This is a genomic window from Aeromonas sp. Y293-4 (genome assembly GCF_027705905.1).
GTDB lineage: Bacteria > Pseudomonadota > Gammaproteobacteria > Enterobacterales > Aeromonadaceae > Aeromonas > Aeromonas veronii.
In genome coordinates this window covers 1-45,021 of record NZ_JAPDCI010000024.1, presented here as the reverse complement: position 1 = coordinate 45,021, position 45,021 = coordinate 1, and the positions used below count along the sequence as shown (strand labels likewise).

Below are 45,021 nucleotides of genomic sequence, written 5' to 3'. Positions count from 1 at the left end.
TTGATCAGATCGCACAAACGACGCCGAGTTCCCTTCTTCCCCGGACAAATGATCTACATTTCGGAACGGTTATTTAGGGTCGTGAGGGTGGCGGGACCTGCCGATTGGTGTTGGCCACCGGTTACCTGGTACTGGAGCAGCCGGTCGGCTTGTGGGTGTCGCCGTGAGACATTGGCCGGATGTCGGTACCGGGGTGCGCCTGACCACCGGGTTACCGGGATGAGCCGCCGGGCGGGTGCCGGGGCTGTGCCGGGCGGGATGCGACATCAAGGCCTGCCGGTTCCGGTGATCACCTGGGGCAGGTGCCGCCAGGGAGTGCCCTGCCGATTGGTGTTGGCCACCGGTTCCCTGGTACTGGAGTCTGCCGGTCAGGCGGGTGGTTGTCGCGGTGGGACACTTGCCTGATGTCGGTACCGGGATGGCCTGGCTGTCGTGCCGGGGCTGGCCACCGGACCTATCCTCATGAGCTGATGAATGGTGAACGCCTCTGCGGGTCAGGATTGGGTATCAAGGAGTGCCTGGGGGACCAAGAGGTTTACGATGACAGAAGAAGGGTTCGAGAGAGAAATTGCTATTAGATCATTAAGATCTTTTCTTTGATCTTTAGATCCTTTGATCTTTAGATCCGGTTTAGATCAAAGATAAAGATCTAAAGATAAAAGATCAAAGATAGGCCCCCTAACGTGCTGATATTAATGTGAAAATCTTTGTATTTGGTATTCATACTTTGAATTATAGTATTCATAGGTTGGATTATGGTACTCATAAGCTGCATTATGGTTCTCATAATCTGGATTTTGATATTCATAACTCGAACATTGGTATCCATAACATTGGATTATCGTGTTCAAATGTTGGATTATGGTACCCATAACTTGTATTATCGTACCCATAAAAGGCTCCTAGTGAGGCCTCATATGTGGTTTTGAACACGTTATACAGAAATATCAACAGCTTAATAACAGCATGTTAAGGGGTGGTGGTGGACGCGAAAGAATCCATTGAACTGATAGTTCAGGCAATTGCGAGGCTTGAAGTCCAGAAAATGGGGCTCCCATTGGACGATGAGAACATCCATTACATCAGTAGTCTCGTGGATCGCAGTGTGATTCAGCCGCTCGTGAACTATCACTGTGAAGTGTCATGTAGCCCCGATGATGTGGTTAGCCGATTTGCTGGATTATTACGGGGTCGCTGGTTAGGTACAGGTGGGGTATTTCAGCCCGCTAAATCAGCTGAATCATCAAACGCTCCTGTGTATTCCCCTCCGGTGGCGCGTGTCCTGCCGGTTGACCAACAAATCATACCCTCAGCAACAGAGAGTGCGCCGGTTGCCAACACTGTGTCCGTGTTGGACATTGAAAAATCGCCAGAACCATTAGCCCTATCTGGTGGGCAAGCCAAGCGGCTCCCGGTTGGCCTGGACAACCATAGCCAAATCATCCTCGGATCTGGTTTGTTTCGAGCCATGAATCGTAGAACATCGAATCATTACAAACCGACCTATCCGCGCTACGAAATGTCAGAAACCATTCACCATCTTCAACCTGGTGCGATGGTGGTGAGGCGTCACGATGGATCATCGACTGATTACCGATACATGCGACTCAGCGGCCCAATGCTTAACGCCGACATAGACTGCAAAACCTACCTCTGCCTCATAGGTGTTCTGGCTCAATTGACGGAATCTGCGTATGAGGACGCGGCAAACAAGTCCATGACATTGACTGGATCAGAGTTCTACCGCCCCCTGAAAGATGTGCTGTCTCCAGATGAATACGACAACTACATCTTCGCCTACAAAAAGACCAGTCGAGTAGCTGGGGCGTTGGATCGTCTCAATAAGTTTCAAATGACCTTCTTTGAAAACGGCGAAGATGCCGCGTTTGACAACCAAAACAGAGCCCATAAAGGCTCTCAATTGTCGGTCGGATTGGTGTCAATGATTGAGCTGGTGCCATCGAAAGACCCAAATAAAGAGGGGATCGTCAGGATCAGGCCAAACAGAGAACTTCGAGAAATGTACCTGGCAGTGAACAAGCTAATTGCTGTTAATCGGGCTTCACTCTTGAGTCTTGATTATCAACTCGCATCCCCTATGGCGTTGTGGCTAACCTCACTGGGTAAGCAGTACAAGGGGGCGTGGGTTATGGTCAATCAGGATTTCTCCGTCGAGGAGATTCTGAAACACATTCACCCGATCAGCCAAAAACACTACCACGGGAGCTATATCAGCAGAGTTGAAAAAGTCCTTCGCGAGTTGGTCGACCGGGGACTACTCCGATGCGCCATCAAAACAAAGCTGAGTTCACGGTTTGAGGTTATCCCTGTTGGCAGAGGGGCCACTGTCAACCTGAATAGCATCAATGATGTCATTCGCATCATCGGGCACCAGCTATCCAACAAGAACACTCCCACAATGTCGGCGTCGGACTTCGAGGACGAGTCATTGGATGATGAGTTTGCCCTTATGGCCGAATCAAAACGTCCAAAGTTAGATACGCCAAAGGAAATGCATTTGCAGATAGTGGACATGCTGCAAAGGATAAACTTTAGGACCCTGAAAACGTTAGGTATAGAAGCGTTGGCGGGAATATACCGGGACACGCTAGAGCAGATTATCGACCTGCTAAGAGCTCTTGAGGTGTGCGACCGTTCGCTGTTGCGGCGCTGCTTTACCTCTGTCATCACAACGCGGCGAGGCCGAATCCTGTCGCTATTTGAGGCGGGGTTGGATGATGGAAAATGGCGGTATTTTAAAGATCACTGTGATGATTTCTGGGGGTCTCTGGTTGTGGAGAATGCCAAGGAACATGACGACCCCATTAAATCGCTCGTAGCCGTTCTTCCAAAAGCCTCGGAGATTACAGACTACAAAGAATGGCAAAGGGAGTATCAGGAGCAACTGGGAGCTATTCTAGGCATCATAAAGTCCTGCAAGGGGCCTGTTGTCAGTGGTGTTTATGCCAGGACGCTAAAGGCTAGGTTGGTGGAGCCGCTGGAAAATGCTGGGATGCAGCGTGAAGCTGAATTAGTTAAACGCGCCAATTTTGTTAAAAGATAGAGAGGGGGTTACTGCAAGGCTTGGATTAGGCCTGGCCGTGGAAGTTGCGACAACGGAGCCTTAGTCTTGTGATGGATGTTGACCAAGAGCACATTATTCTAAACCTGATTCCTTTGAGTACAATAATTTGTCAATGTGTGTCGCACTGAGTGCAAGCTGAAATCTTTAGACAGTTACACCACTTAATGGGTGATTGTTGGTTGTGGATTCATAAAATTGTCGTTTTTTTAATATAAATCACCAATGTTGAGTCTTTAGATACTAAAAATTTTATGTTTTTAAAACAAAAATAACACTGTCTTTACGGATTTTTTGTACCCATATACGATAAAAACGACTTATAATGTCTTAGTCGGACATTCAGGGTCATTTACCAATATCTGTTTCTTGATAGCGGTTTGTAAAATGACTTTTGAACCATTGTTGTGATGGAGTGTTCGGCGGATAGGCGGCAGTAAGTCGAGAGTGTCAAATGGGGGGGTACCCACTCTACGCATCTCGCAACTTCTAGGCCGCACCTGGGGATAAAAACCCAGAACGACACAGAAAGGGGTTTTACGCGATGAGTAATATGCAAGCGGCAGTGCATTACCTGGAGGCACCAATCGAGCGAGGAGAAGATCTGAGCCGTCTGCGCAAGATGCTGGGAATGAACCAAAGCACTTTTGCCCTGACCATCGGACGCTCTGTAGGCGCCATCAGTAAAGCCGAGAAAAGCTCTAGTCTTCCGAAAGACATTAAGATGCTGGCTCAAACTGTTTTGGATGAGCATAAGAAGAAGGTTGCAGTAAGAGTCAGTTTGGTTAAACCGCAGAAGGGCAGCACGAGTGGTATGAGTGCGGTAGCTCAACAACGGTTGATTCAGGAAATCGAGGGGTTAGGCGCAAGCCAAGAACTCATGGAGCGTTTGGCTCTAGTGATGGGCACCCAGTCAAATGAAACCGAGATTGTCCCAGAGGATGAGCTTGGCGTTGCTGGTAAGGCGTAAGCGTCACACCAATAAAGGTTGAGGCGGGTCGTTTACCTCAAGATTCTAACCACTGATTAAAGCGTGTATTCAGCACATAGAGAACCACCTGATGGATGTGATCTTTATGTGAAAGGAGAGCTGGTGCTTATGGCACCGGCTTTTTTATTGCCTTTTTTTGCCTCAAGCGTCGAAAAATGTTGTTGTTTATCCCGAAGGGATATACTATGTATTTATCAGATGTGAGGGATTCGATATGGCAGACAAGTCGCTGACTGAGCTTCTTCGTGAGCTCAAGGGCTCAATGGTGACGAACGCGGTAGACGAGGAACGCTATAAGCGTGAGGCGAACCACTACTTTCACCAAGTAGTTCATCACCCAGCTTATCAAAACACCCCCCTTAACGAATGTATCGGCATTTTTCGAGCTCTCTATGAGGCCGGGCTGTCTTGGGCGCCACACGCAAAGCATGTGAGCTTGATGACGAATGAAGAAGGCAGGCTTACTCCCTATGTCCATTACAAGGGACAGATCCGGCTGGCCGGAGCTAAAGGTGTTATCGAGCGCGTCACTGCCGACCTACTTTACGGCACAGACGATTTCGAGTTCCTGGGCGCCCACGAGATGCCAAAGATTCGTCGCAAGCTAACTCGGAGTGGGTTAGGCGAAGCCATTGGCGGTTACACCGTGTCGCATCTGCAAAACGGGCAAATTCATGTTGAGGTTTTTGATGTCGAGGCCCTGAATAAAGCCGAAGAAGCGGGTGTGAGTAACGGGAACGGAGAGTTCTGGAATGGCCCGCACCGCCGGGAAATGCAAAGAAAATCACTCATCAATGCCACGGCAAGCCGCTGGCTTGAGCTGAGTTACACACTGAAAACAGCTAATCAATAAATAACAAATAGATAGAGGTGGGTTATGGCTACTAAAGGCGTCAATAAAGTAATTTTGATCGGCAACCTGGGGAAAGACCCGGAGGTGCGGTATCTCCCTAGTGGAGCCGCGGTGTGCAGCATTACCATTGCCACCTCTGAGCAATGGCGCGACAAACAGACCGGCGAGCAAAAGGAACGCACTGAATGGCACAACGTCGTTCTGCAAGGGAAAATTGCAGAGGTGGGGGGCGAGTATCTGAAAAAGGGCTCCCAAGTCTATGTAGAAGGAAAGCTGCAAACCCGTAAGTGGCAAGACCAGAGTGGTCAAGATCGCTACTCGACCGAAGTTATCGTAGATGGTTTCACTGGGTCCATGCAGATGTTGGGAGCTCGGGCTCAAGGTAGTGGTGCTCAAAGCAACATGCAGCAAGCTCAGGGTCAGCAGCGACCACAGGGGCAGGGTCAGCCAGTTCAGGGTCAGCAGCGACCACAGGGGCAGGGTCAGGCAGTTCAGGGTCAGCAGCGACCGCAGGGGCATGGTCAGGCAGTTCAGGGTCAGCAGCGACCGCAGGGGCATGGCCAGCAAGGGCAACAGCAAGGTGGATACCCCCAGCAGCCGGTGTATGACGCCGCGCCAGGGTGGGATGATGATATACCGTTCCGGGTTCAAACGGACATGACACCTGAGCTGTTGTATGCGATGTAATTTCCGACCGGAGTGAAAGTCTAACAACGACAACAGACGAGCTTTCACGCGAACACTCGGTTAAAGAGTCAAGTAGAGCCACCTCTTGCCCGCTCCCAGCGGGCTTTTTTGTATCTAGGGATCTCCAACAAGAAAATCTTCGTAAAATGCTGCATAATATTCCAATGGGATAAGCTGATACCTTTGTTGTTTATATGCCGTATAGAGGGTGCCTCATGCACGAACACTATTCCGTCTGCCCAACCTGGGATTCCGACAGGGCGATATGTCAATGTGATAAACGCTCATTGGCAACGCTCATCTGTTCGTCGGTCTACGACATCAAGGAAGCAGCAAGGGGCAAAATGCCGACTCAAGAGAGGCTTGCACGGCGGCGACTGGTCTTTGCGATCCAAGTGTTTGAGAGCATTCACCAGATGAGATTTTCCCATTACCGACGCGCTCATAAGAACGAGTGGCGATTGATCAATGGCCAAGTGCACCGTGGCAAGCAAACAGATGGAGGCGGAACAAGGTAAGCCTTGCTCCCGGTAGCCAAGCTACCAACCCTGGTGAGCGATCTGTACGGGTGCGGTATACACCTGGGGCCGGTGCCGCCGGGGATGGCCCTGCCGATTGGGATTGGCCACTGGGCTACCGGGATGAGCCGCCGGGCGGGTGCCGGGGCTGTGCCAGTCGTGGTGTGACATCGAGGCCTGCGGGTACCGGCGATCACCTGGGGCCGGGGCCGCCGGGGTGGGCCCTGCCGATTGGGATTGGCCACTGGGCTACCGGGATCAGCCGCCGGGCGAGTGCCGGGGCTGTGCCAGTCGTGGTGTGACATCGAGGCCTGCGGGTACCGGCGATCACCTGGTACCGGTGCCGGTGTTTTCCTGGCCACCGGGTTACCGGGATGAGCAGCCGGGCGGGAGCCGGTCGGGGGGCGACATCAAGGCCTGTGGGTACCAGTGATCATTTGGTAGCTGTACGGACTACAAAGTAGATACGATCGACCGTCCGAAATGGAAAAGCCCTGCAATGCAGGGCTTTTCTTTTGGGGCATGGCTAGTGGGTTCACCAGTCGAGAACCATGGTGGTTTGGCTCGGGTTGTAGCCATACCAAAAATCACGCGCAATGCAGGACTGGAGCTCTTGCATCAGGCCCCGGCGGCGCTGTTCTGCGCGAGAGCGAACCCGCTCTGAGAGCTCATAGACCTCGCAGTTGTCCATGTCTGCAAACTCAACACAGACAAAGCAGAATGCCCGAATGTTGATACCAAGCAGACTGGCCACATGACAGTAGAAGGCGTCTTGCAGGTCATAACCGAGATCTCGGAACTGATATGAAGTGCGGTCGGGATCAGTATCACGGGAGGTCTTGAGGTCGACGGAGATCAAGTCGTACCGCAGCCAGTCAAATTTGGCTTTTACCCAGAGGCCCGTTTCGGGATCCTGGGCAATCATTGTCAGCTCGGCTACCCCGTTTTGCAGCAAGGAATTAGCTCGGACATGTTTGCGAACCGTCTGGCGGGCGCGGTGGCCATCCTGATACGTGATGGGGTCAAGCACGAACTCATCAAGCAGCGCCTGGCACTGAGGCAACGCAAACACACCCAGCTCCCAATCAGCGATAGCCTTGGCCACGGTAAGGGTCTCGGGGTCAGCATCCACCAGCTGTTCCACTAGATCATCAAACTGATCGCTTACCGGGGTGATGCCCTTGGCGGCGCATAGTTCATAGGCCTGCTCGATTGTCTGAATCACATCAGGCATCTTTGCGAGATCCGGTTTCATCCACGGCAAGTTACGGGAACGCAGCCATGTCATCAGATGGCGGTTCGCCAACTCATCAAAGACGGTATCAGCCACCTCAGGCGCCACAGCTCGCAATTGCTCGATGAAGTCACTCTTTCGGGTGCCCTTGGGTTTGTGCCCGGCGGCGGTAATCGCAGCCTTAATATCATCGACGGTGTGCAGCGCAGTTGGATGATCAGCCGGGTTGAGGTGGTACCAGTACAGGTCATTGCAACGTTCTGGCTCCAGCACAAGGCCGTGGGTCAACGTGCCTGCTGCAAAGGCCTTTACGGTCGATGCGATCTTGTTGCGGTTCAGCGGCGCGACATACTCCCGATAATAGAGAGCCGGGGAGCTGGAGAACTTTTTCAGCTTTGAGGATGAAAGGGCTGGAATGGCGTGATAGTCGTCGTTTTCAACGTCTGCGTAGATCCCGGCCACTGGCTGCCCCTCGGAGTCGAGGAATCGTGGATTGCCCCATTCAGGGTCATATCCGGGTTGGATGAGATCTTTCAAATTGGTGATGGCGACAGTCATAGAACCCCCTCATTTAGATATGATCTGATTATACGCTATCCCTCTGGGATAGCAATAAATCACACTCCGAATTCATTAAAATCTACCTCGGGGATTACAGGCTTCATCGGGTTGAAGGTTTTCAGGATGGTATCGGAAGCAGCTTCGGGGCTGGCCAATTCACCCATGAGGGCTTCAACGGACGATGGGTGATTTTTAACGGACCGGTACTGACGGGTGCTATATGCCGGGCCGGTAGAGCGTGGCTGGCGCTCTTTTTGACACTTGGCCACCAGATCTTGATGCAGCTCCACCAGCGCGTTGTAGTGGCTGAAATCAACAGGGAACGGGAACTGTGAGTCCATCTGCCATTTCATCATGAAACGAATGGCGACGTTGAGCATCAGCCCTTTGATAGTGCGCTCGGATTGGACAACCCCGCCAAAGACTTCGGCGATCTGATAGTTGATGGCGGCATCGAGTTGCTGCCGGTCAACAAACACCCATGTGTAGGGTGTGCTTTCGTTATTACGGATCAAACCTACGACCACGCCAGCGACGTTTTCGAGTGACCGATCTGTGTCGATCATATGTGTGAGTTCATACCCGCAATCATTTCCCAGGTAAGTGAAATCATCACCGTAATAGATCAAGGCCCCTTGAGCGGATAGGCCAGTTTTGTTGAGGGCTTTGATGTAAGCGTTGGGGGAGGGGTCAACCTCTACAGTCAGGGCGTTTTCCACATTGCGGCGCAGCAAGACCAGGCATTGGCCATTAGTGAACTGGTGATCGAGTGTCAGCTTTTGCGCTGAGACGATTGACTCATGAGAGGCCTGGTCGGCGGTAAAGCCTTTTCCCTGGAATGTCACATCGACAGTGTTGAGTTCAATTCCTGCAATCATCTCGATACCCCTTGCACAATTCAGAAAATGACTGTTAATATCCTTACAGGATAACCGAAAGCATTTATAAAGTCAATCAAGATGAATGCCTGAATGAAGGAAATAGGCTGGATTGATGCTCGTGGATGTCTGACAAGGACATCGAAGGCGGCAGCGTAGATCCGGGTTTCATGAGTCGCGCAAGGCATCCCCCCCGGTAAGCAAAAGGGTTGGGATGAGTGATAGATAAAAGGGGTATAGATATGGATTTGTTAACTGTCTTTTTGTACGGGTCTTCGGTGCTGATGATGGTCTGGGTCTTGATCCAATCGAAGGGGCAGGGTGTCGTATCCTCGTCGCCGCGCTGGAAAATCGTGAGCAATAGCCCATCTGCCATGGTTGCCTGGATTGCATTTGTGATGGCGGTTGAAGCGGTAAAGCAGTTCTACGTTTTAGGTGTGACGAATGCCAACCTGCTTTACGCTGGCTGTGCGTCGGTGATAGCAGCTTCGATGTACTCCGTCCTGCATGCTGGGGCAAAGTTGAATCTGGATGCAATCAAGCAAAAGTGTTGTCTCGACTGGTGGATAGACAGCCGCAAACACTTGCATCCTCACTTGGATAACGCCGCTAATCTGTCATCCCTGTCGCTGATAAAAGCCTATGAGCGTGAAGCGGTTGCCGAGGTCTTGATGATGGGAGAAATCGGTCTACCCGTGGCTATCAACACACCATTCTCAACTCGTTATCTGATCAACAAGGTACTGGCACAGGGTTGGTCTGTAGAGACAAAAGAGCCCAGCCTGACACCGCCCCTTAAACGTTTCGTCATTGCCCTCCGACGTTGCAAGGCTGGCGCCGGGTTCTGTGATAGCTGGAGGCATCTCAAATACACCAACCACGCGCTGCTTTACCCGAAGGCGATTCAGCTTGCGCCTGCGTCGGATTGTGGCTGCATTGTTCCTGCTAAAGCTGCGTGAGGTGAACATGAACTGGAAGCCATTTATGTGGGATGAAAATAAAGTGTCATCCCCGAAAATAGAGTTTCATCCTTGAAAATAAAGTCTCACCCTAATTTTCATCCAACAGCTGGCGTTTGAGGTGGCGCGGTAATGGCGAAGTGTGAAGATGGGCTATGCATTCCCTTTTTGGGAAAATGTGCTTGCCACAAATTGGCCAATCTCCCATAATGGGAACTCAAGGAGGTGATATGCGCGTCATAGCAAAATCGCCACTGGTCGAGTTTTGGGGAGAGCATTCGCAGGCAGAGCAACCTTTGTTGATGTGGTACAGGGATGCGAAAAAGGCGAAATGGGCATCACCGCAAGACATAAAGAACACTTACCCATCGGCAAGTTTCATCGGCAATAACCGGGTCGTGTTCAACATCAGCGGTAACAAATATCGGCTAGTGGTTCAAATAAAGTACGAGCTTTCTATCTGTTTTATCCGGTTCATCGGCACCCATGCCGAGTATGATCGAATAGATGTAGCAACGATTTGACGAGAGGTGAAGGGTCGCCAGATCGCGGCCCAAGCCTGAATTGAAGGAGCTGAACAATGAACATCATCCCTGTCCGAGACGCCGCGAGCCATGCTGCCGCCATTGCCCGCATTGAGGCCATTTTTGATGCGGCCCCTGGCACCCCTGAGTTCGACGAGCTGGATGTGCTGGCGACGCTGGTTGAATCCTATGAGGATAAAGCATTCCCCATGCCCGATCCTGACCCCATCGAGGCGATAAACTTCCGGCTGGAGCAGATGGGGCTGGAGCAAAAGGATTTGGTCACTTATCTCGGACAAAGTAGCCGAGTAACCGAGGTGTTGAAACGTCAACGGGGCTTGTCATTGAACATGATCCGTCGCCTCACTGCTGGGCTCGGAATCCCTGCCGAGATCCTGATCCGACCATATCCACTCAAGTAAGAGGAAAAACATGATACCTGCTCTTTGGAATGAGGGACTGCCTGAGCTGCTTGACAAACATTTGCGAACAAACATGAAACTGGAACCGAAGTCACCGCTATCGTGTCTGATGGCTGCTAGTGGCAAATTCTCAAGGGTTTGGGATAAAGTTGACATTTTACGTGGCAATAATGGCAAGACTTGTCCGGCGTGGCCGGACTGGTGTTTTATTCCATTTTCAGCTTGGGCCACACTGACGTACCAGCTGCGTGTTGGAGCAAACAAAACATGGCATGAGGCTAAATCCCTTGCCATCGAATGCGGTGTACTAGGTACGTGGCGTTATAGCCAAGGTATTTACAGGTTTGATGACACGGTATATCAGAGTCTTATCAGCGATTCTCAGTTCACAGAATTTCCATGTGAGATATTGCAGCGTTTACCTGAGTGGGCGGTGTATGTAGAAACACCCAACCTTCATCAAGGTCGATGTGATGGCTTCTGGGCGGTACTGGACCATTGTGAGCAAGAGGGTTATCGTTTAATTTTACAATTAAATACGAGAGGTAATATTACCCCCATGATACTTACTCTTGGGGAATGGTCAATCGAAGAGGCGATGCGCCGGACGTTTAACACACACCGAGCCCTTGGATTTTCTGAAGCAGAAATATCATTCCATTCCCAGTTCGGTCAAATGTTAGCTTCACCTTGCATCTCCCTATTGCTGTATCTGTGCCAAGATGAGCCCGACATTGATGATCGGCGTCTTCCTGGCAGCTTCCCTTCCCGCCCTCAACCTCGGAAGGTAAAGGGTGGGCTACGTCTGTTTCCTGCTAACAGGGTTCGTAACTGGGATGTTGGAATGGAAACCGGGGAACGGATCCGGCTTGCATGGCAAGGGGGGGTCAATGGCAAGATCACCCCTCATCTACGGCGAGCCCACTGGCACGGCTACTGGAACGGGCCGAGGGATGGCGAAAGGATATTCAGCTACAAGTGGTTGCCTCCGATCCCAGTTGGTAGTTAAGTCCGCCGCATCCGTTTGATCTCTTCGGTCGCATGAATCACCGCGTAGCGCAGCGACATCCCCTGATCGGTGTACTTGGCGGTTGGCCCACCAGCTGCTGACCGGCTCGGTGCCATGGGTGGCCACTGTCGGTGATCCGGTTCGCGGTGCTCCGGCGGGGGCCGGTGCCTGCGGCTGGCGCCCGGGCTGCTGATGAGCTCGGCGCCCAGGGTGGCCACTGCCGGTGATCCAGCTCGCGCCGCTCCGGCGGGGACCGGTGCCTGCGGTTGGCGCCCGGGCTGCTGATGAGCTCGGCGCCCAGGGTAGCCACTGTCGGTGATCCGGTTCGCGCCGCTCCGGCGAGGCCGGTGTTTGCTGCTGGCCCACCAGCTGCCGATCGGCTCGGTGCCATGGGTGGCCACTGCCGGTGATCCGGTTCGCGGCGCTCCGGCGGGGCCGGTGCCTGCGGCTGGCGCCCGGGCTGCTGATGAGCTCGGCGCCCAGGGTGGCCACTGCCGGGGCTGGTGATCCAGCTCGCGGTGCTCCGGCGGGGCCGGTGCCTGCGGCTGGCGCCCGGGCTGCTGATGAACTCGGCGCCCAGGGTGGCCACTGCTGGAGCAGGTGATCCGGTTCGCGGCATTCCGGCGGGGCCAGCGGCTCTCGCCCGGGCTGCCGTTCTGCTCGATGTCCGAGGGGGACACTGCCGGTGCGGGTGATCCGGCTCACGGTACTCCGGCGGGGCGGGAGCCTGCGGTTGGCGCTATGCTACGTCTGGGGGATTAGGCATCGAGACGCCGGGTGAGCCATCCCCCGCCGACCGCCTTGTTCAGGGACTGCTTGAGGCTAGAGCGAACATCAAGTTGGAGGGCTACGGGCGGCGCGGCGACAACGACTATGCAGACGGCTACCTCGCTGGTCGCTTTCATGGCATCGAACAGGCTCTCCGGCAGGCGATCAGGTACTTGGATGTGTCGCCCCGCAAACGCTACATCGTCGAGCATGTGCTTGGCCAAACAGCCACACAATAAGTCAGATGGGAAACGGCATGAATATTACGGATTGCGTCAGTGAGCGCCTGCACGGCGCTTCACAGGAAGAGCTAGAGGCTATCGTGGCGAGTGACATGCCTCATGTTGGCGATGACCCTATGGTTGAGGCTATTGCCGCTGCGCTGGTAGAGCTGGCAAAAGAAAGGTTGTCGGCCCTTCGGTTAAACTGTTAGAGGAAAAAGGGGACGTAGCCAGTAGGATGATACTGTCTTAATTCATCCCACACCAGATACGACAAAGCGACCCTTGAGGTCGCTTTGTCGTTGTTGGACATTGCCGAGTGCTAAGAACCCCGGATGCGGGGAAAGGGTGACTCAGGGTGGCGCCCTACCACTTTATCGACGATAACCCCCAGTGGGGGAGAGCAAGACGAACACGGCTGCTACTCATACCGATAACCCCACGCGGGGGAATATCCATCGTTTCACGATCATCCCACGCCTGCAAGGGCATGGGCTCACGATAACCCTCAATCCGGGGGCACTGAATTGCACAAAAACAAAGCGACCCGCAGGCCGCTGTTGTCGTCGCCAGACATTGACCGCGGTGGTTATCCATTCACACCCAGGAGCTTGATAATATCAGTAACAGAGCGATAGCCGGTAAAGACCTGGCCGCCGGGGATCATCAGTGTAGGAGTGCCCTGTACGCCAACTTGTTGACCGAGAGACCAACCCGCGTTAACACCCTCTGCCTTCGCACAGGATGCACCAGGTACCTGCGCCCCTATGAAGAGGGCACTAAGAGATTCCTGTGGGTTCTGGGCGCACCATGCCGCCCGCATGTTGTTGAAGCTGGGGGTGTCTGGCCCGGAACGTGGGTAGGCAACATAAATGACCGTCACACCATTGGCATTGAGCTCGGGGATCTGGGAGTGGAGCTTCTGGCAGTAGCCGCATGTGACATCAGTAAAGACCGATAGCTTGGCCTTCTCCTTGGGTGCCTTGTAGACGATGGCTCGGCCATCATCAGCCATTTCGGCCACGCGATCCCAGTAGGCCGCTGTAGTCAGGTTGGTTGGCCGCTGGTCCTTGTCAAACTGGATTGCCTGACCGAACAGCATAATGTCGCCGTCAGACGTTGTGTAGACGCGCTCACCCTTGATCGAAAGCTCCACAAGATGAGGACTGAGCCGTTGGATTTTGTCGATCTCAATGTGGCGCAGCTTCATCTTGGCGGCAATCGCGTTGAGTTCTGCATCAGGTTTGGTGGTTTGTGCATGTACCAACCCGGAGAGCAAAGCCAGAGAAATAATTGAGAGTTTTTTCAGCATGAGATCACCTCATGGGTCGATTGCTCTGCGTTTTCCAGCAGGACAACCAAATCCATGGTCAGAGTGGAGTCGATACGTGAGTGAGTGATTAGCGTCGGTGGAGTTGAGCCGGTGGCATCAATGATGTTGAAGGCATACCAGCTTTGTCCGAACAGGGTGACGGCCACTGAGTCCAGTGGATTCATTGCACACTCACGGCGGTGAACGAGATAGCCTAGCAATCTGTCTTCAACGATCACGGTACGTTGCTCGCTGACATAGACACGGCGATTGAGAAGGAGGGTCAACGTCACTGCGATGGTGATAACGGTGATGAATGACCGGATAGCTTCGCTCGGCAGTGCGAGAGTGGTCACGAGATCGTGAAGTAGTGCCCAGGCGAAAAGCAACCACGCTGCAATCCCAGTAATTACCGTCGCAAACAAAACGGGGGAGGCCGTAACAGTCCTCCCCTCAGCAATATTAACGTTGAGCACGGCATCAACCCTTCAAGGCGATGATGGCAGCATTCCAAGCTGTCAGGACGCGCTGTTTGCGATAGAGCAGGGTAAAGGCTGCAAAAAGGCAGAGTGCGAATGGGAAAGGCGTTGCGATATACGCACTGCCAAACAGGGTCATCACCACCCCTGCGGTGAGGAGAACCAGCAGGGCGATGATAAAGAGCAATTCAGAAACAGCCTTACGAGCGTCAGCGTCAATTTCAGTAGTCACGGGTGATTCCTCTTGGTTTTGAAAATGGATAAGGCTATCCTTAAAGGATAACTAATGGCGATTATAAGCGTCTTTTTGTGGGCAAGCCAGCGTACAAATTGGATCACCACAATACGCGGGAATGAAATGAGATGATGGCAGCACTGAGAGTCCTATTGCTTTCAGCTCCGCTGGTTGCAGCGGGGAGCGGAGGGCCGGTCGAGGGCATGAAAGCCTGTGCCCCACTCACCACGGCTGAGAGCATGGAAGATATACAGGAGCGCCTGGGGCTTGAGTTGATGTCTCAGGGCGACACGTTAACAGGACACACCGCGATCTCAGACGCAGCAAGCGGCAGAGAAGCAGATATTGAGTCCATTACGGAAACTGCGGTTAGCCAATACCAGCCCGGCCAGAGGCCGAAGTTTAAACAAGTTGAGATGCAGGGGGAGAAGTGGTTATGCGCCTATTGATGATGGCACTGGCGTTCGGTTCGATGTGCTTTGGAAGTGTAAGGGCTGAGGCAAGTTCTGATGTGTGGGAGAAGTACGCGCCGCTGATGGTGACTGAGATTTACGCTATGTCGTCTCCCAGTGATGAGACCGTTGCGGAGCTTGAGGCCCGTGGGAAATTCCTGGTCGAGCGTCTTGGGGTTAACCATAACTCCCGGCTTCTTTACATGACAAAGGCCATTGACGGCATGGTTGAAGAAGGCCTGATGCAGGGTACCCTTGGGCAACTTCGTTCTGCATTGAATCTAGCGGAGCTTTTGCCGTCACTTCCACAAGACACGCCGATCCCCGAGGTGTTCAGGCTGACCTCTAGCTTCAACTCTCTTCATGAATGCTTGAGAGACGCAGAATTTGTTCAACAGGCGGTATGCCAGGCAATCACCATTTTCACGGTATCTCAGGCAGCCAAGCCTAGCAGCAAGGCAATTGATTCACTGAAAGGAGAGTTCCTGAACCCGACAGGGGTCTACAGCACAATCATGGAGCTGGCGCAGCATCTTGTTGAGGTCCAATCCACAGATGCGAAACCGGAAGATGATGAGACAAATTTAAGTCAGTATCAGACAACGGCAAGCGATGTGACGCTCAACGTCATGCAGGCCAAACGGCAGTTGATAAATGCTGTGCTTGAGGTCAGGAAGATCTCAAGCATCTAAAAACGGGGCCCAGTAGGGCCCCTTTTCATTTCCGCATATCGCAAGGTGTAACACCATCAATTTCAGTGAATGTCGTGGTGGGACAACGACCTTTAAAGTCGCTCACCGCTTGGGATGCTTCGCTATCCACACCCGCACGCGGCAATAGTTTTCCGTATCGGAAAGGCCTGCGTGTACCGGCGATCACCAGGGTGGAGATAGGACCTGCTGACCAGGACGGGTATTCGTTGCGGGCGTGAAAAAGCCGCTCGGGGAGCGGCTTGTGTGTTGCGATTATCGGCGTAGTCGCTTGATGTCTTCCGTGGCGTAAACCACAGCTTCTCGGAGACTCATGCCTTGGCTGGTGTATTTGGCAATGATCTTCTTCTCTTCCGGATCGGTCGTGTGGATGACCATGGACCGGTCATCTACATATAGGCGCATGACTTGGAAAACACCGTCAAATTGAACCAGGACCTCGGAGAACATCCCTTTGTCAGTACGAACACTCTCCATGAGATCGAACACGAATTGAGGGGCATCAACCAGCTTGTCAGACTTCAATCGACTGATCACCGTGCTCTCCTGTGCGAGCGTCAGCACCCACGGGGAGTTAGCGAATATGGCCTTGCCAGTCCTGCTTGAGTAGTAATCAGAAACTTGCTGTGTGATGCAGACTCCCATCGCCTGAGTCTTACGGAATCGACGCCAGCCCGCTTCAATGAACTCCGCAAAGAAGCTGTTGTTAGAGGAAGCTGAATCTTCACCGATATACTCCCAGGCTTCGTCCAAAATGAATGCTCGGCGGCGGCCATCGTCCCGCTGGAACATTGCATCCTGAGCCTGCTGGATAACGCTCATGAGCACCACAGTCTGTAAATGCGGCTGGGCTTTGAGTGCCCCAAGGTCACAAACGATCATGCGGCTGTTGAACCGGATGACATTCGGGTTTAGGCGGCGGTCGAAAAACTTACCGTATTTGCCATGGATGGTGAAGTCATGAAGTTGTGCCGCGATGTCACGAATCCGCTGGTCTTCATGTTCTTGGCACAGTGAGGCCAACAGAGTCACACTGGCATCGTCCGGTGTATTTACGCACATCTCTTGCAGTAGGCGAGACATTACGGAGGACTGATAGTTGTCGATCTGACCATCAGGTGCGGCCATCAGTTTGACCATATTGGTGATCATGGTCAGCTTGAGTGAGCCCCCCAACGAAACTGTCGGTTGACCATCTTCGTTCAACTCATCATCTTCCTGATCGAGCAAACCCGATAAATCAGAGAACGGGTCAATGGAGAACACATCGGTGTCCTTGAACTCGATGTACTGCGATGAGCTGAACTGGCTGGCGAGAGCCTGATAGGAGTTACCAGAGTCGATGATAAAGACCTGGCCGCCATCTTGGCTCCCTGCTTTCCCCGGAGCGCCGGTCGTTAATATCTGCTTAACGAGGTTTCCGCCCCAGACCGACTTCCCAGCCCCGGAACGTGCAGCGATGGCGATATTGAAACTCGCGTTGGTCTTGTAAGGGTCGATAGAGATGAATTGCCCTTCTCGGGAGAACCCCACAATCACCGGATTTGCACTATTACCCTTCCAAGGGCCAAAGATAGGGGCCACGCACTCAAGGTACTTTGTCGTGAAGATCTCTTGGCGCTGCAACATGGATCGGATTTGGGGATCATACCCATGGCATAGGGGCAGTGTTTCGAGTAGCAGTGGCAAGGCTATGTCCTTATCTAAGGCATAACCAAATCCACGGCTTTCCAGATGAGACTGGGCCGCTTTGACTGCTGAATCCTGCGTGCCGTCGTTGTCTAGGAACAGGTTTACCTGAACCCAACTGTTGACGATGGCGTGGTTTTCTTGCTCAAGCTCATTTTCGATTGCCTTGAGATCGTCAAACTGAAAGCGCAAGCGGTTGGAGTATTTCATCACCCCGGCGCTCTCTTGGTTGGACACCACAATTTTCTTTGCATCGAAGGCGGATTTTGCCTTTTTCCGGTTAGGGAAGTGGACATTCAGAGAAATCATGAAGTCACTGTTGATGCCGCCAAAACCGGTATTCCAGTCCGAGAAGAAGCCGTACATGTTGCCTATGCTGGCGTAGTCAGGGCGGCGGTAGCAGTTAAGCACACGGACGACTCGTTCCTCGTCACAGTAGCCATTACCGTCTTTGATGTCGGAGCCGGACAACGTGACCCCTTTATCGTCAATGGAGATGCTACGACCAGGTTGAATAACTTGGTGTCTAAGCGGGACACTTGGCTTGAAGAGAGTCTTGCCTTTGGCCCAAGCGGTATTCTTGCCAGGGTTGAGCATGACTTGCATGCGGCGCAGCCAAGTTTCATGGTCAGCCACATAGGGAGCGCAACCGATACTCTTGAGCTTTTGAAGCACGGTATCCTTGATCTCTATCGCTTCCTTCACCTCTTTGTCGGTGGGAATCTGTCCTGCAATTGGCATAGTAACCGAATACCACACCTCAAAATCGCGGGCGTGCAGATCAGATTTACCAGGGCGCAGGCCATCAGATGATGCGGTTTGCAGGTAATCAAAGGCTAGGTCATCAAGGACACCTTCAAACTCCTGATCAGCGGGCTCCATTCTCCCTCTACGGAGAGCTTCCCAGGCTTTGTGCTGGTACACCATGTCGCGGTTCGCCACGAGGCTAATCACCATCGTGGTATCTTCTGGATATTGATAGGTGAACAATGAGCGAAGCTGGTTACGCATATCGGCGTTAGTGCCATTAAGCGGCTGTGCAACGATCATGAAACCGAGCGAGGATGGATCGAGAAGAAATAACCCATCATCGGGATAATGCGCAAGAACCGGGATCAGCTCGCCGAACTTGCGATGTTTAGCCGCCTCCTGGCGGCGTGACATCAAGTTTGAAAACATTGCAAACATGGAAGGTCTCCCAAAGAGGGGGGATTATTTTCTCAGCAATTCAGGCGGGATACCGACTTGGCCGGGGGTGTTAACGACTTTGCGAACACCGAGCGGGTCAACGGTAGAGCTGACCTGCTGCTTATGCGCAAGATTACCATCAGCATCTTGGCGAACTTGCAGAGGGATGATTTTCGCAGGTTGCTTGTTCGCAGCAGCGCCTACCAGCCAGCGTTTTGGTTCCACTTCCACATAGGCATAGCCGGGCATGTTCAAGCTGCCTGCATCGTCCTCGTAGGCCGCAAACTGAACGCGCAGAATGCGTGCATCGGCGCGAACAGCCATGGGTTCTGGTGCTGACATGTCATCACGGTAGAGGGACTGAGAATTTGACGGGATAACCCCAACAGCCGGAATGTCCACGACAGCGCCACTGGCATCGGCGTTTTTACCAGTGGCAGAGCCTTTTTTTGCGTCATCGTCATCGTCAAGACCGTCCTGGGTACCGTCAAAAAGGGATGTCTTGGAGGTGGTGAGCTCATAGACCTCACGCGGCCCTTTACACACGTAGCCGCCCGGCTTTCCGGGGCAGCTTGAATCGGATTGACCGATCAAGGAGCAGCCGGCCAGCGGCAGCATGAGGGTCAATAGCAGTGTCTTAGAGAAGTTTTTCATTCGAGGTTACCTTAGCTCTTTTCATCGGTTTTACGACGCTCGTTCAAGAACGCCTTCAAGTCTTTCGGGATCCCGAGTTCGGAATAACCGTCGGCACGCCAAATCGCAGGCAAGCCTTCGAGGTTGAAGGTTCTGACCAACATTGTGTTGACCAGTACCCGTTGTCCTTTGCACTGCTTCTGTTCTGGTTCAACAGGGTAGGGGGCACCTTTAATCAAGAGGTCAACAATATGGCGACCCTTGTTGTAGTCGAGCTCATAGGTGCACCACAGGTTAAGCGCGGTTTGGATGGCTTGGTTGCCGCTTATCGGGGTGATCATGATCTCTACGTGAATGTCATCGCGCATCGTGGAAAGCTGTTGCAAGAGCTCCGTGCACTGCTTGCAGTAGGGGTCAACCATGATCCGCCCCTGCAAAGGCAGGTTTGGGTTTCCATAGGGGATAGTCGCAATATCCACTAGGTTGAGGCCCATGTTGCTCAAAGTGAGATAGCGGGCATCAACAGCGTCCTTTACGTTCTTGATCGTCTTGTTGGTGTAGATGTCGAGCAGGTAACCCTTGAGCACATAACGGCCATTCGTGCTCACAATGACATCATCGCCATTTTTGTCCTTCGCTGCGACCAGCCCATCCAGCGGGATAGGAGCTGATTTAACGATGTTCTTCTGAACTGCCTTCTCAGTGTCCTCCTGAGACATTTTCGGCTCTTGGGCATGAGCTAGGGCGCTCACCAGGAGGGAAATTGCCAGTAGGGCCGGTCGCTTTTTCATATCATCCTCTCTTCCAGTTATTCTGAGTCGTCTTCATCGTCATCATCGGATGATTGCTGAATGGGTTGTGTGTCGTTTGCCAAAGCGTTGTTGATTGCGTCGATGTAGGACTGACGTTTGAAGATCAAGACGCCGGTACTACCTTCAAGTCGGAACACGAAGAACTTGCACACGGCGGTGAGGACATTGTTCATGTCAGCATCCAGGCCGAGGCGGTTACGCAATTGGCTCAACAGGTTTGCAAGCTGATCCTTTTTCCAGCGTCGGGCGCGAGCGCGAGACTTCAACAGCTCTGCCCGCTTCACGTAAGCGGCCACACGGTAGGTGTGCGAAGACACGATTTCGCTGGTGAGCCGTTTGATAATCGGCCCGCAACCGCTCGTGTGGGTCAGGTAGTTGATGTCGACACCTTTATCGTCCAGTCCGAGAAGCAAGCGTTCTATGGCGTTAATGAGGTGTGACCGCACAGTGTTTCGCTTGGAGAGGATGTCGACTATCTCGATGGTCTTACTCTCTGCTGGTGCGTCATCCCACAATTCGAGTTCAGCTTTATGGATCGGACGGGCGAGAGCCATAGCATCGGCAATGGCGGTCTTGATCGGGTCATTCGCACGAATGCGAGTGGGCAGGCCTGTAATTTTGGCAGCACCGGATTTAGACACGACCATGCCACGGGCAATCTTGTTTGCTCTGCCACGGATCAGGCTAACCTCATTGCTCACCGACCGTTTCGGGGTATTGTCCACCTCAAGGATCCCGGATGAGCGAATGAAGGCATTGAGGCCTTCTAATGCTGGCCCGGCAACCTGTTCGTTGAGGTGAATGACGAGCATTCGGTCAACGATGATGGCCGTGAAGAAATGGGTTTGGATGGGCAAACGAATGAGCGGTTTGTCGCTCTTTTTCCCATCGGTAGCCTTAGCGGTCCACTCATTGAAGAGGGACCAATGCACATCGTCCAGCACGTTGATGGAATGCTCGGGCAGGTTGCCATACGCATTTCGCACAAGCATCGCTGCTGGAGCTTTAATGGTGGCTGGATCCACGCCGCTGATATGGCACAGCGCCTTTTCAATCACGTTGATGTCACGGGTTTTGGGGCGCAGGTTGGAGCCAATGCAGTGCTTGATCGTGAAGACATTTGAGGGGAGAACGTGCACTCCATTCTCAGATTTTGCCTCAGGCATTTTGGCCACAATGCCAGCCAACTCTTTTTGGAGTTCATCAGTGGCAATAGAGGCGGATTCGGCGTCCTGAGCCATCTTGGATGCAACCGCCATAAACAGGTTGAAGCGCAACGCAAGCTCGTCAGACATAGTGACAATCATGGTGAGGTTTTCACGACGAACGCTGAAAAACTCGGTATTGATACTTAACTCGTAGTGAACACCGCGCTCCTTATAGGTTTGCGCTACGTCAGTCGGGATCCCGGTTCCATCATTGCGATATGTCGGAGGCAGAATATCGTCCAGGGCAGCTTGATTGTCTGACCCGGTTAAAATGTACTTGGCATATTCCGGGTACCAGTCCTGAGAGACCATGCCAGCGACAATTGAAATCATCTCCAGGGTGTTGCCCGCGAGCTTTCCATTGCGGTTAAATCCAGGAATGATTTTGATGTGTTTGCCGGTGAGAGTCGGCAGATAACCATCAGTCGTAATGGTGTTTTCGGAAGCAGCCCCGCTCATCATGCAGAAACAGTCATATGCGGCCATGTGCTCGGATGTTACACGCCGGGGAACATCGGTCGCACGGGTGCTCAAGGCCGTGTTCGGGCCGAGCATGTCATAACGAATCTTGAAGTCGATCAGCTTTTCAAACGCATCAGCCTCGCTGACAAACTCACCACGTTTGACCAGGGTGTAATAAAGCAAAAATTCCATGGCGCGGCAGACCGTCGAGGGGGGAGGCTGATCACCACGTTCCCATTTAGAGTACGTGTTTGAGGTTTTGCACCCGATCAGCGCAGCCATCGCATCTTGATTCAGTGTTTTCGTTGGCTCCATCTCAGCCAGAAATGCACGCAAAGCACTGAACATGGACTGGTCCATGTGAGAGTCAATCAACTCACCCTTTTCATTTCGGGGAAGTAAGTCAGTAGGACTGACGAGAGTTTTGGGTTTCTTCATTGTTCGCCCTTCTTTCATAATTATTAGATGTTATCCTAAACGGCACATTGATAGCAATTATCACGATTTTTGATTTTGCAGTGTCGATGAGGAATCCCGGCGCCTCATAGCCAAATTCAGGCTGGTGATGACGCTATCCGTGGTCAGGCCGGGGTAGTTGTCGAGATAAACGGACATCATCATGTGTCCGATCTGGATGGCCTCCATGAGCGGGATTGGAACGGCCTTTATGTTCTTTCCGGTCTCACTCACAGAGACGAAAACGCTGTTCCCTTGGTGCTTCATCTCGAAGCCCTTCTTAGCGCCACCCTTCACGCCATGATTCCCAAACTTACAAGCAGGGTTGGCCCCAATCCCAAGCAATACGGCAACAACCTCCAGGTACTCCGCTCGGGTAAACTGCAACCGGGTCTTTTGATCCCACTTGTACGTTCTCGCGGCGGGGTTGAGCATGTCAGCGGCTTCCAGGGATACGGTGTTGAAACCATCCTTGGTCTGGTCCGGCACGAAATTCAGTGCTGCCTTGGAGCCATAGACGTTAAGGGAGAAGAAACGATGGTATTTGGATGTCTGGGTGCGACTATCAGCCTCAGGCGCACCTGACTCGCGCCCGGTATGCTGCGGCGCCACATCTCTTTGAGTCGCAGGGCGTTGGGATTGTGGGCGATTTTGAGTCGGCGATTTTGTGGCTACGAAGTGGCGCTGGCCATGGCTGGCCGGAACGGGATGCTGCACTGAATCGCCTGCTGCGAAGCTGGCATACTCATCGTAGACATCATGGGCAGACCCGTTGGTAGGTGCCTGACGGAATGAATTACTCGATTGGCTATGATGAGTGTTATAGTGCATGACAAGCCTCCAAGGTGATTTCATAAATGATTATAACATGCCGCATGGGATGTTCTATAGCATTTATCAAATTGATGGGGGTTTTTTTGTTCCTAAAAAACCCGCCAGGTGGCGGGTCTGTTGAGGTGCTATATCGACTTGGACATGGCGTATAAGTCAGAGAAGCTGGCAGGGTGCTTAATGCCCAAGCCCACCACTGGTGCTGGCAGATCACCCGTGAGTATTGAGGGTAACCGATACTGAGTGGCCTGAGTCACCACCTTGGCGGCGGGCGCTGTTTGCACCTGGGCAAATTGAGCGCCGGGGATCGGTTCGATTTGAGCAGGTTTAAAACCATACTTTGCTTTGAGCGCGTTGTAGTGACGCAAGAATTTCGTCTGATACACGATTCGCTTACTCGGTGTGACTGAGTGGTAATCGCCGACACCTTCCCAGATCACGCCGTTCCGGTTCTTAATCTTTTTCCCCAGAAACCAAGTGCCGACCATTATGTTAATGCATGGGTTGTAAGTGATGTGGCGCCATGTCAGGAAGGGGTATTCCTTGTTGATGATGCTGAGGTTGATGGTGTTGAGCTGCATCGGACCAAGATCATATGACCCATTGGTGTTGCGAGACATCGTGCCAACCTTACCGCCCTCGACCATCAAAATGGCGCGGATAACAACCTCTGGCACGCCATAGGTACGGGAGGCCGTGCTGACACATTCAGTCAGCACTTGCTCGGGCACGGGGTAGGGGGCGGTCGTGGCTATCATCATTTATCTCCGGTAGCTGGGCCAATATGAGGGAACGCGAAGTCTGGTGAAGCCACCAACACGCTGTCAGCATTCAGAACAAGGGCGTTGTTCGCCTTGAGGCGGGCCACCAGCTCCTCATGCGCTTTCCGGGGCTCCGGTTTATCGGCGGAATAGGCGATGATGTCATTGGTTTTCGCGTAGTAGATGATCGGGGCATCTTTGATGTCGTAGTAGGACATCGTGAACAGCTTGAAGGCCACCAGGCACAACCCCATGAAATTCAAAATCCCGACGGTGACCAGGATCGGTTGCCAGTTCTGGCGGGGCTCCTCAACAACAGGGTTTGCAGGCTCGGGAGAGCTGGGCGCCACAGAGAGCGCCGCAGCTACTTCGACCGGATCCGGCGTGGGAGTGGCGGGGTTGTTAGGTGCATGTTCGGCACCATCATCAGCGTAAATTGGGGGCAGCATGTTCATGACGGTTCCTTATTCCACTACCGGCAAGCTCATGCCCTTCTCAAGGAAGAAGGTCACGGGGGTACCGGGGCTGATTTCAATGACGGGCCACTGCTGATCGGCAATCGAGATAGCATACTGAGCCAAGCGGTCAGAGCCGCCGGATATGCCGCCCATTACGCCACTTTTGCCAACATCCCCCATTCGTGGGGTCTGGAAGGTAGTGGACTCGCCAGGGTTCTGATCCAGCGATGGGATAGCTGATGGCTTTGACGCCTCAGCCACAGCCGACAGGAACGACGCACCGAATGTGGCGATGAGTGCTTTACCAGCGCGTGAAACGACGGTACCCCGCACGCCATTGCGCCCATCGAAGTCCGACACGGCATAGCCAATCATGCCGGTTTCCATGGACTCACCGCGCTCATTGATGCAGCTCATGGTGACGGAGCGGATATAGGCCCGTTCACTGGCCAGGTCACCCGTCACTGAGCCGATCACGAAGCAGTCTTGGAGATCTGCGTTGTAGTTGTTCGGCATGAGCACATCCAGTTTGACCCGGATAGTTGTGGGCAGCGGCGCGGCGTTCTTGGATAGAGCGGTAGGCGCGTCCACACCGTTCAACATGACGCCGGAGATGATAGAGCCAGCCGGGATGTAGGTTTTGGCCTTAGCCTTCACCATGTCACGCTTTTTCTTCTCGATCTCAGGGTTCTTTTTTTCCTTGGTATCGGGTTTGGCTGCCCGGCCTTTCTTTTCGACATACACCACCTCGATAGGGGTCTCTTCGACCTCCCCGGTTTTCTTGATGTTGGTGATCCGGTTCTGGCTTACCGTGCGAATCATGCCATTAGTCTCGGGCCCGCGGGAGCGGGAGACATTCTGGTATTGTGGCTGAACGTTGCTATAAGGGCCCTGACCAATGGCGCCACCCTGAACACCACCCTGACCTTGGTTGCCTGTTAAGCCTGTCTCAGAGGCGCGGGTGACGCGGGGATCCTGAACCTGACCAGCAACAATCTGATTGTTGCGTGTGAGTACAGAGATCACCTGATTTTGCGTGGATAGCTGGGACTGCATTTTCGCCAACTGGGTCATCACCTTGTCGAGCTCTTTTTTCTGAGCTTCGCGTTGTGCGGCCATGTCATCATTGCGGCTTTTGAGCTCTTTTTTCATCTGCTCATAAGTGGCCTCGGCCTGTTCGGTCTCGACCTTTTGCATGACATTGGTATCAAACACGTTCGATTCAATGAGTTCGCGGCGTACCTTCTTGGGTGTCGGCGCGTCTTCTTGCCAATTCAGGCTGGACTGGACAATGGTGAGGACGCCGATCAGTCCTATACCCGCTGCCGCTATACGGAAGCCCTTCTTCTTGGTTAGCTCTTGAAATTTGCTCATAGGGCGCTCCTTACTTTAACCCGCTGCGGGACGGGGACATAGGGGCGGCACCGGCTACGCGCTGGTAACCATTCAGACCAAAGTTGCCGTTGTTATCCAAGCGTGGGCGGGTCTGCAACTGCTCTTGTTTCTTCGTCCAGTTCTTATCTCTCACAACATAGACTTCTGTTGATGCGCCGGGGCGCAGCGTGGCAGCGTCCATCACGCCTACAGCCAGGGTGTCACGGCTCATGCAGAGTTCTTCTTTGATGCCTTGTGCGTAGGACGAATTGTTAGTGACCAGCACAACATCCACATACTCACGGGCGCCCACCATCCGTTGACCCATGACGTTCGTCAGGCCTTGGAATTTGCACGGGTGTTTGTAGGCGTTTGGTACATCATTGAGGGAATCAGCCAGGGTAAAGCCAGCCGGTACTTGACCAAGGGCGGTGTAGCGCAGGATTTCTTTTATGCGCTCGGTATGGCGGTCGGAACGCACGATCTCAGCTTCTTCGTTAATGGCCTTATCGACCATCTCAGCTTCTTTCGCTTGGCGTTGGTGTTCGTAGGCTTGTTGCAACATGCTGCTGCTCATTGGGATCCGGACCTTGACCAATGCGGGCGGCACATCGACCGGGACGGCTGTGATGTTGATGGCGCTATCGGGCACGCCCTCTTCCATCAGGATCAAGCCGACTGGTTCACGACTGTTGAGGGTGACGTAAAGCACACCGTCATCCACCTCCAGCACTGCGGATTCGTCAGAGGTTTTGACGGCCACGTTGGTGAAGTTGGTTTCAAAGCGGTTCATGAGGCCCAACGAAACCGGCACCATCACGTTGCCAGAGGGGCGCACGGTTAAGTTTTGAGATGGGGCATACTTGGACTTGACCCGTTCTGCCCATTCATCACTAAGGCTGGGGGATTGTTGCATTGATGGTTGAGAGGCCCCGTTAGCTTGAGCCTGCTGTGCCATCTTGAGTAGTAGTTGTTGCTCCTCCGGCAGGTTGACAGGGATCGGGGCGGGGGCGCTGGAGCTCATGCTATTGGAAACGATACCGCCAACTTCACCAACCGGGTTTTGCTCGGCCAGTTTTTCTGGGTTCATCACTTCAATCGGGATTGGGCTCTCAGCCGCAACAACGGCATTACCTAGCAGGAGGGTAATCGCCACGGCCAAAGGGGCTACGCGCATCATTTAGTTTTGCTCCTTGGAGGACTCTTTCTGTGATTTTTTACCCTTTTTCTCGGGCGGGGAGAGGACATCACCCTCTTCTGTAACGCCATTTGCGCGATCAAATTTCGGCAAACCTTCGTATTGGTCAATGTGGGTAACCACAGGCATTCCTACTTCGTTCAAGCGAATAACGTACTCAAATGTCCAGCGGCGACGGTCAGCAGTGTTGCTGTTGTTACTGAGTTCGGTGGAGCTTGCGGCACGGGTGGTGGCAAGCTGAGTGGTTTTGTAACCCCAGACCCAAACGATACGGGAGTTGGGTTCGTATTGGAGATCTTGGACTTCAAAAGACTGGGTGAGGTTTGACATCTTCATCATCTCAACCATCCGACGAATGTCAGCCTCTTTGCTCACTTGGAGCTTAGGGGAGAGCATTGAGACGGTTGTGCGAGTGACGAAATCAACGTTGCGCGGGTTGATGTTCCCCAACATGTGAGAGAGAAACAGGGCCCAGCTCTCTTGCCATTCTTTGTTGGGGAGGCCGTCCTCAATCCGAATTTCCCCGGTCAATACGGGAGGCTTGATGATGACCGTGGGTTTGGTATTCCAGTGCATCCAGGTCATGCCCAGCAGTGCCACACCCAACATGACGTTGGTAAGCTGCGCAATATTGGATCTAACCATGGCTGTTGACCATGAGGTAAGAGCGGTCATTTCACGCTCCTGACCAAGCAAAGAGGTACTTAAAGGGGCGTAAGGAGACCTCTCTTCTTCCGGCTCTGGTGTAGCCTCCGCATTGATAGCGGGACCATCATCTCTATCCCGAAGTCGGGTGTTTACATTGCGATTGAACAACGCCTGGAAAAGAGACCGTAACGGATCTGCCATGACTCACTGCTCTCATGATTGCCTATGTTTGTCCGTAAAGGATAACCGACCGCAATTTTGAGTCAATTAAAAAATGACATCAGCTATCCCAAGGGAATAAATAGCAATATTTCTAAGAATTTGAGAGGAGGCTTACATAGTGTTCGAGCATGTCGATGTCGATAGGGCGGCGCGGGAGAACGCTATCACCCGACCCAGATTGAGAGGTCCCCTTAATGAGGTCGCCGGTACCTCTGAGGCGTAGATCTGCCATTGCCACATCATACCCCTGCGTGCAGGTGGTCATGATGGCCATCCGTTTGAGGGTCGTTGGGGAGGGTGGGGTTGGTAGATAGAGGTCAAACAGGCCATGCCCGCCGGTTCTAACAAGTCGCCCCCGGAGTTGATGCAACTGGACAGCGCCCAGCCGGTCAGCGTGGTAGATGATTACTTGGGCAAGGTGGGGGATGGTAATGCCCGTCTCAACGACCGTCGTAGCAATGATGATGTGGGCCTCATGCGCCTTCATTGCATCAAGGGCCGCCTCGTTCTCTTCTTCCGTGCGGGCGCCGGTTGCATGAACGATCCGGGGCATATACCCGAGTCGTAGTGCCATGCGAGGCAAGATGCGCTCAAAATCAGCGACGACACGCGCAACACTGGCCTGCTCATCGTTAATGTCGGAGTCGGACTTTCCCCCACCTTTCCTTACCTTCCCTTCATCCTTCCTGGGGCAGACCACCATTACCTGCTTACCCTTCTCAAGGGTCATCAGGACGCGCTCCATGAGCTCAAGTCGATGGGCGGCCATAAAAACACGGCTCTCTATCTTACGTTTAACTGGGCACTGGGTAAGCCGGAACAAGTTGATGCTTGACCCCCAGCGAGAGAGTGCCATAGAGCGACATATCGGGGTCGCAGTGGCTTCGAGGAGATGGGCGGCTCCCAGCGCCTCACGTTGCGCCACGCTGAAACGTTGCTGTTCGTCGACCACGACCAGATCCCAGGCGCGGTCCCATTGCTGGTGAATAAGGCCGGTCGTTCCTACCCAGAGCGAGAATGAAGGGTCACTCACAGGGGCGCCATCTTGCATGAGCTGTGGATTGAACTCTGGGAATAGAGAGCAAAAAAGCTCGTGCATCTGGTTACAGAGGATCCGGCTTGGAAGCATGACAGCTACGCGACCACCCCCCCGGATGACTGCCGCAACAACCAGAGCGATCACATAGCTCTTGCCATAGCCGACATCTCCTAGCAGCAGATTTTGAGAGGGCGACTCACTCGCGCAGGCCTGCATGATGTCACGGGCGATAGAGATCTGCTCTCCGGTGAGCGGGAAGGGGACTCGCTCTGGTATGCCCTCGAACCCGCCGTTCGGGATGGGACGGACTGCTGGCTTGGGGGCGGGGCATGCGTGATGCAGCCGGTAGGCCTCGACATAAGCCGCCAGCCGCTCAAGGATCGCAAGACAGGCTTCGCCCTGATGAATGCTGGTGGGCCAGTGAGCGCCAGCGATAAGGCGGTCAAATGTCCAAGTACGACATCCTATTGCGCTTCGCATATCGGGTACCGGGATGTGGCCGACACTCTGGCGCAACCATTCCAGGCATGCAGGCATGCAATCGGTGAGGTTGTTGGTGATCAAGGTGAATACGCCGTCACGGGTTACCTTGCCCTTGATTGCTGGATACGTCGGGACTATGCGACCCACCTGCAAGGGTGGCACCCAACAGACGCGTTTGAGGTAGCAGCGGCCCACAAAGTCAGCGTCGACCTCGCCAGCGAACGATGCAAATTCCTGGTCGGGTAGCGCCTTGACCTCTTCCGCCGATGCAAATAGGGTCAATGAGAGGGTATTCCCCTGGTCATCATGGAGTTGCAACGAGAAACGCGGCTTCGTGCCCTGCACCCATCCTTGTTTCACGCACCAGCCTGATACCACCACGGCACCACCTATATGTCCCGGCAAGCGATTGAAGTCAGTCACTAGGTTTCGGTAGTCGCGGTACGCCGTCGGGAGTAGCAACGGTAGTTGATGTTTCTCAACTCCGAGCAGGTCCCACGGTTCTTTGCCTCGGTGCATTCAGCTTCCCCTTTCCATATATGGTGTATATTATCCTCAAAGAATAAACATGGCTATCTATGGAGAAAAAATGGCACTGATAGGTAAGGCGCATACACGCACAACGCTATACCGTACCTGCTATGAGTGGAATGCGGCATTAGGCTGGAGCCTGGCCGCATTTGTAATCGTGGGGATGGTGGCGCGGTCATGGGCTGGGCTTTCACCCGATGCCAGGTGGGTATATTTGGCAGTAATAGGGTATTGCCTGGTCGCAGGACTCAAAAACTTCGTTATGGCCGCCCCCGTCATTCGCGCACTCACCAGGATGTTCGTGACCGGTATGCTGTTTATCACTCCTACCGAATTGCGGATCCAAAACATGGTCGGCAAAAAAAGGGGTGATCAACTCATTACCGGCAATGACAATCAGGAAATGATGCTCGGATATGGCTATGACTGGGGGCCTGAGCACACGAACATGGCCTATCGGATCATGAACATGGATACCAAGCGTAGCCAAATCGTGATGCCACTGCCGGTGCGCTGGTATGTGCAATCGCACATGGCAGAGACGCGCAAGATGGGCGGGGTGCCGTGGATCTATAACCTGGGTGATTCCCAGCTACAGCGCATTCGGGCTGACAACTGGGCCGGTCATACCCTGATCACTGGGAACGTCGGTACCGGCAAAACGACATTACTGCGCCTGCTGTCGTGTGGCGCGATCCACATGGGGAATGTGGTGCTGGCCGTAGACCCAAAAAACGATAAGGACTGGCGCGATGCGATGAAAGCGGAATGCGATGCTTTAGGTATCCCGTTCTATTCCTTCCACCCGAGCCACGCTTCTACTTCCGTGGCCATAGACCCCTTGCGAAATTATGCCCGTGATACTGAGATTGCTTCACGTATCGCCGGGGTCGTGTCAGATCCGAATAAACCAGACCCGTTCCGTGACTTCTCTTGGTACGTGCTTTATCGAACCACAATTGGCTGCCGCTACATCGGTGAGCGTCCGACATTGGTTCGCCTGAAAAACTACATGCTGACCCACCGGAATGTGCTGTTTACGAAGGTGTTGAGTCGCTATTTCTCCGAACACTTTGGGCCTGATTGGTGGGATCAGCTCGATGGCGAGATCATGGCGCTTGGTGAAGATGACAAGCTGGCTGGGATGGTGGCCTTCTACCTTGAACGGATGCAGGCGACTCATCCTGAGCACGTTTGCGATGAGATGTGTGCTGCATACAAACACCCACACGAACACTACCAAAAAATGACGACATCCCTTCAACCACTGATGGCCAACCTAACCGCTGCGCCACTCGATGAGCTGTTGTCACCTGAATATGACGTTAACTCCGGTCGAAAGATCATCGACCTGAAATCGCTGTTTGACACGGGTGGGGTACTCCACATAGCCATCGACTCGCTCTCGGATCACCAAACGGCTTCAAAACTGGTGCAGCTCTTAGTGGCAGACGCCTCCGGTATTGCAGGAGCTCGATACAACACCGAGGGTGCTGACACTGGTAATAATCGTCGCGTCTCGCTCTTCTTTGACGAAGCCCACGCCGCGTTGTGCGAGCAGCTTCTCTCCCTGTTGGCTCAGGGCCGGGCAGCGAAACTGGAAATGACGGTCGTGACACAAACCATCCCAGACTTGGCAGCGAAGGCGTCTGAGGCCGTAGCAGATCGGGTGATCGGTCTTTGTAACAACTGGATCACCACCCGCGTTTCTGACCCGACGACTCAGACAAAGATGGCGGCCAACTTCGCCAAAGTCGATGTGGAGCAGAGAACCATCATGCACTCTCAACGTAGCGACACGAGCGATCAGAGCGATAAGTTTACTGGTGGCTTTAGCGAAAACCTGAGTACCACTGAAAAGGATGGCTTCCCAACACAACTCCTCGGTGATCTGCCGAAGCTCCAGTGTGTCGCTCGGTTGGCTGATGGCCGCAAGATGATGCTCAAAATCCCGGTTGTGACAAGGGAGGCAGCATGATCATCACCGAGGATGCCAACGATTCTGGCGGTAAGAAGGACACCCTCAAAGACATCCTGAAACTGATTGTATTCGTGATCTTGTGCGTGCTCCCGTTCTTGCAAGAGCGGGCGGCCTATCAGCTATCTGTTGAGGAGGAGATTGTTGATAACCAGGGGATGATGACGCTAGAGGGGTACCGGACTGCCAAGGGTGTTGCCGGTGGCATCTACAACTTTGTTATGACCGATCTTGGACTTTACAACTTCCTGTATGTGTCTCTGAAAAATACTCAGGTGCCACGGGATAGTTTCGAGAAGTTCTGGTCCAAGTTCCTGCTCGTCTCCGATCGAATAGTCGATAACCTCCCACTCATGATCTACCAAATGGGCTGGCGCCTGGGGGTCGCCGCATACTGGATTGTGTACTTCATACCCTTCTTCCTAGCCTGCATTTACAGCGGTACCCAGCATTGGAAGCTGTCTCTTGACCAGACTGCCGGGGCCAAAGTACAGCGATTCAAGCTCTACCGGGAAGCATCAAGAATCACCATCTTTGCGTTCCTCTTGTACCTGGTGGTGCCTACGGCGGGCGCTGCGTCAATGACGAAATACCTGGTCCCATCCGGGCTCATGCTGTGCGGCATCATGATCAACAGGATGATTGTCAGTTATCACAAATTGGTGTGATGAGAGAGATATAGTGAAACAGCGAGTTGACCTCGAAAATGTATAAGATTATCCTTTGTGGCGTTGTATCATCATGTTTCAATTAAATCGGAGAAAGTATGACTAAGACCATCGCTTTGCCAGCTTTGCCAGAGGCTAATTTCAGTATTAAATTCAAGCATGTCATCTTCGTAGCCCTGGTTATGGGTCTGCTGATGGTGATGGCACACGCAGGCGGTGATGCGACTGCCGTTGATGAAGTGTGGGATCAGTTGTCTGGCTGGGCCAAAGGGGCCCCAGGTAAGATCATCGCCCTGTTGAGCTTCATGAGCGCCATCTGGTTCGGCATCGTAAAACCCAACTATACCAATGCGATAGGTTCCCTCGTGTTCTGTATGTTGATGGCTAACGCGACCGACATCATCGAAAACTTCCTGGCCATGTCCCTGTAAGACATTATCAAAACCCATTGAGATGCCCGGCTACCGCTGGGCATTTTTTATGGTTTCACGTTACTGGAGAGCACCATGTCAGATCATCAATACCGTGTCCCATATCGACAAAACTACCCGACACTGGTCATGGGGGTAGAGGCACCCAAGCTAATCGGAGCAGTCATTATCTGGGTCGGCATGTCCATCTTTGACCTCAAAGTGCCTGGCGCTGGCCTCGCAATCGCCTACTGGATCTTCTACAGCAAGACTCAAGGGCATGGCACTCTGAAAGGTGGGGTAGTTCACACTCTTTGGCGAATGGGGCTTTGGGCAGACGGAAAAAAATATCAGTACGATCCAAACAATCCAGACCTTTACAGCTAATGAAAAATGCCATATCTTATCCCAATAAGATAAATGGGGGTGTTTATGGATTGTAAGATTAAATCGTTGAGTGCTGTGATGCTGGTCGCTTTAATGGCTGGTTGCGCCAGTGATGCAGAGAACCTGGCCCAGTCCCAGATTGATGCGGAGCAGCTGCGTCAGCAAGCCGCTGAAATGGCTCGGGCCAAGCAGACTGAAAAACTGCAAGACCAACTCGATGAGGTTGTGCCTGAATGGTACCTTGAGCCTCCCAAAATGGACGGTACCGGCATCTATGGTGTCGGAACGGCTCACACTAAGGACCTCGGTTTCTCCATTCGCAAAGCGAAGCTGGTGGCCATCTATGAAGCCGCCAAGGTCTTTAAGCTGGAAATGTCCGGTCAAGAACGCTCACTACAACGTGATGAAGGTGATGAAGGGGATGTTGCCCAGCGCACCGAGTTGCTGATTGATGCCCTGGTTGCTCGGGTGCCAGTGTCCGGCTACGACATCGTGAAAACCAAGGTGACTCCATACGATGGTCAATACCACGCCTTTGTGCTGGCAAAGATCCCGTTTGATGAGTTCAACAACGTGCTTCGGATGAACAAGGACAAGCTCAAAGGAGAGTTCGACGGAGCCTTTGATGCCCTTGAGAAGCGTCTAAACGAACGTGAGGCTCGTGCCGCTGCCTCAGCCGGGGTGACGGCCCCTGTATCTGCTCAGATTGCCCCGGCTGAACTCTCGGCGCCTCAGGCTACCTCTCCACTTCAACCTGCTCTGCAAACGGCTGAGAGCGCCAATGCAGAGATCGCAAAGATGCTCGCCGGAGGGAAGTGATATTAAGGGTGTAACTCATCAGGCGTTTGCCGTGACCCTCGCGGCACTCGCCATTAATGCTGGTGGTCTACACATAAGCCCATGGGTTGGCCTGCCGTTGGCCAGTTTCGGTAGCTTGATCCCTGACATAGACCATCCCGAATCGAAGCTCGGGCGACGGGTCTATCCGTTGTCGAGTTTGCTGTTCCAATTTGCAGGCCACCGCGGCTTTTTTCATAGCCTTGTGTTCTGGGGTATGATGACGTTCGCGTTCTATCTGGCCAATAGCTATCTGGGACAGGGGTACTTGCCTGAGGCGTGGCTCCTCATCTCGATAGGCCACCTAAGCCATCTGCTGGGGGACATGTTATTTGGCCGGTACGGTGTCCAGGTGCTCTGGCCTATCCGGCGCCGGATCCGGATTGTGCCCGGCTCTTGGTCGGTGGGGGGGGTCCACGAATTCCTGTTCCTCTGTCTGTTTGTGGTTATCACGGCCTACGTGACGGGTGCCACCATTTAGCCAGCCAGACCACCCTTGCGGTGGTCTTTTTATTCCAGCCTTTCCTCGCTTTCCCCCGGATTACTGGTCATAGCTTTCAAGCTCATATATCATGAAAAATGCATCAGCCTGTCTTTTTAGGTTATCCAAAGACGATTATGAATTGTTTGTTCATCTGTCCAGGTGAATAGCCCAGTTGAGCAGGGAGATTAGGGCATGACAAAAATGAAACCGAGCAAGATTGCCGCACTGGTGTTGCTCGCACTCTCGGGTCCTGCGGGCGCCCAGATTTACGAAATGTCCTACACAGACACCAATGGGGTCACCGTAGTCCGAAAGCCAACAGTGCGATGGCACAATCCAAACGGTGAAATTATTGTTACCCACATTGCAGGGCTGGATCGAAAGGTAAAAGTGGAACTGCTTAAAGGTTCGACGGTTTTGCAGAGCCAGACAAGCGCACTTATCTCGGTTGCAAACCGGATCAAGTCCAGTGATGGCACGGAGTTCTATGGGGTAAAATTCAACCTGACCAAGCCCGTTGACGATAATTTCATACTTCGTTCGACAGTCTATGACGTAAATGGCCAACAGGTGTCGACCAACAGCTATGAGTTCAACGTTGATACGGTGCCGCCGGTTATTTCCGGCGACTTTGTGTATACCGTCAGTGGGTGGACTCAGGGGCGAATAGATATTTTCGGCAGAGACAATATTCAGAACCGGATCTCCATCAGCGGCATTAGTGATGATCGTTCAGGTTTGGCAGGTGCCAGATACTTTGCTGTCGATAAGAATGGCACCAAGCGTAGCAAGGCCGTCAGTATGGGCCTGTCTTCCCCGAGCTCTATCTCGATGTTGGCCAATGATGCCTCTGCTTCTGATGTGACCCCGATTGACCACAGCGCGTACACCGTAGGGTTTGAGGTGGTCGATGTGGCCGGGAATACAGGTTCAAAAAGCAGAGTCAGTGAGATTGATAACTCCATCCCTCCTTATGAGTTAGAAGTCTGGAACTCCTCAGCTAATCAGTGGCAAAAGAAAGGGACAGCGGTCTCCTACGAAAACCCGGTCAAATTCCGGGTGAAGTACCCGAAGTCTGAGCACGTCGATTTTAATGGCACCAAATTTGGCATTGCGGCGGGGTATAACAAGACAGATGAAAACTTCACCTACAACGAAGGGTCGGCTGCGATTCCTGCGAACTCGCAATCATATTGGCTAATCCAAACCCTGAGCGGTGTGCCACAGCACATATCGTTCACACTCCTGAATGATGTCCCGTTAGGTGGGGCAGCGGTGCGGGGGCCCAATGCGCTTTCATATCGTTATCGCATAGCTGGTGGTCAGATCGTCGATGGCACCACGCCGACGCTTTCCAAACCAGGGGCAGTCGACTTCTATGAGGTGACGGCGGAACCGCGACCGTATGTGCAGGTCGTCAGTGCCAATGGCCAGTCCTGCGAAATCCCTGCCAATGAGTCTCGTTGTAGCTTCGATCCGAAGATAACCATCTCATCAGGGCGGGGATATGCGCCGTATTCTGTCTGGATCAAGAACAAGACAAACCCTGCGCTGGCACAGTTCTCCACGCACATTTACACCTACTGGGACTTCAATCCTCCAGTGATTGAGGGTATGGCGGTCGACCAAGAGAAAAAGACGGTCACGTTGAGAGCACGGGATCCTGATCGTCTTTCTAGCTGGCAAATCTCTATGTGGGACACCCGAGACTTCTACGTGGAGGCCACAGAGCAATCCGGGGCCACAAAAAGGCTACCGCTGGTTGGCTCCAGGGATGAAAGTGTCTGGGTTAAAGAGAGAGTGTTCTCATTTGCAGGATTACCCAGCGGGACGTATGTCATGAAAGGCTCCGCAACAGATACCTATGGCAACAATGCGGTAATGTCTGTCGCTGCAAAAACCATTGATAGCGTACCGCCTTCGCTCACCTTTAAGTACCTTGGTGGCGCAGCCCCCAATGAGATCGGGGTGATCAAAGATCTTCGCGTCGATGTTCGTGACGATTTGGATTCGGCCCCGGTGGTTAAAAGAATGGCCCTATCCGGCGGACCAATCAATGACGCACTCGATTTGGGCTTTACAAAACAACCCGATGGTTGGCAACCAGAGGTCCCCCGGATGTTTCCCACAATTGAAGCCGGGCAGGAGTACACCCTCAATATCACCGCCTCCGATGCCCAAGGCAACATCGCCACGGCAAGCCAGACCTTCTCGCTGAGCCCTCAGAACATGGTTCGCCATGAAGGGATCACCGTGTTGGCGACGTCGCAGTCCTTGCTGGACAGCAACGACAAACCACTTGGCAAGATCAGCTTCAAGGGAGCGTTGACCGACGGTGGTTCGCAAAGCCGGGGCCCCCAGGCTGGTTATTTCACCCTGCGCCGTGACTCAGCCTTTGCGGTGATGTTCAACGGGACAAAGGTCGCACCGGGCGAAACCAAGGATGTGGTGATCCCGCTTGATGCCACGGGCTCAGTGACTCTGCCGGTCTGGCCTGCTGACACCGGAGTGAAAGGCAAGGCCAGCTACATGCTGGACATTCCGCAGTTGGTTGTGAACTAACAGATCGCTCACCGGGAGGTGAAGATTTCCACCTCTAACACTCAACGGGGTCTCCATAGTGGAGGCCCCGTTTCTTTATGCTCACTCGGAATCCGGTGATCGAATCCAATATCACAGCCAAATCACCGATATTTGGCGTCAAATTGCCGCTCTGGCTGGTCAGAAAGACATCGCCGTTATACCATAGAAAATGGTTCTGGGTATCTTTACAGGTTATGCTGAGCCAATTATTAAATAATCACCAGCACAGAACCGGCTACATCAGATTAAACAGGGGGCCTGGAGATGCAGGAAATATCGAAAATGACAAAAATCGCAGCGCTGGTGATGATCCCACTGGCTGCTCCGGTGAGCGCCCAGGTCTATGAATTGTCCTTCACAGACACCAATTCAGCGGCCGTGGTCAAGAAACCTGACCTAACTTGGTACAACCCCAATGGGACCATCATTGTCACCACGATCTCAGGGCTGGATCGCAAGGTCAAGGTCGAGCTGTTGAAAGGTGGGTCTGTTGTTCAGACTCAATCCTCTGGCGTGATAACCGTTGCAAACCGGATCTCCGGGAGTGACGGAAACGAATTTTACGGGGTGAAATTCAACCTGACGAAGCCAGAGGATGGCAATTACATCCTCAGAACAACGGTATACGACCTCAACAACGTACAAGTCTCCGTCAACGACTACCCATTGAATGTAGATACCGTACCGCCCACTGGAAATCCGATCTCGACGACGGCAACGGGATATGGTCGCGTCACGACCGGGGCGGAATGGTTGCTTGGGCGGGGTGGCTCCGAAAGCCCCGACATCACAATAAGCGTACAGGATGAAGCCTCCGGTATTGCCAGTGGCAAGTTTGTGATCTATCGGGGGGATGACTCTGCCTGCTGCCAGAAAAACCTAGCGCTGGTGCAGGCCACAAATAGCTTTAACGTTCCACTTAAGACTATTTTCCCAACCTCTAACTTGGATGAGTTGTTCAAGCTGGAATTCCAGATCAAGGACAAGGCAGGCAATATCTTCTACTCCCGTAGGCAAAATGCCAGATGGGATAACGTAGTGAATGCTCCTGGTGTGTTTGGTGTCTACAACCCCAACTCCAGCAATACCTTGGGGCCGGGACTGTCCAAATTTGATGCCTACACCCCAGGCATGGCAGTTTTTACCAACCCAATCCGGTTGGCCTATCGCCTCCCCAAATCGAACTATGCCCCTCTGGTGCAGTCTGGGTTGAATATAAGCAATGCCGTGGGCGAGGTCGCCAAGGTTGGAGAGGACGACACCTATGTTTACCTGACGATGACCATACCGTTCGGTATGAAAAATGAAAACTATGTCAAATGGACCAACTTCGGTACATGGTCTGGGGGGCCTATCGACTACAACCTGACCCTTGGCGAGGGGGTGTCTGATTCCCCCGTGCTTCGTAAGGTGGAATATCTCTATTCGGACATCGGCTGGGGGTCTTGGGCGCGCATGATAGATAACAGCGCACTACCGATCAGCATCAGCCAGATCAGATATACAGTCGACCCCAGGCCTTACCCCCAACGGGTTGAGCATTACGCCAACTGCACAGTACCGGCCAATGAAACAACCTGTACGGCAGATTGGTCAACGACGCTGGCCAAAGGCACCACTGGCTATATCCATGGTGGCTTGAATGTCTTTGACGACACCCGCGTTTTGCGCTCCCAGCCAGCCTGGGCCGATGTGGACTGGAATGACCTGCACTATCCGAGTATTGCGCAAACCTACAATGCTACCACGAAGCTCCTCACGCTTAACATTAACCAGCCTGCCAGAGGCTCCTACTTCGACCGGTTGCGTCTGAAAGATGTCTGGCTTGAAAGCGGCGGTGTTAAAGTCGGGATCGCTGGAAAAAAAACGGGTGAATTGGGGCCGGACTACACGTACCAGTTCGATCTGACTCAGCTTCCCCAGGGGGACTATAACCTTGTTGCCGTAGCGCAAGAGATGCACGGTCCAAAATCTACCCTGGATCTGTTCCCGATCTACTCGGATAAAACCAAACCAACCCTCCAGGTGAAATATCAAAATGCCGTCGTTCCCACTGAGATTGAGACGATCAAGAACCTGCGGGTGCTGCTGACCGATAACTACGATACCGCGCCGGTGATCACCCGAATGACGCTGAGCGGCGGCCCGATAAATGATGCGTTGGATCTGGGGTTCTCCAAGCTTGCCGATGGATGGCAACCAGAAGTCCCTCGGATGTTCCCCACCCTTGATGCCGGGCAGAAGTACACCCTCAACGTCACCGCCTCCGATGCCCAAGGTAACATCGCCACGGTAAGCCACACCTTTTCGTTGAGCCCGCAGAACCTGGTTCGCCACGACGGGATCACTGTGTTGGCAACGTCACAGTCCTTGTTGGACAGCAACGACAAGCCACTTGGCAAGATCAGTTTCAAGGGAGCGCTGACAAGCGGTGGCTCCCAAAGCAGGGGGCCCCAAGCTGGTTATTTCACCCTGAGCCGTGACTCGGCCTTCGCGGTGATGTTCAACGGGACAAAGGTCGCACCGGGCGAAACCAAGGATGTGGTGATCCCGCTTGATGCCACGGGCTCAGTGACTCTGCCGGTCTGGCCTGCTGACACCGGAGTGAAAGGCAAGGCCAGCTACATGCTGGACATTCCCCAGCTCACGGCAAACTAAGCCACCATCAGAAACACAAAGGGCACCATTAGGTGCCCTTATCTTATCGCTGATTAGGTCAATCCTTGGGGAGGATCTTTAGCAGTTACTTCCGTCATGTACCCAAACCACAGCCTCATCAAAAACCCCGTCAAATCGCATTCTAGCGAACCAAAATGCCGCTCGTAACCACCTCATCGCGCTGGCGAGAATCTGAATTTTCTCGGCGATTTACACACTGCCACTGGTTAAAAGAGGTACGAGTCACTATCATGGGAAATGGCAATGGTTAGCCTGATCGGCATACCTTGAGCAAATTTGGCATTTTACGTGGCGGAATCACCAAATGAACTCACAAGTGATTAGTTAGTTCATCTTGTGGTCCCGCTTTTAACACCCGCATTGAGACGTTTATCGGAATCCTGATGAATGGTGGTCCAGCGGAGTGATCGCTATCAAGAGGACATATGAAACTGAAAACAACACGCATAGCTGCACTTGTAGGTATGGCCATCAGTCAGTACGCCGTTGGCGCGTCAATGACGGTAACAGGTGATATTTACTCCAAAGTCCCAGCCGTAAAAACTAACCCACAGGGAACCCTTTATGAGGGCGTAAAGGAGTCTGTCGTTAAGTTGTCCTCCGATAACGACGGCTGCCGCGTCCTCTACTCACCAACGACCACGGCGCCGAGTGGTGTTGTTGGATGCTACTTGTCTGTGTTGGACAAAGACCTGCCCGTGGGGATGGTTTACAAACCGCTCGATGGAGCACTTGTGGGGTTCGCCAGCCAAAAAGGGGATATGTCTGTCCCCTACGAGATCTACTACCGATCCGGTAGCGCCCAGACCGCCGTTAAAGTGGGCTCAGGATTCCTGCCATTTAGAATCGTGGGAACGGTGCCTCCGGTTATCACCGGCATCGCGGGCAAGTTCGATAAATCGTCATGGCTGGATGGCAAAGAACCGCAGATCCACAAGCGCCAAGCAACGGGGGCGTTGAAAGTCTCTGTTGAACCGCGGCCATTTGATCAGAAGGTTGTAATAGACCAGTTCTCTAACTGCACGGTGACAGAAGGGGCTGATAACTGCGTGGCTACCAACTCCTCCATGGTGAACGTGCGTGGCACTGATGATGTTGGCAGCAAGGTCATGGCGGTTGATGTGAACTCATCCAATAGCTATTTCGCCCCGGTGTTGGATCAGGTCGCATTGTCTTGGGACTTCCGCCCGCCGGTAGTAGGCGATTCCATTCATGGGAATCTCCAAGACCCGCTCGCCGAGATTAAAACGGCCTCCGGCACTCAGACCGTTCCGTTTAGCTTCTTGGCGGCTCTGATAAATTCACCGCACAACGACCCAAAAGACGACTGGTGGAACCCAGATTCTATCAAGCTGCGACTGGCGCCGGACCTTAACACCAAGCGGAAAATTTACCTCTCCTACAAGGGTAAAACCCTCTTTAGTGTTGCAGCGACCACGCATGACAACACGACGGTGAGCGTCAAGCCGAAGGGTAATTGGGTAAAAACTGGTACTCAGCAGTTCCGGTATGACTTCGACCTCAGTGACGTTAAGGATGCCGATTTCCTGGCGACGATGGAAGTTACCGACAAATACGGCAACACCAGCACCTCAGCCGAGAAAGCTATTCGACTTGACCGTTATGCACCCGTAGTTGGCTTGTTTGCTGCTGACCTGACAGGTGTTGTCGAGAATGAGTCGGTCTTTTTCCCCGAGCGTCTTGTCGTCGCTGCCCATAACGGCTACGACGATGGCCTCAAAGAGGTGAGTGCCAAATTTGGCCCAGTAGACTTACAACTCACGGCCACTGACACGCCTGGCGTTTTCACCATCGCTAAGGGCGACTACTCCAAGCTTGTACCGGGCAATACCTACCAGGTTGTCGTATCGGCCACTGATAAGTCCGACCGGACTACCACCAAGACCTATTCTGTTCGCTATGCGGCTACAGATCTCTCTTTCAACTCGACACCGGCTAACCCTGTCCAGTTTGTGCAACGTTCCGTTGTCAAAATCAGCACATCCGGTTACCAGTGCCCGATGGCCTTTGACGAAGATAAGGCGTTGGCCGCAGCCGCTCTGGACGGCAAAGTGTACTGCTTCGCTGAATGGAAGCTACCAACTGGCATCAACGCGAGCGTCAATGAACTTGGCAAGCTGACTCTTGAGGGCTTCATAGAGCAAGAGACCGGCTTGGTTGAATACACCCTCATGGCAGTCAGTCCCGAGGGCGCTAAGATGACGGTGAGAAAGGGGACCTTTGACATCGCGCCGAAGGCGGTGGATAAACCTGAGATCTCTTTCAACGGTCGTCGCATGCAAGGCGACAACGGGTTTATGTTGGACAACAAGGGCGGCGCCGCCGGTAGCGTCATCGTCACATCGTCCCCTGGTGACCTTGAGGTGGCCGTCAATGTCACAGGCATCACGAATACAACGAACACAGTAGTCATGCGCCCACGTAGCAACGGCCAACCGAGTAAAACTTCTCAGTTGATCAAGGTGCCGAAGAGTGACATTTGGAGCGTTTTCCCCATAAAGGTACAGGCCAAATACAAGCGCACCGATAAAATTAGTGCTGAGAAAGAGGGCAAAATCTACATTGTCCCCAGTAAGCAAGTGCGTATCACCCTGGAAGGGCTGGATCGTGAATCTGCCAACACCTCAACCACGGACATCACCTCCAAAGTCGGTATCTACGACTCCAAGACCAATAAGGTGAACTATTCAGCCGGTGATCACGGCGAGTGGATCATGGGCCTTGTTCAGGAGGTCGTTACCCGCGACAAGGGCGCAGTGACTAAGACCTTGGTACCTATATCTGACAAGATCAAGACGGATGCAAACGGTGAAGCGAAGCTGGTGTTTGATCCGGATAAGACCACGGGCCGAGCTGTGACCTACATGGTCGTCGGTGATGTAATCAGTCCATTCGACAAATTCTCCCTCCAGATCAAGTCACGCAAGCAGCGTGTCAGCCTGATCAAAGGTGTCGGAGTCGATGGCACGCCAAGCAACATCGAGATCGTTGATCGCGTCCCGATGAAGGCTGACATCAAAATTCGCCCCGACAGCCAAGATGATAAAAAGGCGCTTGGTCAGGTGGAATGGCAAATAAGGGAGGGTGACTCAGGCGAATGGACTACAGCACCCAACGCCACGGCCAGGGCGACCTACACATTCCAAACAGCCGTTGCAGGCAAATGGCAGGTGCGAGCCATTTTGCATAACCGCGTCACTGGCGTGACCAAGCCCACAGACATAACCACCCTTGTTGCCTACGAGCGCCCTGAAATCAAGCTCGTGCAGGATAATGTTGCGATCAAGGGGCAGGCGGTCACCCTGACTGTGGCGGGCGATCACGGTGCTAACATTGATGACGCACTTAACGTTCAATGGTCCACCGACGGAAAGACCTGGGTCGATGGTGATGTGACAAACGAGATCATGCCAGCAGCGGATAGCAACTACATCTACGCCCGTGCCGAGTTCGCCTCAACGGAAGATGAAGCTAAAGACAAGAGCTGGGTTACCACAAAGATCATGCCGCGTACCATCATGCCGAAGCCGATCCGGGCAAGCGTGGAAGGCCCTGATAAGGTAGAGATTCAGAAAGAGCTCACGCTAAAGGGCAGCTTCAAGAACGACTATCAGCTCGTGAAGGACGTTAAGTTCGTTGAGGAGTGGGTGTTGCCTGACGGCTCCACAGCCGAAGGCAATGAGCTGAAATACACCCCGACCGAGGCCAGCAAAAGCCTCCAGTTTATCTACCGTGTGTGGGTCGATGGCTTCAAAGATGCAACCATCAAGGAAGTTAAAAAAACGATAGATACATGGAGCTATAACTTCCCACGGTTCCTCTCCAGCCAGCGCCAGTATTTCAAGGTGGCGCCAACCACCATTGAGATCCGCAACACCTCACTGCTGCCAAACACACCAGGCGTGACGTTTAACTTTGAAGTGATGCCGACTCCGGGGGTCGAACAGGTGAGCTTTAAAGATGGGCGATACATTGCCCAGATTAAGGAGCCCGGTATCTACAACATCCAGGTCAAACTCAGTGATAACCGGGGCAACGTCGAGACGAAGGAACACCTGTTTGCGGTGGATGAGGCGATCCCGATGCAGGCGAGCCTCACACCGTCATTTAGTAACAAGTTCATGCGTGAGCCGCTGAACGTAACGATGAACAGCTCTATCGACCTCGATCACCCATCAGACAAATTGACCGAATATGGCTGGTCACTGGATGGCGTGGACGTTACCGATCCTATCCGTCGCCAGATGTTTGCCGGGTTGAAAGCGGGTCAGCACACCATCGTATTCAATGCTGTGAGCGATTTTGGGCAGCGGGCCAGCTTGAACTACGAGTTCACGGTCAACCCCAATACGCCGCCTGAATGCGAGCTCCAGCCGAGCTATACCCGCGCCTCGGTCAATCTCAAGATGTCCTGCAAGGACGCCGATGGGAAGATGGTTGCGTACCGCTGGAGGATTAACGGCCAAGGTGTTTCAAATACCAGCTATGCCGTGAGCTTGACGAAGGCGCTCAACCCCTGGCCGTTGGAAGTTGAAGCGGTAGGTATCGACGATTCCGGCGATGAAACGAGCGTGAAAATGACGCTCACCGGGCAGTAAGTATTTGTGTCTTGTGCATCTCTTTGGGGGGCTTCGGTCCCCCTTTTTTAATGGCAGGTGACGGGCTACTTGCCCGCAAAGGGATAGATGATGAGCGTTACAGTTGAGCAAGCTGCGGATCCGGCACACACGCTTCCCAATGTGTTCTCAAATCACGCAGGCCTAGAGCCTTGGAGTGGGAAGGATGTCGATCAGCTGACCCAGGAGGATATGGTCATGATCTGGACCTATTGTTCAGAGCATGGCTACCGAGATGGCTGGAACGATGAGTTCAGCAAGCGGCCAGGAGAGGGAAGGGAGGGGCCTTTTCACAGGCAACTATTTGGCGGCGAGCTCCACGCCCAGTGGCAGCATAACTACGATCTTGACATCCTCCCCCACCTTAGCGCTTCGCGTCACAGGAGGGGGATCCCCATTACTGGGTGATAGCTGCTCGCGCAGTACCGGGTTCCTGCTTCATCGGGCGGCCTGATTGCACCACGCCTCCA

The 45,021-nt window shown here is 53.2% G+C and carries 35 protein-coding genes; 19 read left to right on the top strand and 16 right to left on the bottom strand.

The features are described 5' to 3' along the window. Positions 1-982 precede the first annotated feature (982 nt). From OKC31_RS19665 to ssb, 4 genes are all read left to right on the top strand, one after another. The gene (locus OKC31_RS19665; protein WP_270657460.1) at positions 983-3,064 is read left to right on the top strand and encodes a hypothetical protein; all 2,082 of its coding nucleotides are present in this window, start codon (positions 983-985) and stop codon (positions 3,062-3,064) included. 562 nt (positions 3,065-3,626) lie between these two features. Further along, positions 3,627-4,052, top strand: a complete 426-nt coding sequence (locus tag OKC31_RS19660) for a hypothetical protein (RefSeq protein ID WP_270657459.1) — start codon at positions 3,627-3,629, stop codon at positions 4,050-4,052. A gap of 235 nt (positions 4,053-4,287) precedes the next feature. After that, on the top strand, positions 4,288-4,926 hold the full coding sequence (locus OKC31_RS19655; RefSeq protein ID WP_270657458.1) for a recombinase RecT: 639 nt from the start codon (positions 4,288-4,290) through the stop codon (positions 4,924-4,926). A gap of 24 nt (positions 4,927-4,950) precedes the next feature. Continuing rightward, entirely contained in the window at positions 4,951-5,613 is a 663-nt protein-coding gene (gene ssb / locus OKC31_RS19650) for a single-stranded DNA-binding protein (protein ID WP_270657457.1), read from the top strand. 1,053 nt (positions 5,614-6,666) lie between these two features. On the opposite strand, the gene OKC31_RS19645 is transcribed toward ssb, so the two are convergent. After that, positions 6,667-7,923: a PD-(D/E)XK nuclease-like domain-containing protein gene (locus tag OKC31_RS19645; protein ID WP_270657456.1), complete on the bottom strand. Its 1,257-nt coding sequence runs from the start codon at positions 7,921-7,923 to the stop codon at positions 6,667-6,669. A 59-nt stretch (positions 7,924-7,982) separates the two neighbouring features. Continuing rightward, positions 7,983-8,804 (bottom strand): hypothetical protein, encoded by an 822-nt coding sequence (locus OKC31_RS19640; RefSeq protein ID WP_270657455.1) that lies wholly within the window; start codon positions 8,802-8,804, stop codon positions 7,983-7,985. A gap of 242 nt (positions 8,805-9,046) precedes the next feature. On the opposite strand from OKC31_RS19640, the gene OKC31_RS19635 reads away from it, so the two are divergent. The 4 genes from OKC31_RS19635 to OKC31_RS19620 all read left to right on the top strand — a co-directional run bounded on the left by OKC31_RS19635 (position 9,047) and on the right by OKC31_RS19620 (position 11,718). Beyond that, positions 9,047-9,763 carry a hypothetical protein gene (locus tag OKC31_RS19635; RefSeq protein ID WP_270657454.1) on the top strand — a complete coding sequence of 239 codons (717 nt, stop codon included), beginning with the start codon at positions 9,047-9,049 and terminating at the stop codon, positions 9,761-9,763. A 230-nt stretch (positions 9,764-9,993) separates the two neighbouring features. Then, positions 9,994-10,287 (top strand): type II toxin-antitoxin system HigB family toxin, encoded by a 294-nt coding sequence (locus tag OKC31_RS19630; protein WP_270657453.1) that lies wholly within the window; start codon positions 9,994-9,996, stop codon positions 10,285-10,287. A gap of 56 nt (positions 10,288-10,343) precedes the next feature. Beyond that, positions 10,344-10,709 (top strand): helix-turn-helix domain-containing protein, encoded by a 366-nt coding sequence (locus OKC31_RS19625; RefSeq protein ID WP_270657452.1) that lies wholly within the window; start codon positions 10,344-10,346, stop codon positions 10,707-10,709. 10 nt (positions 10,710-10,719) lie between these two features. Then, entirely contained in the window at positions 10,720-11,718 is a 999-nt protein-coding gene (locus OKC31_RS19620) for an AcrVA2 family anti-CRISPR protein (RefSeq protein WP_270657451.1), read from the top strand. A gap of 1,578 nt (positions 11,719-13,296) precedes the next feature. Here the strand turns inward: OKC31_RS19620 and OKC31_RS19615 are convergent. From OKC31_RS19615 to OKC31_RS19605, 3 genes are read right to left on the bottom strand one after another with little or no spacing between them, the layout of a single operon-like run. Then, on the bottom strand, positions 13,297-14,019 hold the full coding sequence (locus tag OKC31_RS19615; protein ID WP_270657450.1) for a thioredoxin fold domain-containing protein: 723 nt from the start codon (positions 14,017-14,019) through the stop codon (positions 13,297-13,299). Next, positions 14,013-14,495 (bottom strand): hypothetical protein, encoded by a 483-nt coding sequence (locus OKC31_RS19610; RefSeq protein ID WP_270657449.1) that lies wholly within the window; start codon positions 14,493-14,495, stop codon positions 14,013-14,015. The genes OKC31_RS19615 and OKC31_RS19610 overlap by 7 nt, the downstream gene beginning before the upstream one ends. Positions 14,496-14,499: 4 nt before the next feature. Beyond that, entirely contained in the window at positions 14,500-14,730 is a 231-nt protein-coding gene (locus OKC31_RS19605) for a hypothetical protein (RefSeq protein ID WP_270657447.1), read from the bottom strand. 131 nt (positions 14,731-14,861) lie between these two features. Between OKC31_RS19605 and OKC31_RS19600 the strand changes: the two genes are divergently transcribed. Continuing rightward, positions 14,862-15,182, top strand: coding sequence for a hypothetical protein (locus tag OKC31_RS19600; RefSeq protein ID WP_270657446.1), 321 nt, complete (start codon positions 14,862-14,864; stop codon positions 15,180-15,182). After that, positions 15,170-15,877: a hypothetical protein gene (locus OKC31_RS19595; protein WP_270657444.1), complete on the top strand. Its 708-nt coding sequence runs from the start codon at positions 15,170-15,172 to the stop codon at positions 15,875-15,877. The genes OKC31_RS19600 and OKC31_RS19595 overlap by 13 nt, the downstream gene beginning before the upstream one ends. Before the next feature lie 273 nt (positions 15,878-16,150). Here OKC31_RS19595 and OKC31_RS19590 read toward each other — a convergent pair whose 3' ends face one another. The 11 genes from OKC31_RS19590 to OKC31_RS19540 form a co-directional block, all read right to left on the bottom strand. Continuing rightward, the gene (locus OKC31_RS19590) at positions 16,151-18,772 is read right to left on the bottom strand and encodes a TraC family protein (RefSeq protein WP_270657443.1); all 2,622 of its coding nucleotides are present in this window, start codon (positions 18,770-18,772) and stop codon (positions 16,151-16,153) included. A 24-nt stretch (positions 18,773-18,796) separates the two neighbouring features. Further along, entirely contained in the window at positions 18,797-19,426 is a 630-nt protein-coding gene (locus OKC31_RS19585) for a TraV family lipoprotein (protein WP_270657442.1), read from the bottom strand. An 11-nt stretch (positions 19,427-19,437) separates the two neighbouring features. Next, positions 19,438-20,196, bottom strand: a complete 759-nt coding sequence (locus OKC31_RS19580; RefSeq protein ID WP_270657441.1) for a hypothetical protein — start codon at positions 20,194-20,196, stop codon at positions 19,438-19,440. Positions 20,197-20,213: 17 nt separating this feature from the next. Further along, positions 20,214-22,325, bottom strand: a complete 2,112-nt coding sequence (locus tag OKC31_RS19575) for a hypothetical protein (RefSeq protein WP_270657440.1) — start codon at positions 22,323-22,325, stop codon at positions 20,214-20,216. A 60-nt stretch (positions 22,326-22,385) separates the two neighbouring features. Continuing rightward, the gene (locus OKC31_RS19570) at positions 22,386-23,174 is read right to left on the bottom strand and encodes a hypothetical protein (RefSeq protein WP_270657439.1); all 789 of its coding nucleotides are present in this window, start codon (positions 23,172-23,174) and stop codon (positions 22,386-22,388) included. A 128-nt stretch (positions 23,175-23,302) separates the two neighbouring features. Beyond that, entirely contained in the window at positions 23,303-23,935 is a 633-nt protein-coding gene (locus OKC31_RS19565) for a lytic transglycosylase domain-containing protein (RefSeq protein ID WP_270657438.1), read from the bottom strand. Beyond that, positions 23,932-24,390, bottom strand: a complete 459-nt coding sequence (locus OKC31_RS19560; protein ID WP_270657437.1) for a hypothetical protein — start codon at positions 24,388-24,390, stop codon at positions 23,932-23,934. Before OKC31_RS19560 ends, OKC31_RS19565 begins: the two co-directional genes overlap by 4 nt. 9 nt (positions 24,391-24,399) lie before the next feature. Next, entirely contained in the window at positions 24,400-25,767 is a 1,368-nt protein-coding gene (locus OKC31_RS19555; RefSeq protein WP_270657436.1) for a TrbI/VirB10 family protein, read from the bottom strand. A gap of 10 nt (positions 25,768-25,777) precedes the next feature. Then, on the bottom strand, positions 25,778-26,947 hold the full coding sequence (locus tag OKC31_RS19550) for a TraK domain-containing protein (RefSeq protein ID WP_270657435.1): 1,170 nt from the start codon (positions 26,945-26,947) through the stop codon (positions 25,778-25,780). After that, a complete protein-coding gene (locus OKC31_RS19545; RefSeq protein WP_270657434.1) occupies positions 26,948-27,814 on the bottom strand; it encodes a TraE/TraK family type IV conjugative transfer system protein in 867 nt (288 codons plus the stop codon). It abuts the gene before it with no gap. 112 nt (positions 27,815-27,926) lie between these two features. Next, complete coding sequence (locus OKC31_RS19540) at positions 27,927-29,717, bottom strand: helicase-related protein (RefSeq protein ID WP_270657433.1); 1,791 nt, start codon at positions 29,715-29,717, stop codon at positions 27,927-27,929. Between the two features lie 208 nt (positions 29,718-29,925). Here OKC31_RS19540 and traD point away from each other — a divergent pair, with 208 nt between their 5' ends. The 9 genes from traD to OKC31_RS19495 all read left to right on the top strand — a co-directional run bounded on the left by traD (position 29,926) and on the right by OKC31_RS19495 (position 44,533). Beyond that, entirely contained in the window at positions 29,926-31,866 is a 1,941-nt protein-coding gene (gene traD / locus OKC31_RS19535) for a conjugative transfer system coupling protein TraD (protein WP_270657432.1), read from the top strand. Further along, positions 31,863-32,534: a DUF4400 domain-containing protein gene (locus OKC31_RS19530; protein ID WP_270657431.1), complete on the top strand. Its 672-nt coding sequence runs from the start codon at positions 31,863-31,865 to the stop codon at positions 32,532-32,534. Before traD ends, OKC31_RS19530 begins: the two co-directional genes overlap by 4 nt. Before the next feature lie 98 nt (positions 32,535-32,632). Beyond that, positions 32,633-32,965 carry a hypothetical protein gene (locus OKC31_RS19525; protein WP_270657430.1) on the top strand — a complete coding sequence of 111 codons (333 nt, stop codon included), beginning with the start codon at positions 32,633-32,635 and terminating at the stop codon, positions 32,963-32,965. Positions 32,966-33,040: 75 nt separating this feature from the next. Then, positions 33,041-33,331, top strand: coding sequence for a hypothetical protein (locus OKC31_RS19520; protein WP_270657428.1), 291 nt, complete (start codon positions 33,041-33,043; stop codon positions 33,329-33,331). Positions 33,332-33,376: 45 nt separating this feature from the next. Continuing rightward, positions 33,377-34,150 (top strand): hypothetical protein, encoded by a 774-nt coding sequence (locus tag OKC31_RS19515; protein WP_270657427.1) that lies wholly within the window; start codon positions 33,377-33,379, stop codon positions 34,148-34,150. Further along, positions 34,113-34,649 (top strand): metal-dependent hydrolase, encoded by a 537-nt coding sequence (locus OKC31_RS19510; RefSeq protein ID WP_270657426.1) that lies wholly within the window; start codon positions 34,113-34,115, stop codon positions 34,647-34,649. The genes OKC31_RS19515 and OKC31_RS19510 overlap by 38 nt, the downstream gene beginning before the upstream one ends. Before the next feature lie 195 nt (positions 34,650-34,844). Continuing rightward, complete coding sequence (locus OKC31_RS19505) at positions 34,845-37,214, top strand: Ig-like domain-containing protein (RefSeq protein ID WP_270657425.1); 2,370 nt, start codon at positions 34,845-34,847, stop codon at positions 37,212-37,214. A gap of 303 nt (positions 37,215-37,517) precedes the next feature. After that, positions 37,518-39,893, top strand: a complete 2,376-nt coding sequence (locus tag OKC31_RS19500; protein ID WP_270657424.1) for an Ig-like domain-containing protein — start codon at positions 37,518-37,520, stop codon at positions 39,891-39,893. 446 nt (positions 39,894-40,339) lie between these two features. After that, entirely contained in the window at positions 40,340-44,533 is a 4,194-nt protein-coding gene (locus OKC31_RS19495; protein ID WP_270657423.1) for a hypothetical protein, read from the top strand. The last annotated feature ends 488 nt before the right edge of the window (positions 44,534-45,021 follow it).

Bases quoted from the DNA above. Each gene is read 5' to 3' on its own strand.
- OKC31_RS19560 (WP_270657437.1), bottom strand. From the start codon at position 24,390: ATGAACATGCTGCCCCCAATTTACGCTGATGATGGTGCCGAACATGCA.
- OKC31_RS19510 (WP_270657426.1), top strand. From the start codon at position 34,113: ATGCAGAGATCGCAAAGATGCTCGCCGGAGGGAAGTGATATTAAGGGT.
- OKC31_RS19660 (WP_270657459.1), top strand. From the start codon at position 3,627: ATGAGTAATATGCAAGCGGCAGTGCATTACCTGGAGGCACCAATCGAG.
- OKC31_RS19645 (WP_270657456.1), bottom strand. From the start codon at position 7,923: ATGACTGTCGCCATCACCAATTTGAAAGATCTCATCCAACCCGGATAT.
- OKC31_RS19590 (WP_270657443.1), bottom strand. From the start codon at position 18,772: ATGTTTGCAATGTTTTCAAACTTGATGTCACGCCGCCAGGAGGCGGCT.
- OKC31_RS19630 (WP_270657453.1), top strand. From the start codon at position 9,994: ATGCGCGTCATAGCAAAATCGCCACTGGTCGAGTTTTGGGGAGAGCAT.
- OKC31_RS19635 (WP_270657454.1), top strand. From the start codon at position 9,047: ATGGATTTGTTAACTGTCTTTTTGTACGGGTCTTCGGTGCTGATGATG.
- OKC31_RS19575 (WP_270657440.1), bottom strand. From the start codon at position 22,325: ATGAAGAAACCCAAAACTCTCGTCAGTCCTACTGACTTACTTCCCCGA.
- OKC31_RS19495 (WP_270657423.1), top strand. From the start codon at position 40,340: ATGAAACTGAAAACAACACGCATAGCTGCACTTGTAGGTATGGCCATC.
- OKC31_RS19555 (WP_270657436.1), bottom strand. From the start codon at position 25,767: ATGAGCAAATTTCAAGAGCTAACCAAGAAGAAGGGCTTCCGTATAGCG.
- OKC31_RS19505 (WP_270657425.1), top strand. From the start codon at position 34,845: ATGACAAAAATGAAACCGAGCAAGATTGCCGCACTGGTGTTGCTCGCA.
- OKC31_RS19640 (WP_270657455.1), bottom strand. From the start codon at position 8,804: ATGATTGCAGGAATTGAACTCAACACTGTCGATGTGACATTCCAGGGA.
- OKC31_RS19585 (WP_270657442.1), bottom strand. From the start codon at position 19,426: ATGAAAAACTTCTCTAAGACACTGCTATTGACCCTCATGCTGCCGCTG.
- OKC31_RS19500 (WP_270657424.1), top strand. From the start codon at position 37,518: ATGACAAAAATCGCAGCGCTGGTGATGATCCCACTGGCTGCTCCGGTG.
- OKC31_RS19515 (WP_270657427.1), top strand. From the start codon at position 33,377: ATGGATTGTAAGATTAAATCGTTGAGTGCTGTGATGCTGGTCGCTTTA.
- OKC31_RS19570 (WP_270657439.1), bottom strand. From the start codon at position 23,174: ATGCACTATAACACTCATCATAGCCAATCGAGTAATTCATTCCGTCAG.
- OKC31_RS19530 (WP_270657431.1), top strand. From the start codon at position 31,863: ATGATCATCACCGAGGATGCCAACGATTCTGGCGGTAAGAAGGACACC.
- OKC31_RS19625 (WP_270657452.1), top strand. From the start codon at position 10,344: ATGAACATCATCCCTGTCCGAGACGCCGCGAGCCATGCTGCCGCCATT.
- traD (WP_270657432.1), top strand. From the start codon at position 29,926: ATGGCTATCTATGGAGAAAAAATGGCACTGATAGGTAAGGCGCATACA.
- OKC31_RS19580 (WP_270657441.1), bottom strand. From the start codon at position 20,196: ATGAAAAAGCGACCGGCCCTACTGGCAATTTCCCTCCTGGTGAGCGCC.
- OKC31_RS19550 (WP_270657435.1), bottom strand. From the start codon at position 26,947: ATGATGCGCGTAGCCCCTTTGGCCGTGGCGATTACCCTCCTGCTAGGT.
- ssb (WP_270657457.1), top strand. From the start codon at position 4,951: ATGGCTACTAAAGGCGTCAATAAAGTAATTTTGATCGGCAACCTGGGG.
- OKC31_RS19615 (WP_270657450.1), bottom strand. From the start codon at position 14,019: ATGCTGAAAAAACTCTCAATTATTTCTCTGGCTTTGCTCTCCGGGTTG.
- OKC31_RS19525 (WP_270657430.1), top strand. From the start codon at position 32,633: ATGACTAAGACCATCGCTTTGCCAGCTTTGCCAGAGGCTAATTTCAGT.
- OKC31_RS19520 (WP_270657428.1), top strand. From the start codon at position 33,041: ATGTCAGATCATCAATACCGTGTCCCATATCGACAAAACTACCCGACA.
- OKC31_RS19600 (WP_270657446.1), top strand. From the start codon at position 14,862: ATGATGGCAGCACTGAGAGTCCTATTGCTTTCAGCTCCGCTGGTTGCA.
- OKC31_RS19565 (WP_270657438.1), bottom strand. From the start codon at position 23,935: ATGATGATAGCCACGACCGCCCCCTACCCCGTGCCCGAGCAAGTGCTG.
- OKC31_RS19620 (WP_270657451.1), top strand. From the start codon at position 10,720: ATGATACCTGCTCTTTGGAATGAGGGACTGCCTGAGCTGCTTGACAAA.
- OKC31_RS19595 (WP_270657444.1), top strand. From the start codon at position 15,170: ATGCGCCTATTGATGATGGCACTGGCGTTCGGTTCGATGTGCTTTGGA.
- OKC31_RS19655 (WP_270657458.1), top strand. From the start codon at position 4,288: ATGGCAGACAAGTCGCTGACTGAGCTTCTTCGTGAGCTCAAGGGCTCA.
- OKC31_RS19545 (WP_270657434.1), bottom strand. From the start codon at position 27,814: ATGGCAGATCCGTTACGGTCTCTTTTCCAGGCGTTGTTCAATCGCAAT.